We start from the raw sequence: 57,113 nt of genomic DNA on the forward strand, positions 1-57,113 counted from the left end.
ATTTCGATGTTGTCGCATAATTCGACCAGAAGATCGATATCCTCGGTACTGCCCTCTCCACGAATGATCTTCTTGACGATTTTCAACATCCAGCCCAGTCCCTCCCGACAGGGGGTGCATTGACCGCAGGATTCGTGGTGGTAGAAATAAATCAGATTTTCGACCAGCTTGACGATATCAACAGTATCATCAAGGACAACAATACCACCGGAACCGAACATGGTCTGGTGTTCAGCCATGGACTCATAGTCAAGGGTCACGGTCTGCGCTTCCTCAGGTGTCAGCACCGGGGTGGAACTGCCTCCGGGTATGACCCCCTTCAGGGTTCTGCCTTCACGCAGCCCACCGGCCACCTTGTCAAGCACCTCGAGCAGCGGCAGGCCCAGGGGCAATTCATACATACCCGGCTTCTGGACCAGTCCGGAAATTCCGAAAAGGTGGGTTCCGGTGCTTTTTTCCGTCCCATAAGCCTTATAGGCGTCGGCACCGTTGGCCAGGATGAAAGGCAACGAGGCAATGGTCTGGACGTTATTGATAATGGTCGGGCAACCGTACAATCCCTCAACCGCGGGAAACGGCGGTTTGCTGCGGGGCTGGCCTTTCTTCCCTTCTATGGATTCGAGCAAGGCGGTTTCCTCGCCACAGACATAGGCTCCGGCTCCGCGATGCACGGTGACATCAATCCTGAAATCCTGGCCGCAGGCCTTTTCGCCGAGATAACCCGCGGCATAGGCTTCATCAATGGCTGCCTGCAGCACCTTCACCTGAGAGGTGTATTCCCCTCGGATATAGATATAGGTGTCGTGGCTGTTGATGGCGTAGGAACAGATGATGATCCCTTCGATGAGCATGTGCGGGTCGCGCACAAGAATGTAGCGGTCTTTGAAGGTGGCCGGTTCGGACTCATCGGAATTGACACAGAGATACACCGGCTTGTCACCGTCCTTGGGCAGAAAGGTCCACTTGAGACCGGCAGGGAAACCAGCACCGCCGCGTCCGCGCAGGCCGCTGTCCTTGACGATGGTCGTCACCTCGGCGGGATCCATGGTGAACAATTTGTCCAGAGTGGCGTAGGCGCCATGCTGCTTGGCCACTTCGAGGTTATGCGCACCCTCTATATCAAACTTTGCACTGAGTATTTTCACTTCCATTTTCGCTCGCCCTCCTTAATTCAAAGTGGCCAACAGCTCTTTGAGTTTTTCTACGTTCATATTTTCGTAGAACTCACCGTTGACCTGCACCACAGGAGCGGAGCCGCAGTGCCCCAGACATTCCACTTCCTCGAGACTGAACATCTTGTCACTGCTGACCTCACCCGGCTTGATGCCGATCTCCCTGTTGAGGAAGTCGACGATCTCCTGTTTCCCGAGCAGGTAACAGGAAAGTGTCCGGCAGATACAGATGTGGTATTTCCCCATCGGCCGAAGGTGGTACATGGTGTAAAAGGTGGCGGCTTCAAACACCTTGCTGGCAAAGGTCCCGATTCGGTCCGCTATGTAGGCGATGGCCTCGGCGCTGATCCACCCTTCCTGCTCCTGGACAAGCCAGAGAGAGGGTAGAATCATCGACTCTCTGGTGGGATAGCGTTTAACCAACCGTTCAAATTCCGCGTCGCGCTGTGCATCAAAAGTGAACGGTACTCCCGTTTCTATTAACTGTGATCGATCACTCATCTGTCCAACTCTCCGCCAATGATATTCAAGCTGCCCAGGTTAATGACGGCATCTGCAATCATTTCTCCCTCAACCATTTCATGGTAGCCACCCATCATGTAGAAACAGGGGGGGCGCACTTTGCATTTATAAGGTTGACCGGAACCATCGGAGACAAAGTGGAAACCGAGTTCGCCGTTGGCAGCTTCATACGAGTCGTACCATTCGCCGGCAGGAACCTGCACCCCTTCGAAAATCAGCTTGAAGTGGCTGGCCAGTCCTTCGATATTGTTGTACACCTCATGTTTGGGCGGCAGGGCAATGGTCCGGTCGTCAATGAAGATCGGACCCTTGGGAACGATTTTCATCGCCTGTCGGATAATGCTGATACTTTCAAAGATTTCCTGATACCGGCACATGATCCGGTCATAGATATCTCCCTTGGAACCAACCGGAATATTGAAATCAAAAGTATCGTAATAGTAGTAGGGGTTGTCTTTACGGAGATCAAAAGGAATGCCCGTTGCCCGCAGGCAGGGACCGGTGAAGCCGTAGGACAGGGCCAGATCCGCGGGCATGACCGCCACGCCCTGGGTCCGGTCGTGGACGATTTTGTTTTTCAGGACCAGTTTGAGTGAGTCATTGACGCCCTGCTCGATGCCTTGCAGCTGCAGTTCCATATCAGACTCCCACCCTTCATAGAAGTCCCGATACATCCCGCCGATACGGGCAAAGGAACTGGTCAGGCGGGCACCGGTCAGGCGGCTGATCAGGTCATAGGAGGCCTCTTTCTGGTTGTAGAGATACCAGTAGTTGGTCAAACCACCCATATCAACCAATTGAGCCGCCAGACAGACCAGGTGATCCTGAATCCGGAAAAACTCACCCATGATAATGCGCATGAATTTGGCCCGGTCAGTGATTTCAACCCCCAGCCAGGACTCAACGGCCTTGGCATAGGCGATGTTGTTCATGAGGGCCGAGCAGTAATTGAGTCGATCCGTCAGCGGAATGACCTGGTTATAGGTCCGATTTTCCGCGGTCTTTTCGAATCCTCGATGCAGATAGCCGATCTCGTTGACATTGGCCAGGATGGTTTCGCCATCAAGGGCGGTCAGAATACGGATGGCACCGTGGGTGGCGGGATGGGAGGGGCCCAGGTTAAGGTACATCACCTGGGTGTTGATGTCGCTCATGGTGGTCTGATCGACACCATTTTTTTCCAGCCTGGCTTTGATTTCCGTTTCCAGACTGTCGGTTTCGTAGCAGATCTGCCCTTGATCGATGACATAATCCTTACGAAGCGGATACCCCTGGAACTGCCAGTGGTTCAGGATTCTGCGCAGGTCCGGATGGCCCTGAAAGTTGATGCCGTACTGATCAAAGGTTTCTCTCTCGCCCCAATTGGCTGCATCCCAGAGATGGGTCGCCGTGGGAACGCCGATGGCCGGGTCGGCAACCGGGGTCCTGACCTGGACCAGCAGGTTCTTTTCCCAGTTCCGCAGGGTGTAAACCACAAAAAACCGGGCCTCCTGGGCAACCGGATAGTGAAGATAATCAACAGCCGTGACATCGAGCAGCAGGCCAAAGTCAAAGGCTGGATCCTTTTTAAGGCGGGTAAGCGTTGAGGTCAGTTGTTCAGGCTGTACCGAGATCACCACAGCCTCCAGATTCGCCGTACAGACCGCATCCGGAAACGCGGCCTGTAATAATTCTAGCGCCGTCGTATTCATATCAGTCAAGAATCCCTTTAAAGTCTTTTTGGCGATCATTGAGCACGGTTTCACTCTTGATCTTGTCCTGAATCTTCATCAATGCATCGAGGACCGCCTCTGGCCGGGACGGGCACCCGGAGATATAGACATCCACCGGAATGATGGTATCTATGCCCTGCACAGTGGCGTAGTTATCGTAGATGCCGCCGGAACAGGCGCAGGCACCCATGGCAACGACCCATTTGGGCTCGGGCATCTGATCATAAATTCGTTTGAGAATCGGGGCCTGCTTGTAACTGATGGTCCCGCAGACGAGCAACAGATCCGCCTGGCGGGGGGAGAACCGAACAACCTCCGCTCCCCACCGGGAAATATCATGCTGGCTCCCCGCAGCGCTCATGAATTCGATTGCACAGCAGGCAGTTCCAAAAACAAACGGCCACAACGAGTACCCACGACCCCAGTTTATGACTGCATCCAGTTTGGTTGTGAGTACCGAATCACCTAAACTAGCTTCTAATCCTAACGCCAATTGAGCACCCCTTTCTTAATTTCATAAACCAGTCCTGTGTTCAGCAGTACCAGGAACACAGCCATTGCCGAAAATCCGTACCAGCCCAGTTCACGAACACTGACAGCCCACGGGTACATGAACACCGCTTCAATATCAAAGAGAATGAAGAGAATGGCGACCAGATAAAACTTCACACTGAATTTCTGATCGGCCAGACCGATCATTCTCTTGACACCGCTTTCATACGGCTCGTTTTTCGCCTTTCCGCCGGCTCGGGGACCAATGAACATTGTTGCCAGCATGAACAGCGGCACAATGATGGCTATTCCGATCAGGGCCATTGCTGACAGTACCAGTTCTGTTTCCATGAATCAGACCTCTTCCGTTAACATAATAAAAAACGAACGTAAAACTTCTGTGTACAACAGGTTACCAAAAGCAAGAAAATGAACGGCTATTCATTACCGACCCAACCCGCATCTGTCAAGAAAAATAGTTCCCGTGACAACAAGGCCCTCTTCTCTGCCATTGCCAACGGCATTTTCTTATTTTTTCCGCAAAAAAAAGGCCGGATTGTGAATCCGGCCTGCATGGGCGAAGGGTGCAAATGGCACCCTTTTAAAAGGGGACATCCTCCCCAGTGGGTGGAGGTTCAAACGGATCACCACCATATCCCGGACCGGAACCACCATACTCACTGCCGCCCCCTCCGCTCGCCCCACGGGGTGAGAGCATTTTCATCTCCCGGGCGACGATTTCAGTGTTGTAGCGATCGACACCGTTCTGATCCTTCCATTTTCTGGTCTGCAACCTGCCCTCAATATAGACCCTGGAGCCCTTGGACAGGTACTCGCCGCAGATTTCCGCCAGGCGGCGCCAGGCGACGATCCGATGCCATTCGGTCTGTTCCTGGATCTGGCCATCCTGCCCTTTCCATCGGTCCGTGGTCGCCACCCTGAAGGAGGTGACCTGGGCACCATCCTGGGTATATCGAATCTCCGGATCAGCTCCCAGGTTGCCGATTAAAATCACTTTATTGATCATTTTTCACCTGCTGATAGATAATTTTGCCATGGCCGCGCACCTTGCATCCCATCCCTGAAACACGACCGACACCATAGCCGACTTGGCCGGTTATTGCAAAACCTGTCTGCAGACCATGGACCCCGATTTCGGAGGTCGATCATCAACAGATATAAGTACGGCCGGACAGCACTTGCTGTCCGGCCGTGAGCAGGAGTGAAACACCGTTGAAGGAACAGTTGTTATTTTCCGGACCCCGCGGCTCCGGTGAATTCCGGATAGGCTTCCAGGCCGCACTCTTCCAGATCCATACCCTGATATTCCACTTCTTCGTCGACACGGATGCCCATTGTGACCTTAATAAGGAACCAGACAATCAGGCTGGCCACAAAGACAAAACCGAAGATAGCGCCAATGCCGGCCAGCTGACCGACCAATGAGGCCTCGTCATTGGAGAAAAGGACCGCCAGCAGACCCCAGATGCCGACCACGCCATGCACCGAAATGGCGCCCACCGGATCATCGATCCGCATTTTATCCAGGAGGACAATGGAGAAAACGACAATAACCCCACCAACGGCTCCGATGCCTGTGGCCAAAAGCAGAGACGGGGTATCCGGTCCCGCGGTTATGGCCACCAGACCGGCCAGGGCGCCGTTGAGTCCCATGGTCAGGTCGGCCTTGCCGAACATCAGCCGGGCGGTGATCAAAGCGGCAATGACACCGGCAGCTGCCGCCAGATTGGTGTTCGCAAAGACCAGGGCCACGGTGTTCGCCGACTCCACGTCCGAGACCTTCAGTTCCGAGCCGCCATTGAACCCGAACCATCCCATCCACAAAATGAACACACCGAGGGTAGCCAGGGGCAGATTCGCACCGGGTATGGCCCTGGCCTTTCCATCAGGCCCGTATTTTCCTTTTCTGGGCCCAAGCAGCAGCACAGCCGCCAGAGCCGCCGAAGCGCCGGCCATGTGAACAATGCCGGAACCGGCGTAATCGGCGTATCCCAGCTCATCCAGAAAGCCCTCGCCCCAGCTCCAATATCCCTGGATGGGATATATGAACCCTGTAAGCACCACGGCGAAGAGGAAAAAAGACCATAATTTCATCCGTTCAGCCACTGCACCGGAGATGATCGACATAGCGGTCGCCACAAAAACGACCTGAAAGAAAAAATCAGCTATGTTCGAATAGACCGGCGCATCCTCACCACCGGCAAGGACATCGGCCACGGTGTTGTCGCCACTGATCAGAAAACCGATGCCGGGGATGATGGAGCTGGCCGATTCTCCATACATGATATTATACCCCACCAGCATATACATGACACAGGCGATGGAATAGAGACCAATATTCTTGGCAAGGATTTCAACAGTATTTTTCGACCTGACCAATCCGGCTTCCAGCATGGTGAACCCGGCAGCCATCCACATGACCAGCGTCCCGGACAACAACAAATAAAAGGTATCCAGGGCATATTGTACTTCAAACAATGCTTCCACGATGTGTTACCTCCACACAGTTTTTGTTTGGTCTGAATAATCCGCGGATAACCGGGATCAGAGTGCTTCCGGACCGGTTTCCCCGGTCCTGATGCGCAGGACATGTTCAAGGTCAAAGACGAAAATCTTGCCATCACCGATCTTGCCGGTGCCGGCCGCCTTTTTGATACCTTCCACCACCTGGTCGACCTGATTATCGTCAATAGCCACTTCAACTTTCAGTTTCGGTAAAAATTCAATGACATATTCGGCACCACGATACATTTCGGTATGCCCTTTCTGACGACCGAAGCCCTTGACCTCGGTGACTGTTACCCCTTTGACGCCAATTTCGGTGAGAGTTTCCCGTACATCACCCAGTTTGAACGGTTTGATGATCGCACTGACAAATTTCATACATTTCTCCTTTTTTCGGCAGTCATGACTTTGCTGACCCTGACCGCCCTGCTGATTGCAAACGCGTCGATTCTACTCATTGATCTGTTGTTGTTTTTCTGTCGATAATGCCCATGCCGCTTTTTCCCGGTTCCCCGACAAAGACGCCAATGATCACCCAACGTTCACCCCGGTGATCAATGACAGTGGCGATGGGGCCACTTTCTCGCTAGGTTTGTGCCGCCCAGCCCACAAGGCTGGTGTCCTTTCCCCGCATATGTATTCCCCCCTATTCCTGATGTACGTGCCCCTCGGAAAACAGTTGCTTGTCCCTGATTCTCGGACCCGTCGGCAAATTGAATTCTGGAATATGCAGTCTACGTCCGTGTTTCAATTCGCCCACGCGTCTCGATGCAGCGCAAAACATTGCATTTCTCGATGAACATGTTGCGTGACGCTTGAGGCTGGAAAGCCTGCTGCCTTCCTCCTTGCCCTTGTTTTCTTTGTTTTAGCAATGATGATGCCATCTATTTTTTATTTAAAAAAACATGAATATCCAACTATTAAGCAACAAGCTTACCTCATGGCACCGCCAAAGCACGTAACAAAAACAAATCATCCATGTAAACTTTACTGTTCATAATTTACAAATTTGTGCAGTTTATTTCAAAAAAGAAGCGCCAACCTTGCCCGGAAACCTGGAAAGGACAAAAGAAGCATTGCAACAGTGACGAAAATAGGAAAAGATGTAAGCCAGACTCCCCAGCCTCCGGTAACACCAAGTGTCCTACCCCGAGGAGACATCGCATGCCCGCCAGCCAGCCAGACCAATCCGCAACAGATAAACGCTGGAAGACCATCAACCTGGTCATGCAGCGACATGACCACCGGCCTGAGGCCCTCATTGAAACCCTGCACGCCGCGCAGGAGGCCTTCGGTTTTCTTGATCCGGAGACCCTTGCCTACATCGCGACACAGCTGGATGTTCCTCCCGCCAAAGTCTATGGCGTGACAACCTTTTATAATCACTTCAATTGCAGCCCCAGGGGAGAACATTTCCTGGAGATCTGCACCGGCACGGCCTGTCATGTCAAAGGCACTGATCGCATTGCCGCCTGGGCCCAGGAAAAATACGGCCTGGAACCCGGCCAGACCACAGCGGACAATCGGCTGTCGATGGTGGAGGTCCGCTGCGTCGGCGCCTGCGCCTTGGCGCCGGTCATCATCACCGACGGGACCCTCATCGGTGCAAAGACCATTGCCGAAACCACCGATCTTATCGAGGAGTGGCTCCATGACGATGCACCTTGAAGAACTGCACCAACTGGCCGATGATCGCCGCCGTGAACTGGAGGGCTTCGCCCACCACATCCTGGTCTGCACCAGCCTCGGCTGTCCGAAAAACAAAGAAATTATCGCCGCTTTTCGTCAGGCGCTCACCAACAGCGAAGCCGGGGAAAAAGTGCTGGTCAGAAAGGTGGGGTGCATGGGATTATGCGCCGCCGGCCCGGTGGTTCTCATTCTTCCCGAGGAAATTTATTACCAAAAGGTCGCGCCCGGGGATGCGGCCGAGATTGTCTCTGCCTTGGGCCGGGAACCGGTGCAGCGCCTGCTGCTGCCCTCGGATCTGCCTTTTTTTACCCGACAGTACAAAAATGTATTGGCTCTTTTCGGCCGCATCGATCCCGAAAGCTTGGAAGATTACCTGGCAGCCGGGGGGTATGAGGCTGCGGTAACAACCATAACCCGAATGCGGCCGACGGAGGTCATCCGTTCTATTGACAAAAGCGGCCTGCGGGGGCGCGGCGGTGCCGGCTACCCGACAGGCTTGAAATGGTCGACGGTTGCCAAGGCACAGGGAAAAAAGAAATACGTGGTCTGCAATGCCGACGAAGGCGATCCGGGCGCTTTCATGGACCGAGCCATTCTTGAGAGCACACCCCACGCCCTCCTGGAAGGCATCCTCATTGCCGCCTACGCAGTAGGAGCCGACTGCGCCTACATCTATGTGCGCGCCGAGTACCCCCTGGCGGTGCGGCGACTGAAGCGAGCGATCCGCGAAGCGCTTCGCGCCAATCTCCTGGGGACAGCTATCTGCGGCAGCGCTTTCAGTCTCACCATCCAGATCCGTCTGGGCGCCGGTGCTTTTGTCTGCGGTGAAGAAACAGCCCTGATCGCCTCGGTCGAGGGCGGCCGCGGCGTGCCTCGGCCACGTCCCCCTTATCCCGCCGAAAAAGGTCTCTGGGGGCGCCCCACCCTGATCAACAACGTCGAAACCCTTGCCAATGTCCCGGGGATCATCCAGCGGGGCGCGGACTGGTTCGCCGGTCTCGGCACGGAAAAAAGCAAGGGCACCAAGGTCTTCGCCCTCACCGGGACTATCAACAACGCCGGCCTGATCGAAGTGCCCATGGGCATGACCCTGCGTGAGATCGTTGAAGAGATCGGCGGTGGCATTCCCGGTGGTCATACCTTCAAAGCCGTTCAGACCGGTGGCCCCTCAGGGGGCTGCATCCCCGCTGAACACCTGGACACCCCGGTGAGTTATGAAAATTTAAGCGCCCTCGGTTCAATCATGGGATCCGGCGGCATGATCGTTATGGACGAGACCACCTCCATGGTTGATATCGTCACCTATTTCATGGCCTTCAGTATGGAAGAATCCTGCGGCAAATGCGTACCCTGCCGGGTAGGCACAGCACAGATGCACACCCTGCTGAAAAAATTCCAAACCCGAACCGCCATCGATGACGATCTCACCACTCTGGAGAGCCTCTGTCACCTGGTGCGGAACACCAGCCTCTGTGGTCTGGGACAATCGGCTCCCAACCCGGTGCTCAGCACCCTGAACTATTTTCGCCCGGAGTATCTCGAGCGCATCACCGGTCCTGTTGACCCCTGCCGCCAGGAGGAAAAACAATGACCGCCGCCCAGATCCTCACCCTGACAATCGATGGCAAACATGTCAGCGGCCTGGCCCATGAGACTCTTTTACAGGTAGCCCTGGAAAACGATATTGCCATTCCAACACTCTGCTGCCTGGAGGGATTGTCAAACCAGGGATCGTGCCGATTGTGCATGGTTGAGATCGCCGGCACGACCAAGCCTCAACCCGCCTGCGTCACCCTCATCCAGGAGGGTATGGTGGTCATTACCCAATCGGAAAATCTGCGCACATATCGCCGCACAATCATTGAACTGCTCTTTTCGGAACGGAACCATATCTGCGCGGTCTGCGTTGCCAACGAGCATTGCGAACTGCAGACCCTGGCCCGCGACCTGGGTGTCGACCATATCAGTTTTCCCGGTCGCTATCCGGCTCTGCCGGTCGACGCCTCCCACGACCGTTTTGTCCTCGATCACAACCGCTGCATCCTCTGCACGCGTTGCGTGCGGGTGTGTGCCGAAATCGAAGGCGCCCACACCTGGGACATTCAGGGCCGCGGCATCCGCAGCCTCATTACCGCCGATTTCAACTCCCCCTGGGGACAATCGACCACCTGCACCAGTTGCGGCAAATGCGTCCAGGTCTGCCCCACCGGGGCTCTCTTTGAAAAGGGCAGATCGGTTGCCGAGATGCTGAAAAAGCGGCCATCCCTGCCCTACCTCGTCTCCAACCGCACCAGGGAACAACAATGAACAAACCTCGACTGGCAACCCTCTGGCTCGACGGCTGCTCCGGCTGCCACATGTCCCTTCTTGATACCGACGAACGGTTACTGGACCTGGCCGCCAGGGTCGATCTGGTGTACAGCCCCCTGGTTGACTGCAAGCTCTATCCGGAGGCGGTGGATATTGCCTGCATCGAGGGTGCGGTAAGCACGGCTGAAGACGAATGCCGGCTGCGCAGCGTACGGGAGCGAACCAAATGTCTCATCGCCCTGGGCGATTGCGCCGTCACCGGCAATGTCCCGGCCATGCGCAACACCTGGGGCACCGATACGGTCCTTCGCTCAGTCTACCTGGAGCGTGAAGCCCTCGCGGCGCGGATCCCGACAGAGGATCTGCCGCTGCTCAGCGACAAAGCCCTGCCATTGCATACCTTCGTCAAGGTGGACTTTTTCCTTCCGGGCTGCCCGCCCTCTGCTGACACAATCTTTTCCGCTCTCACCGCCCTGATCGAGGGACGAAGCGCCGACCTGCGGCTCAACACCGGTTTCGGCACCTAGGAGTTCGCCATGGAACAGCAGATCACCATCGAACCGGTCACCCGCATCGAAGGCCACGCCAAAATCAGCCTGTTTCTCAATGATTCCGGACAGGTTGCCGATGCCCGCTTCCAGGTCACCCAGATCCGCGGATTCGAAAAATTCGTCGAGGGCCGCCCCTTTTTCGAAATGCCTTCCCTGACCGCACGGACCTGCGGCATCTGTCCGGTCAGCCACGAACTGGCCTCAGCCAAGGCCTGCGATCAATTGTTGGCGGTGACCATTCCCGAAACCGCCAAAAACCTGCGGCGCCTGCTCAACTGGGGCCAACTTATTCAATCCCATGCCCTGAGTTTCTTTTATCTTTCCGCCCCGGATCTTCTTCTCGGCATGGACCACCCGCCGGAAACACGTCATTTCCTTGGCATCGCCGCCCAGGACCCGCAGTTCGCCCGGGACGGCATCAGGCTGCGCCAGTTCGGCCAGCAGGTCATCGAACGGCTGGCCGGCCGGCGCATCCATCCCTCCTGGGTGGTGCCCGGCGGAGTAAACACCCCATTGTCGGAAGAGACCCGGACCGATCTCCTCAATGATATCCCCGAAGTCAAAAACCTGGCACTCAGCCACCTGCAACGGTTTAAACAATCACTTGAACAATACCAGGAATACATCGAACACTTCGCTTGTTTCCCCAGCCTGTATCTTGCCCTGACCAACGATGCAAATACCCTGGAACACTATGACGGCCGGCTGCGAATCATCGATCAACAGGGAACCCTCCTCAAGGACAGCAGCTCTCCGACTGAGTATGCTTCCTGGATCGGCGAAGCCATTGAACCCTGGAGCTATCTCAAATTCCCCTACTACGTACCCCACGGCTATCCCGATGGCATGTACCGGGTCGGCCCATTGGCCCGGCTCAACATCGCCGCCCGTTGCGGCACCGAACTGGCCGACCGGGAACTGGACGCTTTCCGGGCTCTCCAGGCGGGCCCGATCCAGAGTTCCTTTCATTACCATTACGCCCGTCTGATCGAAATCCTCTACGCGGTCGAGATGATCGAAAACCTGCTCAGCGACCCGGCTATAACCGATCAGCGGGTCCGGGCCACCGCAGGCGTCAACAACACCGAGGCCGTCGGCATGATGGAAGCCCCCCGGGGCACACTCATTCATCATTACAAGGTCAGCAACGACGGCCTGATTCAGTGGGCCAACCTGATCATCGCCACTGGCCACAACAATCTGGCCATGCACCGGGGGATACTGCAGGCAGCGCAGCGGTATCTGGGCCATGGTGAACTCCACGAAGGACTGCTCAACCGTATCGAAGCCGTCATCCGTGCCTTTGACCCCTGCCTGGCCTGTTCCACCCACGCGGTGGGACATATGCCCCTGGACGTACAGTTGATCGGACCGGACGGTACCAGACTGAAGCACATCCGGCGTTGAACTCTTTCACCTGAATCCGTGACGGCTGGATTCAGGTTTCATCGACCTGCACATCGCTCGACCGGCCTCTGCACACGAGTCGCTGCCAACGTTCCGCAATGAAAAGGCTGACATGAACAGTTGTTCGAACTTTTTTGCTTGACTACCGACGGAGAAAAAAATGGTAAAAAAAATCCTGGTTGCCTTTGATGGTTCCGAGCAATCGATGTATTCTTTTGCCTATGCTCTGGATCTGGCAGGAAATTGCTCGTCTGCTGTCCAGGAAATCAATGTGGTTGCCGTAGTGCAATTGCCGGAACTGGTTCTGGATGGTGACATGGATGAAATCATCGCGAACACCACCCGGCAATACCATGATATTTTCAAGGAGTTACATGACCAAGCCGCAGCACGGCAGGTTCAGATCACCACCGAGGTGCTCGTCGGTAACCCTGCTGATCAGGTCATCCGTTATGCTGTTGATCATGACATTGACATGATTTTTGCCGGTCAAACCGGTAAATCAGAAGTGCAAAGCTGGCTGATGGGTTCGGTCTCCAGGCGCATCGTCATTTATGCTCCCTGTTCGGTCGCCATAATCAAGCAAAAACCGAAGTGAGGTCCAGCCGTCAAGGATTCAGGATAAAGAAACGGCTCCATAACAATGGGATACAAATTGCTGCTGGTCATGGTGGGGGGTAGTCTGGGTGCGGCGAGTCGGTACGGAATCGGTCTGCTGAGTGCCAGGCTCTGGGGGGCAAGTTTCCCCTGGGGCACCCTCATCGTCAATCTTGTGGGCTGCTTTCTTGTCGGTCTGCTTTTTGCTCTGGCGGACCGCAGCCGCTTGCTGTCGCCGGATATTCGACTTTTGCTTATCACCGGTTACCTGGGGGCACTGACCACTTTTTCCACCTTTTCCCTGGAAACCGTCAATGCCGGTCGTGCCGGCCTGGTTCTTCAGCCGCTGACCAACATTCTTGCTAACAATCTGGGCGGGCTGACACTGGCCTATGTAGGGCTGCGGCTGGGCGGATTGAAATAAGACCTGCCGAGAACAGCGGGAGAAGAGATCGGCGGGGCGACAGCCCTGCCAGCAGCTTGTTAAAAAAATAACCCGGATCCGTGAGCATTTGTCCGGGCATCGGCTGTACACAGGTACATTGCACGGATGTCTTACCGGAATATCCTGTTGACTGGCAACTACCTGATTTGCTATAGCGTAACCATAGTTTGCCAGACTGATTCCACCCCATGTCACAGGTACTTGCTTCGCACCGCAACCGCAGGGAGAGGATGCACCGCGCGGCAAGGCATCCTGCCACCAGAGCGAGATGAACCTTATGGAACAAAAGAGGCGATACTCCACCTATCATTCGATTCATGATCGGCCACCGGTCGCTCTGCCGCCTCTCCGGCAAAGCGGCAAGAGTTCAGCTCAAACGCATGCTGCAGGATCTTCTATGAAAGGAATCTACGCTGGAAGCTACGACCCGCCAACCAATGGTCATTTATGGATGATCGAGCAGGGATCGCGACTTTTCAACGAATTTTATGTCGCTGTCGGCGAAAATTCGCAGAAAGAATACACCTTCAGCCTGGAAGAACGGATGGACATGCTGGAAGAGATGTGCGCACGTCTCCCCAATGTCAGGGTAGTGCACTTTGAGAATAAATTCCTGGTCAAATATGCTGAATCCATTGGTGTGGATTACATTCTCCGCGGCATCAGAAACGAAAAAGATTACACCTATGAACGAGGCATGCGCTACGTCAACTGCAACATGAACAAAAGGATTCAGACGCTGTTCATGATGTCGCCCCGCGAACTGGTTGAGGTCAGCTCCAGTCTGGTCAAAGGCCTGGTCGGCTCGGATGACTGGGAACAGGTGGTCAGGGAGTATGTGCCTGAATCTGTCTACTTCAGGATGCTGGATAAATTCCATGCCCTGCGTCCTCGGCAAACCCACCGCCGTCATCTCGAAAAAATCTGAACAACTGAAAAACGGCCACCTTCGGTCCCTAAAAAAGTACTGCCCCCTGCCATCGAATCGGTTTACCATTGATATATTCTATCAATAGTATATAAAAAACCGATCCGACTGGTTGAGCTGGCTGGTGCCGGCCGCGGGCTTCAACCCCGTTGGGCTGCCTGTGAAAGGGAAGCCGTTTGGTTCGATTCCAAAACCAGTCTCCTCGCTCCAGCCGCAACCACCCACCGGTGTGGGGAGGAAAAAGAAGTGCCCACCTACCTGCAACCGTTCAAGTGCCGCTGTGCTGAGCCCCTCAGTCCCGTGCAGGGCACGGACCTCGTCGGCCCTGTCAGCGATTCAACCGCCTGTCAAGAAACGACAGCCAGGCATCAAATCCCTCGCCGCTGGTGGCTGAGAGCGCCATCAACTCCAGGTCGGGCTTGAGAAGACCTGCCTCTTTGCGAACCTCTTCCATGGAAAAATCGAAATAAGGGAGCAGGTCCACCTTGGTAAGGAGAACCAAATCAGCTCCTTTGAAGGTGGCCGGATATTTAGCCGGTTTATCCGAACCCTCCGGCACCGACAGCAGGACCACTCGGATATGTTCACCCAGATCAAAGGTGGCCGGACAGACCAGATTCCCGACATTTTCGATGAAAATCAGGTCGTAACCGGCACCCTTGGCAAAATGCTCCAGCACATGCAGGCCGCCATGGACCAGGGGTGCGTCCAGATGGCAGGCCCCGCCGGTGGTGAGCTGCACCGCCGGCACTCCCTTGGCGCGGATACGTTCAGCATCGCGCTCGGTCTCGATGTCACCCTCGATCACGCCAATCCGCACTGTATCGCGCATGGCCTCGATGGTTCGCTCAAGCAAGGTGGTTTTACCGGAACCGGGACTGGAAATGAGGTTGATGGCCACGGCCCCCATCTTCTCAATATGCTGCCGGTTGGACATTGCCTGTTGGACGTTGGCCGCCAACAGACTCTGGTTGACTTCGACCACTTTGGGGTCGTGATGATGGTGCTCGTGCAGTTGACAGCCGCAGGTATCACACATGGGACTACTCCATTTCTACTTGATTGAGAATCAGTTCGGTGCCGCCTTGAGGGGAGAGACGATTCGACCCGCACCAGGGACATTTTCTGGCCGCCAGACCATGACGGGCCAGGTCCAGCCGTTCACTCTGCCTGGGGAAAGGGATAAGCGCCACTTTGTTGCACTCCAGACAGATGTATTCCGGGTCCGGAGTCTCCATGTCAAGAACCGCATCCCGGGTAGCCGGCCGCTCCGCCTTGAGAATATTGAAGCCAAAGGCAAAACTGTCCTGGACGATACCGGAAAAAGGACCGAGCGTGACCACGACCCGGGTGACCCGGGCAGCCTGATGCTTTCCGGCTAATTCAAGCAATTGTTCGAGCAGGCTCTGCGCCAGGGAAAGTTCATGCATTGGAGGAGATGCTCCCGTGAGAGAAAAAACCGGATTTCAGCAGATTCTCGGCAACGACTGCCCGGTCAATGGCTCAAGCAGCCGGGATCCACCAATTCTGGTGGTGAGAGTGACCTGCCCCGCTCCGGGTCCGCTGATCCTGCCGATACGAGCCGCCCCCCTGCCCTCCGGCACCTGTCGAAGCAATTGCAGAAGGTCTTCCGCCGCTTCCCGGGCACAAACGATGAGGCATTTGCCCTCATTGGCCAGATACAGCGGGTCGAGCCCTATCAGTTCGCAGGCCGTCGCAACCGGGGCCATGATCGGCAGCCGCTCTTCCTCAATGGTAATATCAACCTTTGACGCCCGGGCAATTTCACAAAGTGCTGTCGCCACTCCGCCCCGGGTGGGGTCACGGAGCACATGCACCCTACAGGCATCGGACTCCAGCAGGGCGCCGACCAGGCGGTGCAGTGGTTGGGTATCACTGAAGATATCACCATCCAGGTCGATGCCCGCCTGACGGCTCATGATGGTAATGCCATGATCGGCAAGGGTACCGGAAAGCAGAACCGTATCCCCCGGCACAGCCATTTTCACGGATACATCAAGACGATGAGAGACAATGCCAATGCCGGAGGTATTAATGAACATTCCATCGGCCTTGCCCCGGGGCACCACCTTGGTATCACCAGTGACAACAGCCACCCCGGCCGCTTCGCAACAGCGGGCCACCGAGGCAATGATCCGCTCAAGATCCGCCAGCGGAAACCCTTCTTCAATAATCAGCGCCAGACTGAGGGCGATGGGACGGGCGCCGCGCATGGCCAGATCATTGATGGTCCCATGCACCGCCAGCTCGCCGATATCACCGCCCGGGAAAAACAGGGGGTCCACGACAAAAGAGTCGGTGGAAAAGGCAAGACGACCGGCATATTCACCCAGGACGGCGCAGTCTTCCAGGTCGCGCAACTGAGGACTGGTGAGATATTTGAGGAACAGGTCGCTGATGAGGTTCTGGCTGGCCAGCCCACCGCTTCCGTGGTCAAGACTGATGATCGAATCTGCTTTCATGCCCTTGGTCTGTTATGCTTCATAAGTTTCCCCGCCCCCTTTGCGACTCTTCTTCTCACCGGAGTAGCGAAAAAAAGCGGCACAGGCCCCTTCGCTGGAGACCATACAGGGCCCCACCGGACGTAACGGTGTGCAACGTGCCCCATAGAGGGGGCAATCCGGTGGCAGCAGGCAGCCCTTGAGAACCTGACCGCAACGGCACCCCCCGGGTTCCCGGGTCGCCTGCAAGGCAATACCCAATTGCCGCAGGCCGTCAAAATCCTGGTATTCCGTGCGCAGAACCAGACCGCTGGCCGGGATCATGCCCAACCCCCGCCATTCGCTGTCCGCCGGCGTAAACACTTCCTCCATCAGCATCCTGGCCCTGACATTGCCCTCCTCGCTCACTGCCCGGGTATAGCAGTTGGTTACCCTAGGGCGGCCTGACTGGATCTGGCGGATCAGGCTGAGCAGGCCGGTGAGAATGTCGGCGGGTTCGAATCCGGCCACGGCACAGGCCAACTGATGTTTCTCCACCAGCGGGCGATACGCGCCGCTGCCGATGACCGCGCTGACATGCCCGGGGCAGAGCAGTCCATCGACCGGCAGGTCAGGATCATCCATGAGGGCGTCAAGAGCGGCGGGCATGGTTTTAATCGCAGCTATGATCAGAAAATTATCCACCCCAAGACGCCTGGCCTGCACCAGGGTGGCGGCGATGGTGGGGGCCGTGGTTTCGAAACCGACAGCCGCAAACACCACCGTGCACTCCGGTTCTCTTTGCGCCAGGGCCAGGGCATCCATGGGTGAGTAGACAATCTCCACTCGCGCACCGGCGGAGCGGGCCGTGGCCAGAGAAGCTTCTTCGCTGCCCGGCACCCTGATCAGATCACCAAAGGTGGCAAGGACAACCCGCGGCAATCGGGCGGCGGCGAGCAGGGCATCGATGTACCCAGCCGGAGTGACACAGACCGGACAGCCGGGACCGGACAGCAAGGTCATCTGTTCGGGAAGCAGCGAACGGATACCATGGCGAAAAATGGCCATGGTATGGGTGCCGCAGACCTCCATGATCCGCACCGGCTGCCGCAGACCGCGGGAGATCTCCGCTACCAGAGGCGCTGTGACCTCCCGGCTGCGGAACGCCTCATTCAACTGCATTCCGGTTCCCCGGGCAGACGCCCCTCCTCCTCCAGGACCTCGGCCATCCGCCGCATGAGGCTCAGGTTGTATTCGGCCTCCTCTTCGGTCAGGGTACGGATCGCAAACCCGGCGTGAATAATGACATACTCGCCCACCGCCGGAATCCTGTCCACCATTTCCAGCCGCACCTCCCGACGGATACCATCACCGGCCACCAGGGCAACCCCGGGATCAAGCAGTTCATCGGACCCGGTTATGACCTCCACCACCTGCAGAGGGACAGCTAAACACATGGGGTTCTTCCTCCTGTATACGCCTGACCAAGGGCGATGCCGCCGTCATTCATAGGCACCAGTTCACCAGCCAGGACGGAACAATCATGCTCTTCCAGCCGTTGGACCAGGGTTTCAAAAAGCAGTTTATTCTGCATACAACCACCGGACAGCACGATTTCATGCAGACCTGTCCGCTGCTGCAGTACAAGAAGCACCGTCACCAGGGACTCCACCAGCCACAGGTGAAAACGGCGGGCAATGACCGCGGCATCAATGTCCGCGGCAAGATCGCGGACTATGCACGCGGCCAGGGGAGCCGAATCGATGATCCACAGCCCTTCCTGCTCACGGCAGCCGAGCGGATAAGCGGAATGGACTGCAGACAATGGCGCCCGGACAGCAGCGGCCTCGAGCAGCATCGCTGCCTGCCCTTCATACGCATTGTCCAGGCACAGCCCGGTCAGGGCGGCAACAGCATCAAAAAGACGGCCGCAGCTGGAGGAGCGGGGACAATTGAGTTGTTTCACCAGCATCTGGGCCAGCACCCGTTGTTTCTCTCCAGGAATGGCTGCCAGGGCTGGCAACCGGGCGGCCTGGGCAAATGCCGCCGGACCCAGGCCCTGATACAAGAGCGCCAGGGCCATGCGCCAGGGTTCACGGGCCGCCCGGTCACCGCCGGGAAGGGGCAGGTGCGACAATCGCCCAAGACGCACAAAGCCGCCGCGGTCGGCGCGATAGATCTCCCCGCCGAAGACCGTACCGTCGGCACCGTAGCCAGCGCCATCAAGGACAACCCCGAGCACTGGCCCATCCACCCCATGCTCCGCCAGCACGGCGCCGATATGGGCATGGTGATGCTGGACGGCCCGGCAGGGCTGCTTGCGGCCGCGGGCAAAACGGGTGGAGAGATAATCGGGATGCAGGTCACAGGCACTCAATCTCGGAGTCGTAGCCAGAATTGAGCTGAAATGCTCGATGCTTTCCCGGTAAAAAGCGAAATTCTCCGCCCCGGTCAATTCTCCAATGTGCTGGCTGAGATAAGCCTGCTGATCGCGAACAAAACAGAAGCTGTTTTTCATCTCCGCTCCACAGGCAAGAATATCCGTGGTCGGATGTCGGAGTGGCAGCGGTACCGGGGCATACCCGCGCGCCCGGCGCAGCAGGCGGACTTTTCCGGCCATGATTCGCGCCACTGAATCATCAACCCGGGTAACGATCTCGCGATTGTGGAGAAGGAAAAAATCCGCCAACCCCTGGAGCCGCCGCAGGGCCTCGTCATTGCCGGTGCAGATCGGTTCGTCACTGCGATTACCGCTGGTCATCACCAGTGCAGCCGGTACGCGATCCTGGTGGAAAAGAAGGTGGTGCAAGGGCGTGGCGGGCAGCATCACCCCGAGAACATCCAGTCCGGGAGCCACCGCCGCCGCCAGGCCGGCGGTGGGCCGCTGTTCTCCAAGGACAATGGGATGCTCCGGTGAGGTGAGCAAGGCTGCTGCTTCATCGGACAGGTAACAGAACGCCCTGGCAGCCTCCAGATCCCGGACCATGACCGCCAGAGGCTTACCCTGGCGATGCTTGCGGGTCCGTAGCGCGGTTACCGCTGCCTGTGAACCCGCGTCCACGGCAAGGTGAAAACCGCCCAGCCCCTTGATCGCCACCACGGCCCCTTCAGCCAGGGCTGCGGCGGCCTGGCTCAAGGCATCGCCATCAAGGGGAATACCATCGTGGTCATGCCAGCTCAGACGCGGGCCGCAGGCCGGGCAGGCGTTGGGTTGCGCGTGAAAACGGCGATCAAACGGATCGTGATATTCGCGGCTGCACCCCTCGCACATGGGGAAGACCCGCATCGATGTGTTGGGCCGGTCATACGGAATCCGTTCGACAATGGAGAAACGGGGACCGCAATTGGTGCAGTTGGTAAAGGGATAGCGAAAGCGACGGTTGTCGGGATCGAGGATTTCAGCCAGACAGTCGGTGCAGGTGGCTAAGTCCGGAGCAATCGGCACAAGAGCCTGTCCTTCGGAGCGGCTGGGAAGAATGCGAAAACCAGTCTCTCTACTGTCCAGAGCCTGCGCGGCACACACATCAATATCAGCGATGCGGGCCACCGGAGGCGCTTCATTGCGCAACGCGGCAATGAAGCCATCCAGGACTGCCGCCGGACCATCAACATGAATATGAACACCCTGTCCATCATTGACCACCGTTCCGCTCAAGGCAAATCGATGCGCCAGCCGATAGACAAAGGGCCGGAACCCCACGCCCTGCACTACCCCATGGACCGTGAGTCGCCGGGCGGTTGTCTCGATTTCACTCATGGGTGTGGTCATTGTCACAGGTCCCTTGGTCCCGGTTCCGCTGTAACGACCGAACCGGGCCGCATTATTTCCTAGCAGGTATACTCTAGCAGCAAGACCATCTTTGCACCATGCTTTTTTTCCACACGACCATTCAGCCCAATTGGCATAAATCAGCAGGAAATTAGGGACACTTCCCTATTTAATTTTTGTTAAAAAATTAAATAGGGAAGTGTCCCTAATTTCCCCTAATTTCCCCTAATTTCCTCTAATTTCCTTATCTACCCATCCCCTTCGGCCTGACGCTGAATCTCCCGGTATCGTTTGGAATGGACCACCTTCTGCTTCTCCAGATCCTCGATCTCTTCCCGACTGAGATGAATGAGTCCACAGACAGGACAGGAGAGATCCATATCGTCATGGGCAGCCCGCTGCTTGAGTTCGTCCACGGTCATATGGCCGACGGAGCCACAGGCACAGTCAGGCGATTCAACCCGCACGATAACCCGGTCTGTTTTTCTGGTTTTTGCTTGCATACGCATACCCGAGCAGGTGTACGGGAGGAGGAAGACCTGACCCGCGGGTGGAGGTTCAACGGTGCAGACTGCGCACCGGTGTACCATGATGATCAAAAAGAGTGACCACAACTGTCGGACCGCCATCCAGGCGGTGAGTTGCGCAGGAAATTCAGGGGTCATAGGCCCGGACCGCCATCTCGATCCGGTTGAGGATCTCTTCATCAGCGGCCCCGTTGCCGATCAGGCGATCCGCGGCCTGGCGGACACAGAGCTGCATAGGGGCCACATTATGGGTGGTGCCGACAATCAGATTGGCCCGGGTAATACACCCGTTCCCGTCGGTTGCATACTCATGGAGCAGGGTGCCCCGCGGTGCCTCGACGTGACCTATGCCTCTGCCGGCGCCGGGTTCGACCACATGATGAACCAACGGCTCGACAATCCGTTCGTCGGCAAGCAGCTCCAGGGTTCGTTCACAGGCATACACCAGCTCGATCAATCTGGCCCAGTGGTACAGCAGGGTACCCTGGGCCGGGCGCCCGAACAGTTCCCGAAAAGCCTCCAGTTCTTCCTGAGCCCTGGGGGTGGCGATGTGGTCACAGACATTGATCCGGGCCAGGGTATTGGCCCGGTATATCCCCCTGGGCTGCGATGAATCCAGGGAAATTCCCTCGCCCCAGGATCTGGCATACACCATCTTGGCATACGACCAGGGTTCGACATGCTCGGCCAGAAACTGATCATATTCCTCGACCGGAAATTCGACCAGACCACCGCCGGGGTCCATCAGCCGCAGCAGACCGTCGTACAGGCGCAGAGATCCCTGGGCGTCAACCGTGCCGAGAAACCCTGTGGTCACCGATCCCAGCGAGAGCATTTCCTCGACAAAACGGGAAAAGATCCGTTCCTTGGCAAAGGCAAGCGATTGACAGGCAAAATCAAGCAGCACCTGACCGTCGGCAAGCAGATCCCGCTGCTCCCCGGCGTCCATGGGCCTGGCAAAGCCGCCAACCACGCCGGCCACCGGATGGATGGCCTTGCCGGCAAAGCGCTCCAGCATGGCCAGGGCTAACTGTCGCATGCGCACCACCCGGGCGGCCAGCTCGGGCTCACTGCGGACCAGACCCATGACATTGCGGACCGAATAATCGCTTTCCGGGCCAAGAACAAAGTCCGGGGCGGCAAGAAAGAAAAAATGGAGAATCTTGTCATGGATATGAGCCAGCACCTGGGCCAGTTCCCGCAACAGATTCCCGGCTGGAGGGGGACTGACCCCGAAACAGCCATCAATGGCCTTGACCGCCGCCAGGTGATGCATCCAGGGACAGATACCGCAGATCCTGGTGACGATCCGGGGAATCTCTTCCGCCGGCCGACCGATGACAAATTGCTCGAATCCGCGCAAAGCGGTGATCTCCACCCGGGCATCACTGACCCGCCCGCTCTCGTCAAGATCAATCCTGATCCGGGCGTGGCCCTCGATTCTGGTTATCGGTTCAATGGTTATTGCCCGCTTCATGCCAGCCTCCCTCATTTCCTTTCCCCTTTTGGCCTGAGTCGGCCGTGGGCCCCGCTGAAGCGCAACAGTGATGTGCGATCGATAATGGTGCGATAATCGATGCCATTGCTGGCCAGGGCGTTCATCATGTCGAGAAGCTGGTTGCCGTACTTACGAACAGGGCCATAGCAGCCGCGACAGGAGACACGGCTGCGCAGGCAAAGCGGCACATCCCTGCCGCCGCAGCCTCCGGCGGTCACCGGCCCCATGCAGAGCAACCCCTGCTCCAGGAGACAGCGCATCCGGTCCAAAGGTTCCCCTGGAGTATACGCGGCCCTGACCGTACCCCGATGGATCGTGGCCTGCCCTTTTCCTGTCCGTACGGTGGGACAGGTTTCACAGACGCTCTTATGCGGCAGACGCTGCTCTTCCCGTTGTATCAAGGCCTCCAGAACCGCGATGATCATCTCAGGACGCGGCGGGCAGCCGGGCAGACAGACATCCACCCGCACCTGCTCGTCAATGCTGGACACCCGGTCCAACAGGGCCGGCACACCATCGGGGACAGGAGCGGTATCGGTGGTTGCGGTGCTGAACACGGTCTCCATGGTCTGGCCGGCGGTCCATTGATTGCGCATCGCCGGTATACCGCCGTGACCGGCGCAGGTACCAACAGCGATAAGGACCCGGCATTGCCGCCGCATGGCCGTGAGGATCTTGAGATGACTCGCCAGACCGACCCCTCCGGTCACCAGGCCGATATCGGCCTCGGGCAGGGAGAGATCGCCTTCCTCACCTGGATCCGCAATGTACTTATGGTCCATGAGCAGAGGGAAGTGGACAATATCAACCAGCTGAAAAAGCGAGAACAGCAGCTCGCCGCTGTTCAACAGAGCGATTTCACAACCCGAACAACCATGGAGCCACTCAAAATTGAGTCTAGGTTTCATTGATGAGCCTTCCTGCGCCGCCGGCGGTGAACACCGGCGAACCTCGGTCCAGGTCCGCCAGCCTGGCAATCATGTGATGAAAAGCTTTCACCAGCCGCTCCGGTTCCGCCGAGGACACCCAGGTCAGCTCGAAGCGCTCGCTCGCATACCCCAGATCTTCCAGGGTATCGACAATCACCTCGGCCCGGGCCAGAGCCACCTCATTGCCTTTGAGATAATGGCATTCCCCGAGATGGCAGCCGATGAGCATAACTCCGGCGGCTCCTTTATCAAGGGCATGCAAAACCTGTTGCGGATGGACCATGCCTGAGCACAGCACCCGGATAATCCTGATCGATCCGGAGTACTGCAGACGGGAGATGCCGGCCAGGTCAGCCGCGGCATAGGAGCACCAGTTGCAGCAGAAAGCGATGATTTTCGCGTCCCAGTTCATGTCCCCTCCGCTACCGTATCATCCAGGGCGGCGTCCACCTGGGCCTCGATCTGCGCGCAGGTAAAGCCGGCAACATCAACGCCCTGTTTCGGGCAGGTCCCCTGACAGATGCCGCAGCCCTTGCACAGCACCTGATCAATGACCACTGATTTCAAAACCACGCCTTTTTCATCTTCATATTCCACCAGGGTAATGGCCCGGTACGGGCAGACCTCGATACACAGACCGCAGCCGTCGCAGCGCCCCGGGTCGACCTGGGCAACGTAGGCCTCCAAGGCAATTTCCTTGCGGGCCAGGAGGCAACCGGCCTTGCCGGCGGCGGCCAGAGCCTGGGAAATGGATTCTTCCAGAGGCTTGGGATAGTGGGCCAGACCGGCGACGAACACACCGTCAACGTGAAACTCCACCGGTCGCAGCTTGGCATGGGCCTCCTGAAAAAACCCATCGGCATTGAGAGGCAGCTTGAACAGATTGGCCAGATCCGATGCGTCCGGACTGGCCAGGGTAGCGCTGGCAAGGATCACCACATCTGCCTGGATCTGCAGCGGTCGATGCAGGACATGATCCCAGACCTCGACCAGGACCCCGTCCCTTTCCCGAGAGAGTTTTGGCGGACCGTGGAGTTCGTAGTTGATAAAGACAATGCCCAGTTCCCGGGCCTTGTTATAGAGGCGCTCGCGCTGGCCGTAAGTGCGGATTTCCCGATAAAGGATGTAGATCCGGCGGGACGGGGCCTCTTTTTTCAACTTGATGGCACTTTGAATCGAGTGGGTACAGCAGGATTTCGAGCAATACGGCCGCTCCTGATTGCGGCTGCCGACGCACTGGATAAAAACAAAGGAGGTACCCCGGGCCACCCTGGCTTCATTGTGCATGTGGAGTTTGTCGAATTCAATGGAGGCCACCACCTTGGGAATTTTGCCGTATTCGAATTCTTCGGGAATGTAGCGTTTGGCCCCGGTGGTGATGAGAACAACACCATGGCGGACGGTTTTCCTTCGTCCGGAGTCGCCCCTGAGGGTTGTGGTGAAATTGCCGACGTGGCCGGCCACCTCCACCACTGTGCTGTGATAGAACACGGCAATTCGAGGATGATTAACCACCTCGCTGCGCAGTCCATCGAGGTAGCGGGGTACATGCTCACCGCTCCAGGTCTGGAACAGATGGAGGGCATTGCCTCCTAGCTGACCGGTCTTTTCCACCAGATGGACATCAAAGCCCTGCAGCGCCAGATTGAGGGCCGCGGTCATGCCCGCCACCCCGCCGCCGATAACCAGAGCCGAGGGGGTGATGGGAATACGCAGGGGATGCAGGGCACGGAGACCACTGACCTTGGCCACCGCCATTCGGATCAGATCCTTGGCTTTGGCGGTGGCGGTCTGCTGGTCAAAACCATGCACCCAGGCATTCTGATTGCGGATATTGGCCATCTCCAGCAGATACTCATTGATACCGGCGGATCTGAGGGTAGCGCGAAACAGCGGTTCATGGGTCCTGGGGGTACAGGCTGCCACCACGATCCGATTGAGTTCCCGATCCCTGATCTGCTGCCCCATGATATCCTGGGTATCCTGGGCGCAGGTAAAGAGGTTACGTTCCACGGAAACCACATTCGCCAGGGTAGCGGCATAGGCGGCCACCTCCTCGATATCGACCACTCCGGCGATATTGGTCCCGCAATGACAGATAAATACCCCGATCCGCGGCTCCCGCAGGCGCACATCCTGTTCCAGGGGAAACGACGCTGTTCTGGTCAGGGAATGACGCGCCCCGCTCAACAGGACGGCAACGGAGGCTGCTGCTGCCGAGCCGCCGATCACCGACTGGGGAATATCCCGGGGACCGTTGAAGGCGCCGCAGGTGAAAATACCCTCCCTGGACGTGTGTACCGGCATAAAGGCCGAAATGGCGGCAAATCGGTCCGGGGTCATCTGGATACCGATTCTATCCGCCAGGCTGACCATGTCATCCGCTGTTTCCAGGCCCACCGAGAGGACCACCAGGTCGACGATCTCCTCGACCTGCCTGCCCTGAACACTGATATAATGCAGACGGAGATCGCCCCTGGTCCCCCTGGGTTCGACCCCATGGATCCGGGAGCGGACAAAGCGGATCCCCGTCTCGCTGCGGGCCCGCTCGAAATAACGGTCGAATTCCTTGCCGTGGGTCCGTATATCGGTATAGAAAATGGTCACCTCCAACTCAGGATTGGCCTCCTTGACCATGACCGCCTCCTTGATCGCATACATGCAGCAGACCGAGGAGCAGTATTCATTACCGCAATGGTGTTTGTCTCGACTGCCGATGCATTGGAGAAAGGCGATCCTGCGCACCGGTTTGCCGTCAGAGGGTCGGTGGAGCACGCCGCTGGTGGGTCCGTCCGGAGCCAGGTAGCGTTCAAACTGCAGCGAGGTGATGACATTGGGATACACCCCATACCCCCAGGCCTTGATCACGGCGGGATTAAAGGTCTGAAACCCCAGGGCCATGACCACCGCTCCGACCCGGATTTCCTCTTCCAGGGCACGGTCGTCGAACCTGATGGCTTCGGGCGGGCAGATTTCAGCACACACACCACACTTGCCCTCCTGGCTGAGATACAGACAGGCCTCGGCATCGATCTGGTACTTGAAGGGCACAGCCTGGGGATATTTGATATAGATCGCCTTGCGCCCGGCGATATGACCGCTGAAAGGGTCGTCGACGCTTTGGGGGCAGTGGGCGCTGCACTGCCCGCAGGCAATACATTTTTCGGTGTCGACATAGCGGGGTTTCTGTCGCACCCGCACCACGAAATCTCCGGGCCGACCGGCGATGTCGAGGACGCTGCCCAAGGTAAGGATGCGGATATTGGCATGCCGGCCGCACTCCACCAGCTTGGGGGCGATGATGCACATGGAGCAGTCGTTGGTGGGAAAGACCTTGTTGTACTGCGGCATGGCGCCACCGATGGCCCCGGTTTTCTCCACCAGGTAGACATAATACCCCGAGTCGGCCAGATCCAAAGCTGCCCGCATCCCGGAGATACCGCCGCCGATGACCATAACCGCGCCAACCGGCTCCGAGGCGGTCATGTCAACGCTACCATTATGACCGATCATGGCTGCTCCTGCTCGGTCGGCACCAGACAATCAGCGACCAGTTCCCAGAGATAACAGACTGTAATGTTAAGGTTGAACTCCCGACACAGGGATTGGGCCAGTTGATCCCTGCAGGTCTGGCAGGAGGTCACCACCAGTCTGGCTCCGGATTCACGAATCTGACGAGCCTTGATGCGGCCATGATAGACCCGTTCCGCGGTAAAGGGGCTGGTCCAGCCGCCGCCGCCGGCACCGCAGCAATAATTTTCTTCCCGATCCGGCACCAGTTCGACATATTTCGTACAACACGAATGCACCAGGGTCCGGGCCTCCGCAAAAAAACCGTGACCAAAGGTTTTCAATGATTTGCGGCCATAATTGCACGAATCGTGCAAAGTGACCACGGTTTTGTCGGAGACGGGCCGGACCCTGATTCGCCCCTGGTTGAAATACTCGAGCAGCAGGTCAAAGACCGAATAGATCTTCAGGCGCTGCAGGATTGCGGGAAACCAGCGTTCCAGGGCATAACGGGTGGCGTAGTAGGCATGACCGCATTCGGGCAGGAGCAGAGCCGTGCAGTTGAGCCGTTCGACATTGTCCACCATCCGTCTGGCCAGGGTCTGCATGACACTGTCGTCGCCGGCGTGCAGCCCCCAGTTGACGCCTTCCCAGTTTTCCGAGGAAATGGTCCATGATTCGCCGGCAGCATGAAAAATCCGCCACCACCAGGTCAGGTTGTCGGGTTCGGCAAAGGGTTCCTTGGAATTGACGGTCACCAACAGCCGAGCACCGGTTTTATCGATGGGGGTCACAAATCCCGGGCAGACGGATCGGGCAAGATCTTTGCCGAGTTGTTGCAGGAGAGCAACGAAATCCTCCCTGGGGATACCCAGATTATTACCGGTCTGCAGACAGGTGGATATCCCTTTCTGCAGGGGCAGGGGAACCGTGGCCCGGTCACGGCGAGCACGGATGCGGTGCATCAGTTGGACAATCTCGACATGCATCGGGCAGACGATTTCACATTTGCCGCACAGCGTGCACTTCCAGGGCCAATCGCTGGCCAGAAGTTCCTCATCCATGCCCAGAAAGGCCATACGGACGATTTTGCGGGGATCGAGTGCATCAACACCGGCTATGGGACAGGCACCGGCACAGGAGCCGCAAGTCTGACAGATATCAATCTGGGAGGGAAGCGTGGCCAGCAAACCGGCTGTCGCCCCGAGCCGGACCGCGGGGACAGGGACAGCCGTTCTCGAGACAACCGGTTCCTCGGCGGCCGATTCCGGAATCAACCGCGGTTCCCGACCGTATTTCTCACAGAGCTGTTTGTAGTCTTCCCAATGGATCAGATAACGGCGCCCCGGCCCCTCCTGAGCGGGCAACAGTCCGGAGTTGATCCAGTTGCGGATGGTGTTGCGGTGCACCCCGAACTCCTCAGCCAATTCATTGACCTTGACTTCGTAGATCACGTCAGCCCCGTCCCGGCTGTCTCGCCTGGATAATAGGTGTGGATACACTCGAGAATACGGTCTCGGGCCTCGGCCACCGCTGCCTGCATGCGGGGTGACAACCCCGGAGCGATGCGCTCGGGAACCACGGCAAGAGAAGCGACAAACAATTCCACTCTGATCCCGGTTTCCTGTTCCAGCTCCGCAAGCAGGTTGACCGTGGGGAACTGGTGCAGGGAATAATCATGGCTCTTACGAGGAGAGAGAGCTGCCGGCCGTATCCGCCTCACCAGCCCATCTCCGGACGCATCGGCACATGGTTCACCTGCATCAGCAACAATGAGCATTTCGGGGCGCAGAGCAGGCAGCATCAGATACTCGAGCAGGTAATCGCGGATGGAGGTCCCGGCATCGACAAGACAGACCGTTGCCCGCAGGTCGGCATCGCTGAGGGCCTCGATCACCGCTGGACCGAAACCATCGTCGCCAAGAAGCGTATTGCCACAGCCGAAAACAGCGACTTTCGGGACCGCAGCCGACCGGCTTTTGTGCAAGGTGTGCATAATATCAACACTGTGACATGGTATACCACGTCTGCGCAAGGAAAAACAGCAGCCTGAATCCGTGCACATTCCTCCCGAAGGAAGGCCGGTGCAGGGTATAACAAGATAGACCCCAAACAAGCGTCCAACCGTCACTAATTCAGGAGCAGCAACCAGACCATTTGCCACGCTGCCCCACCTGGAAGAAACAACGGCGGACAGGGGAATTTCATGGTATAGACAAGTTCTGGCAATCAGACCTGATCGTCGGCGCGTCGACGCGGGATTTTCCTCTGTCGACGGTAGCTTTCACTTCAGGCACATGCACTCGAGTACATTCCATGGCGCCGAAAACCCAATTTTCCATTCCGCCGGTGGTCTGTTTCACCGGCTGGCACAATTCCGGCAAAACCACCCTGGCCAGTCAAGTGGTCACAGCCCTCACCTCCAGGGGCTACAGGGTAGCGGTGATCAAATCGACCAAGGAAACCGGACTGACCCCCGACCCCCCGGCCACTGACACCGCCAGGTATGCACGGGCCGGCGCCGACAGCGTCGCTCTTCTGGCTCCGGACCAGCTCATTCTGCGCAGCGGTCCGCGGGGCAGCGATCTCCCCTCCCTGGCGTATCGCTATTTTCGTGACATGGACCTGGTGATCGCGGAAGGATTCAAACAGGCCGACGGTGTGGACAAGATAGAGGTCCGGCACAACGAAGATGCACCGCTGCTGCGCGGCCAGGTCCCCGGCATCGTGGCCGTGGCCGCCAACCACGCCCTGACCGATGGCCTCGTCTTCCGTCTTGATCAGGTGACGGCGATCACCGATTTCCTTGTCGCGCGTTTTCTCGCTGGTCCGGAATCGGGAGCGCAATGGGTCCACGCAGTCGCCAATGGTCGCCCCATCCCCCTGCCCAAGACGCTTCAGGAGCAGTTGACCGCTCTTTTGCGACCCTGTCTCGATTCACTAGCGCCAACCGGAGAGACAGCCACCCTGGAACTCACCCTACGTTCTGCCCCGCAAGATAAACGGATCCCCTGAAGCGCGTCGAGTGAGACCACCAGAGGAGCCAGCCACGTCCACATCCCTCAATTTCGGGGTGCACCCCTGGTTTTTGAAGACATTCTCAATACCCACCAGCATCCAAAATTCGAAGAGCATGATGAGTATCTGTTCATCATCCTCAAGACCATCGCCTGGACGGTTACAAAAAAACTATCTCCGGTTTCTCTTTTCCTGTACAATTCACTTGCGACCCAATCATTCTCAACCGGGAGATCATCCAGGTATGTTTGAAGAAGTCCTTTTGTATCCACATAACAATACCGTTCCTCCGACCGCCGTCCCTGTCTGCAATGTCCAACCGTTTTTCCATTCACGATTTTTTCTCTCTGCAACCAGCCCGACACAACGCACCAGGCTGGGTGCTGCTGTTTGCCCTGCTCACTGCCTTGATCCTGACCACATGGTGGAACCCGGCCACAGCTGAAACCATCGCTACCGAACCTGTATCGCCGACCATCTCTGCCCTGGAAACAGATTTGGACCTGCTCTCCACGGTCTCCCTTTCCAGCCAGACCGAGCCTTACTGGTATGAGCGCCGTACCTTGGTCATCGCTGCTCTGACTTTCATGTTCCTTGAGGGTGTGTTGATCATCTGGCTGATCAGGCTGCTCCTCCGCCAGCGGCACCTGCGCCGGGAAGCCCGTCAGGGAAGCGAACGGTTTAAAAATCTCTTCGACCTGGCGCCCTTTGCCTGCACGGTCAATGACCTCGAGGGTCGCTATCTGATGGTCAACCAGGCTTTCAGTCAAAGTACCGGGGTCCCTGCCGCGGAAGCGCTGGGGCGCACCAGCCTCGAACTGGGGATTATTTTTGACCGGGATTCCGTCCGCACCATCAACGAAGAACTGGAGCGCCATGGCATAGCTTCCGGCCTGGAGGCAACCCTGACCATCCGGGAGCATAAAATCCTTCACACCCTGCACGCCTGCAAATTCATCGACTGGAACGGCGGCAAGGCCCTGCTCACCGCCACCGCCGATATTACCCGGATCCTGGAAACCGAACAGGCCCTGCGGCAGAGCGAGGAACGCTATCGTGATCTGGTGGAAGGGGCTAATATCATCATTATAAAATTTGACACCTCCGGGGTGGTTACCTTTGCCAACGAATACGCCCTCCACTTCTTCGGCTACTCCGAGGCAGAGCTGATCGGTAAAAATGTTGTCGGTACCATCGTACCGGAGATGGAGTCCTCCGGCAGGGACCTGGTGCGGATGATCGCCGCCATCTGCCAGGACGATGAGACCCTGCGCGACAATATCAACGAAAACAAGACCCGGGACGGCCGCCGGATCTGGATCCACTGGAACAATCGGGTCACAAGGGATAAAGAAGGGCACATTCTGGAAATTTCCTCCTTTGGCAGCGACATAACCAAACGTAAACAGGCCGAGGAGGAACAGGAGAAGCTGCGCAGGCAGCTGCTGCAGGCGCAGAAAATGGAATCCGTCGGCCGCCTGGCGGGAGGGGTGGCCCATGATTTCAACAACATGCTCGGGGTGATCATCGGTTACACCGAGCTGGCACTGGAAAACATCGCTCCGACTGATCCCCTGCGCAGAAAATTACTCCAAATCCTCAATGCCGCCGAGCGTTCCGCGGAATTAACCCGGCAACTGCTCGCCTTTGCCCGCAAACAACCCATTGCGCCGCGGACACTCGATCTCAACAAGGCTGTGGAAAAAACCCTCAATATGCTTCGCCGACTCATTGGTGAGGATATCGAACTCACCTGGCAGCCGGCCCCGGGTTTGTGGCCGGTGCTGATGGACCCGGCCCAGGTCGATCAGATCCTGACCAACCTCTGCATCAATGCCAAGGATGCCATTACCGGTAAAGGAAGGATTACCATTACCACTGCCAACCGGGTTGTCGATGCGATCTCCTGTGCCGCCTGCCCAGGCTTGACCCCGGGTGCCTACGTCCTGATCACGGTCAGCGATAATGGTTGCGGCATGAACCTGGAGATCCAGGAACAAATTTTTGACCCCTTCTTCACCACCAAAGACCATGGCCAGGGCACCGGCCTGGGTTTAGCCATGGTCAATGGTATCATCACCCAGAACAAGGGCTGCATCCATTGCACCAGCACACCTGGGCAAGGCACCGAATTTACAATCTATCTTCCCCGCCATCGTGACGACGACCAGCAATGCAAAAATGAGCCGGCTGACATCGCACCCCTTACCGGCAAGGAAACCATCCTCCTGGTCGAAGATGAACCTACCCTGCTCGACCTGAGCACTGTCATGCTCCAGTCCCTCGGCTACACCGTGCTCAGCGCCTCCGGGCCGGATGTGGCCCTTGGCCTGACCCGCGACCACGACAATATCGATCTGCTCATCACTGATGTGATCATGCCGGGAATGAATGGCAAGGAATTGGCCCGGCAGGCCCTGAACCTCCAACCAACCATGCGCTGTCTGTTCATGTCCGGGTACACCGCCGATGTCATCGGTAAGCAGGGTGTGCTTGAACCAGGTGTGCAATTCATCCAAAAGCCCTTCTCCATAACGACCCTGGCAGCCAAGGTGCGTGAGGTCCTGGGCCACCAGCAGCCCCCCGGATAATTCGTCGATCCCCCTGCATCAGCACCCGGCATATCAGATCCTCCTCAATAAATCTCGACCAGGGAATTCCGTCCGATTATCCTTTTTTATTGACAGAGAGGTTCTGGTGTATTCTCATCAATCGCCAACGGAACCAACCATCCCTGACCTCCAGCCGGGATTCCTTGCCGGAATTCCTTGGCAATGGAAGCATGGGAGATGACACTGCAAGGACTTCTCTGAAAAGGCAGAACAATGATTGATACGGACAACGACGAAGAAGATATCCTGGAAGAGTGCGCTGTCTGTGGTGGCGACATCATCATCGACAGTTTTTGCGAAGAGGACGACATCGTATACTGCAATGATTGTGAAGCAGAATATCTGATCCGTTCCCTTGACCCGATTCGGCTGAAATTGTTCGATGACGAAATCGATACGGATCCCGATGACGCCGATGACGAAGACTATGACTGATCCATGCCGGCCGGGAGGCGCTGCTGTCGCCTTCCGGAGGCCCAGCGCCATCTTTGCCCTTCGAGGTGCTACCCATGAATTTTCTCAATCTGTCGGCAAAGAAGCCTGCCTACGCGCAAGCAAAAGCGGTCATTCTCCCCATTCCCTGCGGTGGCTTGACCCCGGCAGCCCTGGCTCTGGACAAAGGGCCGGAGGCGATTCTGCTAGCCTCCCATATGCTGTCATCCTATGACGCTGAAACCAACACCGACATCACCGAACTGGGTATTCACACCCTGCCCCCCCTTTCCTGCCCTGCCTCCCCCCAGGAGGCGATGGAGGAGCTGATTGCTCAGGCCACTCAGCATTTCAAGAAAAACAAACTGGTCGTCGGCATCGGTGGCAGTCACCTGGTCAGCCTCGGCATGGTCCGGGCAGCCGCGGAAAAATATAACGGTCTGGGCGTCCTTCATCTCGGTGCCCACCCACACCTGATCACCGGCAGTCACGACAGCGTGCAGGAAAACGGGGTCATGGCCCGGATACGTGAAAAATGCCCCGTTTCTCACGTCGGCATCCGCAGCATGACCAAAAGCGAACGGAAGGCGATCCATCTCGACAACCTGGTTTTTGCCCGGGACATCCACACCAACGGACTCAACGCGGTGGTCGACGCCATTGACCTGCTCCCGGAAAAACTCTATGTCGCCATCAATCTCGACGTACTGGACCCGGCCTGCATGCCCGCGGTTATCCGACCGGAACCGGGAGGACTGGATTGGTATACCCTCAACGGGCTGATCCGGATAGCCGCCAGGGAAAAATCCATTGTCGGTTTTGATATCACCGGACTCGTTCCCCGCCCAAACGACCCCCATGCGCAACTGCTGGCAGCCAAATTGATCGCCAAGATCCTGATTTGTGTTCTCCAGCCCACTCTCTGAAAGCGGCTGGGGCGAAAAACAGTGAACCTATCCTGGATCCATGAGCGTCCAGCCGTCACGGATTCAGCCGTATGAGACCACCCGATGACCCGTGCCTTTCTTGCCAACACCGTTGCCTGGAACATCCTTCTGATCACCCTGGGTTCGATTCTTTTTTCCCTGGGCATCAACGGTATTGTCATCCATGAAACGTTTATCACCGGTGGCGCATACGGCAGTGCCTTGCTTATCTATTACCAGACCAGCTTGCTGTCTCCACCTATCTGGTACCTGCTCATCAACATTCCTCTGTTTGCCATCGGCTGGTTTTTCGTCAGCAGACGTTTTTTCTTCTACAGCCTCTACGGCGTCATCGTGGTCAGTATCTGCACCAGGCTGATCATCCTTGACTTCCACATAGAAGAGCAGATCTACGCCGCCGTGGCCGGCGGCATCATCTGCGGTGCCGGAGCCGGTATCACCCTGCGCTCCCTCGGATCCGCCGGCGGCCTCGACATCCTTGCCGTCATTCTCAACACCCGCTACAACATCGGGGTCGGCAAGGTCTATTTCCTGTTCAACGTCGTCCTGTTCGGCTTTGCCGCCTCCCTGTATGATACTCCCGACATTTTCATTGCTTCCATCATCCTGGTCTTTATCAGTTCGGTGGTGGTGGAATACGTGCTGTCGATGTTCAATCAACGGAAAATCGTCTATGTCATCAGCGATCACAACCAGGAAATTTCCCGGCAGCTCAATCAAAAACTGCAACTGGGAGCGACATACATCCAGGGAAGAGGGGCCTACAGCGGTCAAGACAAACTGATCCTCATGACCATCACCAATAACCTGGTACTGAAAAAGCTAGAAAGCATCGTCTTTACCGTTGATGAACATGCCCTGTTCATTGTCGAAAACAGCTTCAACGTCATCGGTTCCAGTTTCGGCAAACGGAAAATTTACTGACCCTTGGCACCCTGCCCGCCGCAACCCGCAAGAGTTGGAAATGTACAGGTTCACTTGTTTCCGATGAACGGCCAGCAACGAGAGAAGAACTGATTGAAAAAGACGGTTGTTGAACTGATTGAGGTCGCCAAGGATTTCGACGGTCAGCGAGCACTTGCCGACATTTCCCTGACAGTGACCGACGGCGAATTTCTCTCCCTCCTCGGCCCCTCCGGATGCGGCAAGACCACCCTGCTGCGCCTGATCGGCGGATTTGAGCATTGCACCAGCGGCCTCCTGCGCATCGACGGCCAGGACATGGACCGGATCCCCCCGGAAAAACGGGCGGTCAATACCGTTTTCCAGAACTACGCCCTCTTCCCCCACATGACGGTCTATGACAATGTTGCCTTTGGTCTGCGCATGGCCAAGCGTTCGTCCCGGGAAATCCGTCTCGCCGTGACCCAAGCCCTGGACATGGTGCAGCTTTCAGGCCTGGAGCAGCGACGGCCGGCGGCCCTTTCCGGCGGCCAGCAGCAGCGGGTTGCCATCGCCCGTGCCCTGATCAACAAACCCCGGGTCCTGCTCCTGGATGAACCCCTCTCCGCCCTGGATCATCGTCTCCGCAAACAGATGCAGAAGGAACTCAAGCAGTTGCAACGCGCGCTGGGCATCACCTTCATCCTGGTAACCCACGACCAGGACGAGGCCTTTGCCATGTCCGACAGAGTGGTAGTGATGCAGGCAGGCCGCATCGAGCAGATCGGCACCCCCATGGAGATCTACGAAAACCCGGTCAATCTGTTTGTGGCCCGTTTCGTCGGCGACATCAATATCCTCGACGGGGTGGTCGTCTCACGGTCCGGAGCGGACACGTACCATGCCCTGGTCGAAGGGGTTGCCGTAACCCTGCACAGCCGGCGCGATTTTCTTCCCGGACAACAGCTCCATGTTCTCTTACGCCCGGAGGATGTCCGCCTGGAACAGGAACGCGACATTGCCGAATCCCGGAGCCTGTCGGCTAAGTTCGCCCAGGCCCGACTGCCGGGAACCGTCCAACGCATTTTTTATCATGGTGCCACCTACGATGTCGAGGTGATGCTGGATAATGGCAACCAGGTACAGGTCACCGAATTTTTTGACGAAGACAGTGCCAATCTCTCCTTCCGGCCCGGTGATCAGGTTGCCCTGGGCTGGCTCCAGGGCTGGGAGGTCGTGCTGCCCCATGAAGGATAATATCCTCTTCCGCAAGCTGCTGATCAGCGGCACCCTGATCTGGGTTGGCCTGCTTGCTGTTGTCCCGTATCTGATCCTCCTGCGGACCAGTTTTCTTGAACGGGGTGGCGAAATCCTCCAGGCCGCGGGCTGGTCCCTGGCCAATTATACCCGCCTGTTCTCCCCCGCCGTTTTCAGCATGGCCGTGGATTCAGCCCTGCTGGCCGCGGGCACGGCGCTGCTCTGCCTACTGGTGGGGTATCCTTTTGCCTATATCCTGGTCCGCAGCGGAGAAAAGGCCCAGCCGCTGCTGCTGCTGCTGGTGATGATCCCTTTCTGGACCAATTCCCTCATCCGCACCTATGCCCTGGTGATCATGCTCAAAGCCGACGGCATCATCAATTCCCTGCTGCTGCGTCTCGGTCTCATCGACCAGCCCCTGCAACTGATGTATACCTCGGTGGCTGTTTTCATCGGTCTGGTGTACACCCTGCTGCCCTTCATGATCCTCCCCCTTTTCGCTGCTTTCAAAGCGATGGACCTGCAACTGATCGAGGCGGGTCGCGATCTGGGCGCGGGCCCCCTGCAGACCCTCCTGCGCATCATCGTGCCGTTGACCATGCCCGGCATCATCGCCGGCACCATGCTGGTCTTTCTGCCCGCGCTGGGCATGTTCTATATTGCCGACATCCTGGGTGGCGCCCGTTCCATGCTGCTGGGCAACTACATTCGCGACCAGTTCCTTGTCTTTCGTGACCTGCCCATGGGCGCGGCCGCCAGTGTCGCCATGACCGTGGCCATGGGGATCCTACTCCTCCTCTATTATCTGGCCAGTCGCCGGTCCGGTGGAGGACATCTCAAATGAGCCGATGGCTGAAGGGCGGCTATGCCGCCTCGATCTTTCTCTTTCTCTATCTGCCCCTGGTGGTGGTGGCGGTCTTTTCCTTCAATGATTCACGCTTTTCCCTGGCCTGGCACGGTTTCACCCTCGACTGGTATGTCCGCCTGTGGCACAACACCGGCCTGATGACCGCCGCGGTCAATTCGCTGATCATCGCCGCCTCTGCCGCCACCCTGGCCACCTTCCTCGGCACCATTGCCGCCTTTGTCCTCCATCAATACCGTTTTGCCGGTCGTCGTCTCCTGTTCGGCACTTTTTTTGTCATGATGATGTCGCCGGACATTGTCATCGCCATTTCCCTGTTGCTGCTTTTTCTCGCCCTGCCCCTCAACCTGGGTTTCCATACCCTGCTGCTGGCCCACATCGTGCTCTGTGTCCCCTTTGTGGCCATTACGGTATTTTCCCGTTTTCACCGCTTCCAGCACGATGTCATCGACGCGGCCAGGGATCTGGGGGCCAGTGAATATCAGGTCTTCCGCCACATTGTCCTGCCCCTGGCCGCGCCTGCCGTTGCCGCGGGCTGGCTGCTCAGCTTCACTCTTTCCCTGGACGACGTCATTATCAGTTTTTTCAACACCGGACCGGGCTTCGAGGTTCTGCCGCTGCGGATCTATTCCATGGTCCGCCTCGGCATCCGACCGGACGTCAATGCCCTTTGCGTGGCAATGATCGTGTTCACCATCATTGCCCTCATTCTCACAAAAATTCTACTCAAGGAGAAAAAATGAAAACACTCGTGTCCGTCCTCTCCACCGCCCTGCTGCTGTTATGCCTTGCTGCTTCCGCGCACAGTTCCAGCAGAGTCCTCAACCTGTATATCTGGTCCGAATATATCCCTGATGAGATAGTCGCCGCGTTTACCAGGGAAACCGGCATCAGGGTCAATGTCTCCACCTATGACAGCAACGAGGCCATGTATGCAAAAATAAACCTGATCGGCAGCGGCTATGATCTGGTGGTCCCCTCCTCCGACTTTGTCGGCCTGATGCAGCGGGAAGACCTGCTCCTGCCGGTCGACACCAGCAAAATCCCCAATTTCGCTCACATTGCCTCCCGCTTTACCAATCAATCCTTTGATCCGGGCAATCAGTATTCAATCCCCTACATGTGGGGCTCCACTTCGATTGCGGTTCATACCGGCATGATTGCGGCGGAATCGGTGCAAAGCATGGCCGACCTGTGGCAACCGGAACTCAGGGGCCGCCTGCTGCTGCCCAACGATCCCCGCGAGGTCATGGCCATCGGCCTCAAGGTTTTGGGGTATTCGGTCAACGAGACCAATCCCGAGCACCTGCAGCAGGCCTTTGAAAAACTGCGGACCCTGATGCCTTTGGTGCGGGTTTTTGATTCTGATTCTCCCAAACAGGCCCTCCTTTCCAGGGAAGTCGCCGTCGGGGTGGTCTGGAACGGCGAGGCCTTTATCGCCAACAGCGAAAACCCGGCCATTGAGTACATCTACCCGCCGGAAGGTTTCAGCCTCTGGCTCGATAGTTTCTGCATTCCCAGGGGAGCGGAGAATATCGAGGCGGCCCACCTTTTCATCGACTACGTCCTCAGGCCGGAGATCTCAGCCGAAATCAGCTCGACCATGGGCTACTCCACCCCCAACAAGGCTGCCTTTGCCTATCTTGCCCCGGAGATAAAAGACAACAGGATCGTCAATCCGGATCCCGAAGACGTGGCTCGCGGTGAATTTCTTGACAGTCTTGACGATGCGACCCTGCAACTCTATGAGCAGCATTGGGTGAACCTGAAGACCGGTCAATAGAGGTTTTTCAGGCAAGCCGGGCATCTGTCTCAATGCTGGTCCGCCTGCACCGCGGCAACTGTCCGCTGCAGACGGACCAGAAAATAGAGCGCCCCACCCACCATCACCATCAGAGCGGTTAAAAATATGTTCCAACCGAACTGCTCATAGAGAACTCCGGGCGCGAAGGAACCGATGGCGCCGCCGAGATAATAGAAGGAGATGTAGACGCCGTTGGCAATGCCTTTCTTGCTTTTCGCCAGGGTGTTGACATATCCGGACAGCAGGGAATGGGCCATGAACATGCCGGTGCAGAAAACGAACATGGCCATGAACATGGCCCGATGATCCGGCACCATGAAGCCAAGGATACCGACCAGGTACAGAAAAAGCCCGACCAGAGCCACCCTGGTCTCGGAACCAAAGCAATCAATCATCCGACGGACATTCAAGGAAACCACCACCCCCATGACATAGCCGAAATACATGAAGCCAATTCCGGTCTCACCGAAATCGGGATTGATGACCTTCAACTGAAAAGGCAGGAAGTTGAGCAAGCCGGCAAAAACAAAAAAAACAGAAAAAATGGAGAGATAAAGCCAGAAAAAGACCGGCTGGCGCACCAGTGCCACCACCTCGCCAAAGCGGGGTCGACTGTACTGCAGATTGGCGTCCTTCTCCAGGTTACGCAGGAGAAAAAACCCCCAGAGCAGCAGCACCCCAAGGAGAAAAAAGAAAAACCGCCAACCAAACAGGTCCGTGAACAGGCCGGAAAGAAACCTGCCGAGAAAACCGCCGACAATGGTGGCGGCAATGTAGCGGGCCACAGCCGCCTGCACGTCCTCCCGAGGGGCGGTAAAGGAAATATAACTGACCAGCGAGGTGAGAATGGCCGGGATCACCATCCCCTGCAGACCGCGTATCACCAGGAGCAGCAGATAGCTGCTGGTGAGGCTGAACAGCAACTCCAGGATGCCGAGCAGGAGGATGGCCGTGCGGACAATGAGCCGGGCGGACAGCGATTCCAGCAGGATCCCGTAGAACATCGGCGCGAACCCCAGGGGCAGCATCATCAGGGTGGTGAACAAGATGGCCTGGAGGGGACTTAAGGCGAATTCCTGCTGAAAGACCGGCTGGATGGGCTGGGCTGCGTACAGGCTGCAGAAGGTAATTATGGTGCAGAAATAAATTTTGGCCAAGGGCCCGGGTGAACAGAAACGGGTGAGAAGCGACACGGTTGAATCTCCTCGCGCGAGGGACGCTCGCCGGTCTGACGGATGTCCCCTTTTCCATGTGGTCAGCTGCGTCCGTGCAAAAATGGGGGCTTGTGATCGCTTGCGCGCTCAGGAACGCATCACCAGGCGCATGGGTACAACCCGGAACACCCGCATCAGCACAAAGCTGATGACCAGAGCCGCTGTCAGGCGGACGCCTATTATAATCCAATAATTGGCCCCGAAAAGGACAAAAAGCAGGACATCCTCCACCAGGGAATGACAGATCATCAGAAAGGTGCCGATGAAGAGGATATCCCGACGGCTCAGCGTCCCCCTGGATGCCTCGCGGATGAGGATACCTGCACCGTAGGTGATGCCAAGCAACTGGCCGGCGATAATCGAAAACGAGGTATTGAAGCGGTCCAGATGCCTCCGCACCAGGGTGGAGGATTTCAGCAGGTCCATGACCACAATGATCAGGCTGATGAGGACAATAATCTCCACCGACAGCACCAGCGCTTTTTTCAGGGAATGGGCCAGCATCATCAGAAAGTCGGGATGGTGGTGGGCAGCGACCTCGGCGACCTCGCCTCTGGCGGCGGTTCCCTTGAAAAACCAGGCCGGCATGAACAGCACCGGCAGGACGGCGAGAAAAGCACCGATGCCGCGCAGCAGGACGGAATACAGGTAGGAGATGCCCAGCCTGGCCATGATGGCGCTCTCGACGATGATCGAATGGCAGACGCCGAGGAACACCCCCAATATGGTCCACTGATAGGGTGAGAGGTCAAGGGGCGCGGCCAAGGCGATGGCCGCGTAGATATTGATCAGCACTCCGGCGGCCAGGGCAATGGCGGCCTCCGGGGGCAGGTCGAGCAGGGAGGTCAGAGGGGCAAAAAGAACACCGGCATAGCGGAGCAGGTCAAAATAGAGCAGTATATCGGCAAGGATATACAGCGGTACGATAAACTTGAGGATGAGCAGCGCGCTGCGCACCGCCGATTGCAGGCTGTCGCGGAGAAGGTGGCGCATAGGCCGGGTACTCCCATGAAAAGAGCCTGGATCCGTGAGCATTTACAAGCAAAGGATGGTGCGTGGCAGCGCAAAAAACAATGGTGGACACCAACCAGCCGTGTCCACCATACAAGCCGGAGAGGGCAGTACAACAACGAACATCAAACTCCCCCACCCCCTGCCCCGCACCGGGGCCACCGAATCAGACCAGCAACTCCAATCCGGAAAAGAAATAGCCGATTTCAAAGGCAGCGGTTTCCGGGGCATCGGAGCCGTGGGTGGCGTTGGCTTCCAGAGATGCACCGAACTCGCGGCGAAGAGTGCCCTCAGCGGCATTGGCCGGGTTGGTGGCCCCCATCAGATCGCGCCACTTCTGGATTGCTCCTTCGGCTTCGAGCACCATGACGATGCAGGGGCCGCTGGACATGAAATCGGTCAATTCGCCGAAAAAAGGCCGCTCCTTGTGGACATAATAAAAGCCTTCAGCCTCGCGTTTGCTGAGCAGCAGTTTCTTCATGCCGACAATGGTAAACCCTTCGGCATAGATCCGGCTGATTATTTTTCCCGCGTTGCCGGCAACAAAGGCATTGGGTTTGATTATGGCAAATGTTCGTTCCATGAGTGAAAGTCTCCTTGTTGAGAAAATGGATAAAAGTGCTGAATCCGTAACGGCTGGATCTTTTTTTCGGATCAATGAACAAATCGGGGGATGAACCGAACGCTGCGGTCCATCCCCCGTCTTCTTTCTCAGGCGCCGATCTATGTCAGTTACAGGAAGCCCCGGCAACTGGTCAGATCATTCTTCCTCGAGCAGGACAAACTGCCCGTCGCGAACCGTGAGCATGGCAAAGGCATCCAGGCCCAGGCCGCCGTGATCGGTCTCGGAAAAATTGAAGATCCCGGCGGTACCGATCAAACCGGTGATGTTCTCGATGGCGGCACGAACCTTCTCCCGATCATCACCGCCAACCTCGATCGCCTGCTTGAGGATGAGCATGGCATCATAGGTATGTCCACCGAAGGTGGAGACTTTTTCGTTGAAGCGGGATTCATAGGAATTGATGTAGTGGAGCAGAAAATCCTTTTGCGGGCCTTCCGGCAGAGAATCGGCCACCAGGAGACGACTGGCCGGAAAGATGATCCCCTCGGCGGCGACACCCGCGGCTTCGGCATACTTGATATTGGCAAAACCATGGCTCTGAAAAATGGGCACATCCCAGCCGGCCTGGCGGATATTTTTCACGAGAATGGATTGGGCGGGAACTATCGACCAGTTCACCACCGCCTCAATGTCCTGATTGGCCCTGAGTTTGGCGACAATAGCCGACAGGTCGGTGGCGCTTTTATCATAGACTTCATCAGCAACGATGGTGATACCGAAATCCGGGGCATTTTTAGCCAACTGTTCCTTGCCGGCCTTGCCGAACCCGTCGTTGGCGGCGAGCACCGCGATCTTGCTGATCCCCATTTCCTCCATGGTCATGAAAATCTGCTGAGTCGCATAACTGTCGCTGGGCGCGGTCTTGAAGACATGCGGGGACACCGGGGTCACGATGGACTCGGCGGCGGAGCAGGAGATCATGATGGTCCTGCCGTCCTCGGCAATCCTTTTGATGGCGAGACTCTCACCACTGGTGGAAGGACCGATAATGGCAAAGACATTATCCTCTTCGATCAGCTGCCTGGCAAAGGAGATCGCCCGTTCCGGGCTGCCGCCGGAATCCTTGACAATCAATTCGATGGGTTTGCCGTTGATGCCGCCTTCGGCATTGATCTCTTCAACCAGCATATGCAGCGATCGGGATGCCGGACCGCCGAGAAAGGCCGCCGGACCCGTTTCCGCCAAGATGGCGCCGATCTTGATAGAGGCCGCATGGGCAAGAGATGTCATCATCAAACAACCCAGCACAAACAGGCACCCGGCAAGCAGCGCCCGGAGTGCAATACGTCCTTTTTTCATCCTTTCCTCCTCGGTTATGGACATAGCATCCTTTTTGGAACAATGAATGGCGTTGTTATGACAAATCCTCTTCATCAAGTCAACAAATACCCGTGGGCAGGCGGGTTTTCAGGACAGATGATCTCCGAGGCCACAGAGCCTGCCAACGCTCCGGGACAGAAGCCGTCCTCAGGGGCGCTTGACACTCCCCTGCATCCGTCAAAATCCGTCGCAATCCGTCACGGATACAGGCGATCTTCAAACCCTACCCGGGCCTGATCATAGCCCCTGGCAGACGGCGGGCACCAATACACCTCCACTATGGGGACCGGCCAATGCTCCCCATGGCAGCGATCGCGGAAGGTCGCATCCTCGAGATCACCGAGACGGACCCGTTCCTGGACCGCACCCCGCTCCGGCAGGGTGAGCAGACCGGACAGGACCGCGGCGATATCGGTGCCGGTTAGACGACTGAAGCCGTCGACCTGATCCTTCATCCATGGACCGCGCCCAGGGCGTATATGGCGTCCTGCTCGTTGGTCTCGATATCCAGCAGACAGCAGCGGGCGAGAAACTCAGCTACCTCCCCCTCCGGCTGCAGGCTCGGGGTTGCCGGGGACGGGAGCCTGCTGCCGACAGCAGCCTCTGTCGTGGCCCGGGAAGGGCCATGCTCGCCGGAGGTCAGGCTGCTTCCTCCCCTTGCTCACCCGCTGCGGTCGAGATGGAGGCCCGTTCATCCCCCATTCCATCGCCCATTTCGTCCCCCTTTTCGTCTTCATAAAGCAGCAAGGGCAGGACAATGGTGGCCAGGGCACCGCCCTCCACCCGGTTGGCGAGGCTGATGTCGCCACCCATGGCCTTGAGCAGGGCGTAGGAGACCGAAAGGCCGAGCCCCGTGCCCTTGCCCGGTTCCTTGGTGGTGAAAAAAGGGTCAAACACATTGGCGCGTTCCCCTTCCGCCAGACCAATACCACTGTCGGCGATAGTAACCCGCAGGGCCGGCTTGCCGGCATGATCTATATTTTCGCTGCGTACTTCGATGGTCCCGCGCTCACCGGCGGCATGGACGGCATCAGCGGCATTGATCAAGCAGTTGAGAAAGACCTGCAGCAACTGCGCCGCATTGCCGTGGACCACGGACTCCGCCGCCTCCAGTCGGCTGGTCAGATCAATGCCGTCCAGTAGCGGCTGGGGGCGGAGCAGGTCGATCACTTCGCCCAGCACCCGATGGACATCGACATCGCCGCTGGTAGTGGCCACCGGCCGGGACAGATCAAGAAGCCGATGCACCAGCCGGCTGATCCGCTGCACTTCCTGTTCAGCCCGGGTGGAGAATTCCTGCCGTTCCTGTTCACTCAAATCCTTTTGTTTGATCAGCCCCAGATACCCTTGGACAATGCCCAGGGGATTGCCGATTTCATGGGCCAGACCGGCGGCCAGACGGCCAACGGAAGAGAGCTTTTCCGTCCGCACCATCTCTTCCCGGGTGGCGATCAATTCCTGGTTGGCCTCTTGCAGCGAGACAAGATGGCGCTGCAGCTGTTCCCGGTCCGCCTTGATCCGGCCCAGCATCCGTTCCATGGAACCGGCCAGCTGCCCCAGTTGGTTGCCGCCCTCCAGGGCGAGAAAGGGCATTCCCCCCTCGTCGGTGTAGGAATCAGTACGGCGGATGAGGCTCTCCACCGGCCGAATCACGCCCCGATGGAGGCGGAAAAAACCGATGACCAGGAGAATGATGAGATTGACCCCCAGATAGACGATGATATAGCGCTGCAGGCCATGAATGCGTTGATTCAGGGGGGCAAGAGGATAGCGCAGGGCCAGGGCACCCCTGACCTGATCGGGACTGTCCAGGGACAGGGTCAGATCGAGATAGCGCCTGCCCGGCACCATTCCGGCCCGGGCCAGACCGTGCAGGGAGCGGGCGGGCGCCGTCGGCGGTTCCGTCAACATCCGGCTCAGATCGGCATGATGCACGTCCTCGTCACCGTAGCAGGCCAGCTCTGCTCCGACCCGCAGACAGACTGCCACCGCCCCGGAGTCCCGCAGACTCTCCACGGCCAGTACGGAAAAAAAAGCGTCCCCATGGGGTGGCTGATCCGCCGATTTCCCCGCCTGTTGCCCGGCAACTGCGGCCAGCAGAGCCAGTTGCAGCTCTTTTTCCCTGGCCAGCGACAGGGCCCCATCCCGCAGCCAGAAGGAGGCGATGACAAAAAAGCTCAGCCCCGTAGCCGCGATCAGCACAGCCAGCAGGGTGGTGGTGATATGAACCTTCAATCCATGCTGCACCAACGCACTCCCCTTTCACTCCCCTCGCCTGAACGTCTCGGGAAATATCTCCTTGCCACGACGAGGACCAACCGCAAGCACAGAGACATCGACCCTGGACAAGGCAACGCGCGGTCCACTACCCGGTATTCACCAACCCTCAATGTACGAAAATCAATCGTTCCTACGCATACATTTCTCCTTCCTTCAGCAGGATATTTATGCCTAAAATTAAAGGATTTCGCGATAAAATTAATAAAAGATCTGCACGCTGGGCAGACCGGCCCCCCACCCGCACACTCTGATAGCCCCGGATCCATGAGGGCACGTCCGCAGCTCAGCTGTATTGTCTGCGACCGTTCGATTGAGAGAGGGCAACCGCATGGGTCCGCGTGGCCAAACGATACAACCTTTTGCCCACCAAACCAAGGATATCTCACCATGTTTGTTCAATAAAATCGTGCGAGCAGTAGGGTGGGCAGGCGTCTTTTTGCCTGCCCACGCGGGTATCCAACGAACCCCTTATCGAGCCTTGGCCTCATACCACCACATCTGACTGCATGCTGCCTTCCAACGGATCCGCCATGGTGACGCCGCAGACCGGGCGATGGTTTTCTCCGCAGGTTGCAAGTACCAGTTGAGTGTATATTTTCAAAGCACGATCTTGACATCTTCCAAGCCTGACCCCGAAGATGACCCCGAAGACTGACCCCGAAGAATGCCCGCGTTATTTAAGAGCGCCCCCCCATAAGCTCGACAACGGCGCAGCCCAGATCCCGCCCCCCAAGGGCATCGTCTCGGAGCCGTCGTACAGCAAAACGCCCATCTTGAATTGGCTTTTCGCAAGACCGGCCAGCTTCTTGAGCCCACGAAGATCGTTTTCCTTGACGGTGGCGGCAGCTTTCACCTTGATTCCCACCAGCTGTCCCGCGGCACTCTCAATCACGACATCGACCTCGAACTTGTCCGCATCTCGGTAGTACATTACGTGATAGTCGCCATCTGCCGTGGTCGTGTGTTTGAGCAGTTCACCATAAACAAAGCTCTCCAGCACGTTACCAAATCGAGTGCGATCTTTATGCGCTTCCTCAGCGTTCAGGTCAAGCAAGGAAGCCAGCAATCCAGAATCGACGAACTGCAGTTTTGATGTCTTCACCACACGGTTCAGGCGATTACGTGCCCAGACCTCAATGCGCTTGAGCAGGTACATCTTTTCGAATACACCGACGTAACGCGAGGCGGTTTTGCCGTCCAATCCAACCTGGCCGCCGAGTTGGGTGTAATTGCACATTTGTCCTGCCGTCTGTGCCAGGGCACGTAGGAATCGCGGTAACTGATCGAGCTTCTCGATACCTGCCACATCGCGGACGTCACGCTGGATCATCGCGTCTATGTATTGACGCGCCCAAGCTACACGGCGCCTGGCCGACGCACGTAAAATCACTTCGGGATAGCCGCCACGAAGTACACGCTCAATCAGATCGCTTCCCAGTGCGGGCTGATCCACCTTGAGTATCCGACCGGCAAAGGCACTATCGATCCAATTTACTGAGCGCGACTCGATTTCGCTCTGCGACAAAGGCAACAACGACAGTGTTTCCATCCGGCCAGCGAGTGAGTCGGCCACGGTTGGCAATGCCATCAAGTTCGCCGATCCGGTGAGCAGAAAACGGCCAGGCCGCCGGTCCTCGTCCACACTCTTCTTGATGGCCAGTAGTAGCTGAGGTGCACGCTGTATTTCATCGATCACGGCCCGATCCAGGCTGCGAATCATCCCAACAGGGTCTTCCCGTGCCGACAGCAATATCAGCTCATCATCCATGGTCAGGTAGCGCAATCCCTGTTGCTCCGCGATCTGCCGTACCAGCGTTGTCTTACCGGCCTGACGAGGACCTGACAACAACACGACAGGCGTATCCAGAAGGGCTTCAGCAATGAGCGGTTCGATCCAACGCGGGAAAAGGAATGTCGTGTCCATGGGCACATGGTAACGTAAATCATGGAAGATGACAACGTAAATGCCGGAGGCTATAGTCGTAAATATAGGAATACGTCAGCGTAAATTTCGGATCAACGGCACGGAAAAAACCAGGGACGCTTCCCTATTTTGTGTGCTTTGGGAGATTGGCCATTTCTCTCTATGAAAATAGGGGAAGTGTCCCTGATTTTCTATTGTTCCTGACCCGAAAAAGGAAATCCCACAAGGAACACTTGCATCAAAAATAAGGCAGTCTGGATTGAGCAAGGGCGATTTTGAAGTGTAATTTCTACCGCCCTACTTCAAACAGTTTCTTACCATATTCCCCTATTTGCATGTCTGCTGCATTAACTCATTACAACTTTCTGTTGTTGTCCTGGTGCCGGAGCCCCTCGCAATAATCTTTCGGTACTGAGATCTTCATCAATATCCGGTGTTTTTCCTGCGTGCCAGGGCGTGAATAATTTAACGTATAATCTTGGCATCTTCTAGGCCTGACCCCACAAAATAAACAAACGCATGAAATGTAACTACAATTGACAATCAATGAAAAAATCGTTATTTTCAGCGGATGATTACTCGAAAACTCAAAGAAAAGTTACTGGAATTAGCCACCTATTATCCAGTTGTCGCAGTGACCGGCCCCAGGCAGGCAGGCAAAACTACCTTGTGTCGAGCCACCTTTCCGGATAAACCCTATGTCTCGCTCGAATCTCTGGACTTCCGTGATTTTGCCCGTAGCGACCCACGGGGATTTCTGGCCGAATACCGACAGGGGGCCGTCCTTGACGAAATCCAGCAGGTACCAGAGCTGGTCAGCTATGTACAATCCGAAGTCGACGAAAACAAGGAGCCTGGCCGCTTTATTCTCACCGGTTCACAGCATTTCGGTGTATCTCAAGTTATTTCTCAATCCCTTGCCGGGCGTTGTGGCGTACTGAACCTGTTGCCCCCTGATTTTGACGAACTGCAGGGCTTTTCCGGGGTTCCGGATGAACTTTTTACCCTCATTTGGCAAGGGGCTTACCCAAGGATCTATGATCACAATATCCCGGCCCATCAATGGCTGGCCGATTATGTTGCCACCTATGTACAACGTGATGTCCGCCAGGTCATGAATGTTGGCGACTTGCTGACTTTTTCTACCTTTCTCAAGCTTTGTGCCGGGCGAACGGCGCAGGAGGTAAATTTATCGTCACTGGGGAGCGATGCCGGAGTTTCGCATAATACGGCCAAAGCCTGGTTATCGATCCTGGAGGCAAGTTATATTATTCACCGGGTACCGGCATGGCATGTCAACATCCGCAAACAAATAGTGAAGGCACCCAAGCTTCATTTCCTGGATACGGGATTGGCCTGTTATCTGCTGCAAATCAGAGAACCGAGCCAACTCCGGTTGCATCCTTTGCGAGGGGCTATTTTTGAAAGCTGGGTGGTATCGGAACTCTATAAATCACTGGTCCACCAAGGGGAACAGCCAAATCTGCACCACTATCGTGAAAGCCGTGGATTGGAAATGGATGTGCTGGTGCAGCGAGGCGACTGTCTCCATGCCGTTGAGGTCAAGTCCGCGGCGACGGTTGCCTCTGATTTTTTCAGGGGATTTGCACAGATTGCAGAAAGAATCAAGGCAGCCGACCTGTCCCTTCATCTCGACAACGTGGTAGTTTATGGCGGCGAGTCATCCCAGCAACGTTCAACAGCGCGGTTGCTCAGCTGGCGGGATGTGGGCAAGATTTTAAAAACCAGGGACACTTCCCAGTAGTGTCCGGTCAGTAAAAAATTAGGGACACTTCCCCTATTTTTGTGAACTGTGGCAGATTGGCACGTACTGCTTCATGAAAATTGGGGAAGTGTCCCTAATTTTCCATCACTCTGCACCCCAGCTCATATTGAGTGGTGCAACCAGGTCGTCCGTACTTTCCACCTTCCCTTGGTGCAGGCAAAAAAGGGACCCGGGAACAGTACGATACGGTTGCAAAATGGACACAGGCACCCCATTTTTGGTAATCACTATGGATTCACCGGTTTTGTTGACCTCATCCATATACTGTAAACACTTTGCTTTAAACACAGAGGCTTTGACGATCTGCATACTATGTCCCTTGCTGTGTTGAATGGGCATATAATATAATCGATAATCGGCAATAATGGCTTGTTAATCTTCCATCTCTAACGTGGAGTTCCATGGTTTTTTCGCCGAACTGCTTTGCTGGCTGTAACATCCTTAAGACCACCAGAGACATATTTATGCAACACACTGGAGATGAGTGACTGGTAGGGCAACCCCTCTTCCAAAGCGCGACGTTGCAGCGCTTCAAGGTCACGACTCGAAATCCGGATATTGATGCGTTTATCTTTTCTGATCGTTTCCCCTGCTAACCGGGCAAGTTGAGCACGTCGCTCGTCTTTTAATTCTGATGTAAAAGCACCCGCTTCAAATGCTTCCAGCAATTCCTGGTCTTCTCGGTTTAATGTGTTACTCATTTGGCCCCCTCAAATAATGTTTTGTAGCCTTTCGGCTGGGGATAACGCTTTTTAAAAAAATTTCGCTTCCATTTTCAACGTAAGCAACGAGCCAGGCATATTCATCAACTTCGACCACGAACATGCGTTGATTTGGATATGTATTAGCATTTGGATGAACAAGATCATCGAGTAATTTTCCGGATTGCAGTGCAAATAACACGTCTTCGAAAGATATGCCCCGCTCAGTCATCAAGAGTTGGTTCTTTTCTGCATTCCAATTGATCTGTTTCATTTTTTAAAAATAACGCGTTGTGTGCCTATTGTCATCAAAAATTAGGGTCACTTCCCCTATTTTCAAAGGGTTTACGTGCGGGGGCAAGCATACCTTCAATGCACGATCTTGCCATCTTCTAGGCCTGACCCCAAATATTTGCTAACGCCGGACAGCTACCCGGCCGACCGCTTGCGAGCGGTCCGAGTTGAGCGTTCTTTTGGGCGAGTATCCGGCACCAGTTTGATTTCGAGGTGGCATCCGACAGCATGTGCGTACTTTTTCAGAGTTGTCACGGAAGGGGCGTGTTTCCCTGCTGCTTCCAGGCGGGACACAGCACTTTTCGTCGTCCCCATCAACTCCGCAACCTCCTCCTGGGTCAAGCCGGCCCTGGCGCGCGCTGCCAGCAATTCGCGAACCAAGACATACTCCTCCTCGAGTTCTTCATAAGCCTCCTTGAACCCCTTACGTTTCAAAGCTTTTTCGAGAAACGCCTTCTGGTCGTGGAGAACTGGTTGATATGTAGGTTCAGCCATTTTGCACCTCTTTCATTCTTTTCCGGGCAATCTTCAGCTCATGCTCGGGGGCCTGATGAGTCTTTTTCACGAAAGCGTGAAGAATGATCACTTTCTGCCCGACGACAAAGCAATAAAGTGCACGTCCGATTCCTTCGCGACCCCGCAGCCGCAATTCGAAAATTCCGCCTCCCATGGCGCGCGAGTGCGGCATGCGCAGGCTCGGCCCAAACTCGATCAAAAGTTCAACCAGTCGCGCGTAGTCTGCCAGAATGCCAACAGGCCAGTTTTCAATCTCATCTCTGACCTTGGGGTGGAAGTATTCCATCGAGTAGGGAATGGCTAAAAGTTAGCAAATATGATAACAATGGTCAAGGTAGGAAATGGCGGCTAATCAGACCGACACAGGGCAAGTTTCCTTCGCCCAACGTGCACAGCAAGGGTCAGGTCTTGAAATATCACTTTTTTACCTTTCCTCTCACCACCTTGCTGACTGTTGTATAATGAATACCGAGACAATCCCCAATTTCTTTTAGGGTTTATATGCCATCTTCTGAAGCGACTAGAAAAAGAAAAAAAGGTTGAGCAGCATGGCGCAAAACGGTATTCGTACTATACACGTCCAACCTAATTTTATGCACATGTGCTTAAGAAGCTATACACATGTGCATAGGCGTGTGTATGGCATGCTTGCCCCCATCAGTGCAATATTGGGGTTTATGATGAGGGCCATGGGTCGGTGCCTGTGCCGTCGCCGGCATTGACCAGCCTGCGGTATTAGTTGCTAGCCAAGCCAAGCCATGGTCGGCCTGCGAAAACGATAAGGAACGGTTGAATGTATTCAACGGCCTCCTCCTCACCGCCAATCTCGACGCTCTTTTTGATCGAGGGTTGATTACCTTTGGTGCCAACGAAGTGTTGAGATGTTCTTCTTTGCTTTCCCACGGGCAATTAACCGCACTGCAGTTAACGAGTGATTTGGGGTTGCGCTGGATTGCACAAGAGCATCAGCCATTTCTGACTTGGCATCGGGGACATCGTGCTCCACCGTGTCGAAAAACTTCGCCAGGTCGGTATCGACAGCCACGAGGTATCCCTCGCGGATGTACTGACGGACCTGGTACACGGCATCGTGGGCCGCAAAGATCTGCACCAGCACCTGGGCTATAGCTTGTTGAATCAGACGGTCATCAAGCGCCGGGATCTGCCGCCGATCCAATTGTGGGCGGTTCTGGCCAGTGAAAAGAATCCGCCTGCCGGTGTCAAACCCCTGGAATGGATGCTGCTCACCACCGTCCCGGCGCGGACCTTTGCCGATGCCTGCGAGCGCATTGCCTGGTACACCAAACGGTGGGGCATCGAGATCTTTCATCGGACGCTCACCAAGGGGGTCAGGCCTAGAAGTTATTAAGATCAACCCTTGATGATGCACACGCCTCATGGCAGCAATCCCGCAAGCATCTTCCCGGCTGCTTATGCTTGGCTTATGCTTGCATCACATCGTCCCGCGCGGCAACGGTGGCCAGGATAAGGAGTACATTTGACAGCGCAACAAAGGGCCAGGGGAGAAATGGCCGTTTCCGGTCGGGCACTATCTCAGCATGGATGCCCTGACATGGTTGACAACTGAAGATCTTTGCAGGCAATTGGGCGGACAGGCAGGAAAGCTCGACTGGGAAACGCTTGTTGCATCCAGGATGGTAGAGCGACCAAGGGGGTCAGGCCTACAAGTTGACAAGATTACACATTGCAGGTATAAACACCTCATGGCACGCAAACCTCGCATCCATCTATCCGGTGGCTTTTATCACATCATCCTGCGCGGCAATGGTGGGCAGGACATTTTTCTTGCCGACGCCGATCGCTGCCGGTTGTTACTGCTCCTGCAGGAAGGCACCTGCCGGTTCGACTACCGGGTGCACGCCTTCTGCCTCATGACCAACCATCTCCACCTTGTCCTTCAGGCCGGCAACATGCCGTTATCACGCGGGTTACAGAATCTCTCGTTTCGCTACACCCGCTGGGTCAACCAACGTGAAAAACGGACCGGCCACCTCTTCCAGGGCCGCTACAAAGCCGTGCTTGTTGACGGTGAGAGCTATTTGCTCGAACTCGTCCGGTACATTCATCTCAATCCGCTACGCGCTGGAATGGTGCGAAGCCCGGACCAGTATCCCTGGACCAGCCACCTTGCCTATCTCGGCCTGGACAACCTGCCATGGTTGACAACCGATGAACTCCTCGGACAGTTCGGCAGACAGGCAGGAAAAGCACGCAAGGCTTATGCTCGCTTCCTCCAGGATGGTTTAGACGAAGCATATCGCAAAGAGTTTCATTGCGGTGGTACCGATCCCCGCATTCTTGGCAGCGACGATTTCGCGGCTACTGCGCTGGCGGCGGAGTACATGCCGCCTCGGGACGTTTCTCTGCAGCACGTCGAGGCAACAGTTCTCAAGGTCTACGGCATCGACCGTGCGGAGCTGCAAAGCCCATCGCAACAACGCTATTTGAGCGAGGCCCGTGCCGCCCTCGCATGGCTGGCCCGTGAAGCCGGTGCCGGCAATCTGGAGCAGGTCTCCATCCGAGTCAATCGTGATCCAGGATCACTCAGTTCAGCGGTTCGGCGCTTATCTGACCGCGCAAAGTCTGACGCCGCGCTCTCCGCCAAACTCGATACACTAATGAAAATGGTCTGAAAACTTGTCGACTTGGAGGCCTGACCCCATCCTGCAGAAGATGACCTCTGCCCAGTATGACCTGATTTTGGCGCAGGCCGATATTCCGGAGCATTCAGTGCATTTCATGCAGGCCATGTCCGGTGGTTTGCCTTTTTTGGTGGGGTCTTTTCTGTTTCTTCATGCCGAAAATTGGTTGCTGGCTGTTGGCTACCCGATTACCGGCGTTTCCGATGAACATGCCACCCGGGAATTCGATCAGGCCCTCAGGGATGCCCAGAAGATGACCAGGGCAGAGCAATGCTGGGCCATCAGCCCATCCTTGCCCGAGCGCCTTGGTCCACACCGTCGCTCACAGGACCAGTTCTTCATTCTGACCACGGACAGTCCACTCCCTTCCCGCCCGACTCGTCTTGCCCAACGAGCTGCACGCATCCTGCAGGTCGAAGAGAGCACCAGGTTTACTGCAGCCCATCGCCGTCTCTGGGCTGAATGCACAAGCCGGGGCCCTATGCCGGACCATATCCTGGAACTCTATGCTCGGACCGAAAGCGTCATCACCACTTGTCCCGGCCTCTCTCTGCTCAATGCCTGGGATCAGAATGGCCATCTCGCCGCCTGTCTGCTGCTGGACAGCGCCCCTCGATCCTTCTTGAGTTACATCCTCGGTGCCCACTCCCGCACTCACCCCACTCCCTATGCTTCGGATCTGCTGTTTCTGGAAATGATTCATCTGGCCAGGACTCGCAACAAGACATATCTGCACCTGGGCCTGGGGGTGAACTCCGGCATTCGGCGATTCAAGGAAAAATGGAGCGCCGTGCCCACGCTTACCTATGAGATGGCGCAATGGCGGGAAACAGGCAGCCTGCGCCGGGATGTTGGTGATCTGATGCAGGCCCTGGTCAGCCCCTCATCAAGGCCCATGAGCAAACAGGAATACTGGGCCAGTCTGCCTCCCCAGCGGACCTTCAAGATGCTGTGGAAGATCGAGAAGAACGGTCGGACCTCCTGGATCGGGGGTACGGCCCACTTCTTCTGCTATAGTTTCGAGCATTCCCTGCGCAGATTGTTCGACCAGGTGGACACTGTCGTCTTCGAAGGGCCGCTGGATAAGGAGAGTCTAGACCAGGTTGCCGAGATTGGCAGGCGCCCGGAACCGGAAGCACCCAGACTGATTACTGCTATGACCGAGCAGGAAATCCGCGCCCTGGACCATAGCGTCTGTGGCCCACGGGGCCCTTGGGCAAGACTCTTTGGTCTGGCGGACCCCAACCCGCTGGATGTCGTGGAATTCCTGACCAACGCCCGCCACTGGATGGCGTTTTTTTCCCTCTGGACCCACTTTCTGCGCCGCCTGGACTGGAATCAATCCGTGGACCTGGAAGCCTGGCACCTGGCGCACGAAATGGGCAAGAATGTTCTGGCCCTGGAGAGCATCCCGGAGCAGATCGAAACCCTGGAAAGCATCCCGCTGGAACGCATCGTCCGTTTTTTCCGCGCTTGCGGACACTGGAAACGCTATACCCGCCAGAATATGAAGGCCTACCTCAAAGGCGATCTGGATCAGATGATGGGGACCAGCGCCGAGTTCCCCTCCCGTACGGATATGGTTATCGGTCGTCGGGACGCTGTCTTCCTGGAACGTATGCTGCCCATGGTCGAGGCCGGGCGATGCGCTGTTTTTGTCGGCTCGGCCCATATCTTCAATCTCCGAGATATGCTGACCGACGCCGGGTTCAGGGTTGAGAAAGTACCATGATCGGCCCGGATCGCCTGGATCGTGTCGCCGCTCAGGCTGTGGTGCCGGAACAGCTTGTTTGCTATGGCCGGGTCGTGGGCGGTGGACAACCGCGGCTGTTCGACTCCTGCCTGGGCTACGAATACAGTGACAGCCTTGTGCTCATTGGCTATCCTGTGCACGATCCCTGGGATGAACAGGCCCTCCGTAACAGTGTGGACACGGCCCTTACGGTCAGCACGGCCCGGCGGATCACGGTGCTGGCCGCCTCTCGCCCCCCTCAGGCCGGGGTTGCAGCAGACGAGATACCCGCGCCGACAGACGCTTACCTGAGCCTGCCCATTCCCAACCCAGCTCCAGGCCAGAAGCTGCGCAACATTTTGCGCCGCGCCCAGCGGGAACTCCATCTTGAGCAGGAACGCACAATGAACCAGGATCACACTATTCTGATCTCCCGTTACCTTCAGGATCGCATCCTTGCTCCGGGCACACGCCACATCTTTGCCCAGGTCTCCACTTATTTAGCGACTTGTCCCAGTGTAGTACTCATCTCGGCCCGAATGAAGGACGGACGACTTGCCGGATATACGATTGGTGATTTTTCCTCCCTGACCACCGCTTTCTACATGTTTACCTTCAGAGACCCGGATGTTGCTCCGCCCGGCACGGCAGACCTGCTGCTCCTTGCCGTGCAGCGGGAAGGCGAACAGCGCGGCCAGCTCAGGGTCAATCTTGGTCTTGGCATCAACCCTTCCATCGCTTTCTTTAAAAAGAAATGGGGCGCCACTCCTTTTTTACCCTGCCAGGAGACGAGCTGGGAACGTACACCAGAAGGCTGGCTGTACAGGATGCACCAGTGGTGGCGATCGAGAGAGTAACTGTCTGCTGCCGGCCTCTGGAGTTTGTCCACTGGGGTCAGATAGAGAAGGAATGCATGCTCACTGTCAAGGTCAGGCTCTTCATCCATGCAGAGCCCCCTGCAGTGACTCCAGCCACTCGTTGTATCGCCAGGCAGGCCTCAAATCTTGTCGACTTGGAGGTCTGACCCCATTTTTTCTCGGCGGAAATATAAAACTGGAGGTCTGGTTGAAAGAAGAGCAAAAGAGCATTCTGGTGATCTACCATTCGCAAAGCGGCACCATGGAACGGATGGCCCATCGTTTCGCCCAGGGGGCGGCCCGGGAAGAAAACATCCGTGTTGTGCTCAAAAAAGCAGAGCTTGCCGAGGTGGAGGACCTGCTGCAGTGTCATGCTGTTGCCATTGGCTCCCCGGAATATTTCGGCACCATGGCCGGCATGATCAAGGACTTTTTTGACCGAACCTATACAGCGGCTCAGGAGCGGACCATTGGTCTGCCCTTTGTGGTTTTTGTCTGTGCCGGCAACGATGGGCGGGGGGCCCTTACCCAGATTGAAAGAATAGCGCAGGGGTACAAATGGCAAAAAGTACTGGAACATTTCCGGGTCGTGGGCGAGCCGACAGAAGCCGAGCTGATTGACCTGGAAGAACTGGGCCATACCTTGGCAGCAGGCCTGGATTTCGGCATTTTTCCCTGAAGAGTCGGTCGCGGGATGCGGCCGTTGTGGGCGAGGATAAAGGACGCCATGCAACAACCCATGCAGCAGCCCATGCAGCAGCAATAGGCAGAAACTGCCCCGAATGAAGACGAAAAGAGCTTTTTTTTCGATATATCCTGCATTATCCTATAGGCTGAACCGAAGCAGGAAGAAATTCCATGCCCACATTATTTTGATCAAGGAGGTAACAACATGGCAAATTGTGCGAACATGAAACAGGGTGACATTTACATGTGCACGAAATGCGGTCTTGAATTGAGCGTTGTCAAGGTGTGCACTTGTGGGTCAGGCAGTGCGGACAGCTGCAGTGTGCCCTTGCAGTGCTGCGGCCAGGATATGGTGAAGAAATAGCCCAGACTAGAGCAGTTCCCGGGGATACAGCGGACGATCCGCTGGATCCCCGGTTATCTTTCCCCAGAATCCGTGACGGCTGGGCTTTTGTTTTGGGTAGATCTTGTTGGCATCATCTTATGATCGCATCGGAATTCTTAACAATACCTTCCACCAGCCGCCCTTCGAGGCATCCATCCACACGCTCACCGATTCAAGGTTACCCCTCCCCCCGCGTCACCAACCTCGCTGCTCCCCGGTACGATTTTATCGAGCCGCTTTTGCTGCAGATCAGCCATCAGTCGCAGCACGGCCAGT

At 56.6% G+C, this 57,113-nt stretch carries 58 protein-coding genes, 1 tRNA gene and 1 pseudogene (2 of these 60 running past the window's edge); 25 read left to right on the forward strand and 35 right to left on the reverse strand.

Annotation, left to right across the window (positions count from 1 at the left end):
* From nuoF (JWG43_RS00535) to JWG43_RS00570, 8 genes are all read right to left on the reverse strand, one after another.
* Window positions 1-1,151, reverse strand: partial view of an NADH-quinone oxidoreductase subunit NuoF gene (gene nuoF, locus JWG43_RS00535; RefSeq protein WP_205240852.1) — the 5' portion only. It extends 121 nt beyond the left edge of the window; only the first 1,151 of its 1,272 coding nucleotides appear in the window; its start codon is at window positions 1,149-1,151; its stop codon lies beyond the left edge, outside the window.
* Between the two features lie 15 nt (window positions 1,152-1,166).
* Window positions 1,167-1,673: an NADH-quinone oxidoreductase subunit NuoE family protein gene (locus JWG43_RS00540; protein ID WP_205240853.1), complete on the reverse strand. Its 507-nt coding sequence runs from the start codon at window positions 1,671-1,673 to the stop codon at window positions 1,167-1,169.
* Complete coding sequence (locus JWG43_RS00545; protein WP_205240854.1) at window positions 1,670-3,385, reverse strand: NADH-quinone oxidoreductase subunit D; 1,716 nt, start codon at window positions 3,383-3,385, stop codon at window positions 1,670-1,672. Before JWG43_RS00545 ends, JWG43_RS00540 begins: the two co-directional genes overlap by 4 nt.
* Window position 3,386: 1 nt before the next feature.
* On the reverse strand, window positions 3,387-3,899 hold the full coding sequence (locus tag JWG43_RS00550; protein WP_205240855.1) for an NADH-quinone oxidoreductase subunit B: 513 nt from the start codon (window positions 3,897-3,899) through the stop codon (window positions 3,387-3,389).
* Window positions 3,890-4,249 carry an NADH-quinone oxidoreductase subunit A gene (ndhC, locus tag JWG43_RS00555; protein WP_205240856.1) on the reverse strand — a complete coding sequence of 120 codons (360 nt, stop codon included), beginning with the start codon at window positions 4,247-4,249 and terminating at the stop codon, window positions 3,890-3,892. Before ndhC ends, JWG43_RS00550 begins: the two co-directional genes overlap by 10 nt.
* Window positions 4,250-4,499: 250 nt before the next feature.
* Window positions 4,500-4,925 carry a single-stranded DNA-binding protein gene (locus JWG43_RS00560; protein ID WP_205240857.1) on the reverse strand — a complete coding sequence of 142 codons (426 nt, stop codon included), beginning with the start codon at window positions 4,923-4,925 and terminating at the stop codon, window positions 4,500-4,502.
* Between the two features lie 221 nt (window positions 4,926-5,146).
* Window positions 5,147-6,406, reverse strand: a complete 1,260-nt coding sequence (gene amtB, locus JWG43_RS00565) for an ammonium transporter AmtB (protein ID WP_338033206.1) — start codon at window positions 6,404-6,406, stop codon at window positions 5,147-5,149.
* 57 nt (window positions 6,407-6,463) lie between these two features.
* On the reverse strand, window positions 6,464-6,802 hold the full coding sequence (locus JWG43_RS00570; protein ID WP_205240858.1) for a P-II family nitrogen regulator: 339 nt from the start codon (window positions 6,800-6,802) through the stop codon (window positions 6,464-6,466).
* A 430-nt stretch (window positions 6,803-7,232) separates the two neighbouring features.
* Here JWG43_RS00570 and JWG43_RS00575 point away from each other — a divergent pair, with 430 nt between their 5' ends.
* The 10 genes from JWG43_RS00575 to JWG43_RS00620 all read left to right on the forward strand — a co-directional run bounded on the left by JWG43_RS00575 (window position 7,233) and on the right by JWG43_RS00620 (window position 14,547).
* Window positions 7,233-7,424 (forward strand): hypothetical protein, encoded by a 192-nt coding sequence (locus JWG43_RS00575; RefSeq protein ID WP_205240859.1) that lies wholly within the window; start codon window positions 7,233-7,235, stop codon window positions 7,422-7,424.
* 164 nt (window positions 7,425-7,588) lie between these two features.
* Window positions 7,589-8,092, forward strand: coding sequence for an NAD(P)H-dependent oxidoreductase subunit E (locus JWG43_RS00580; RefSeq protein ID WP_205240860.1), 504 nt, complete (start codon window positions 7,589-7,591; stop codon window positions 8,090-8,092).
* Window positions 8,082-9,704: an NADH-quinone oxidoreductase subunit NuoF gene (gene nuoF, locus JWG43_RS00585; RefSeq protein ID WP_205240953.1), complete on the forward strand. Its 1,623-nt coding sequence runs from the start codon at window positions 8,082-8,084 to the stop codon at window positions 9,702-9,704. The genes JWG43_RS00580 and nuoF (JWG43_RS00585) overlap by 11 nt, the downstream gene beginning before the upstream one ends.
* Window positions 9,701-10,420: a bidirectional hydrogenase complex protein HoxU gene (gene hoxU / locus JWG43_RS00590; RefSeq protein ID WP_205240861.1), complete on the forward strand. Its 720-nt coding sequence runs from the start codon at window positions 9,701-9,703 to the stop codon at window positions 10,418-10,420. Before nuoF (JWG43_RS00585) ends, hoxU begins: the two co-directional genes overlap by 4 nt.
* A complete protein-coding gene (locus JWG43_RS00595; RefSeq protein ID WP_205240862.1) occupies window positions 10,417-10,950 on the forward strand; it encodes an NADH-quinone oxidoreductase subunit B family protein in 534 nt (177 codons plus the stop codon). Before hoxU ends, JWG43_RS00595 begins: the two co-directional genes overlap by 4 nt.
* A gap of 9 nt (window positions 10,951-10,959) precedes the next feature.
* Complete coding sequence (locus tag JWG43_RS00600; protein WP_205240863.1) at window positions 10,960-12,381, forward strand: Ni/Fe hydrogenase subunit alpha; 1,422 nt, start codon at window positions 10,960-10,962, stop codon at window positions 12,379-12,381.
* Between the two features lie 160 nt (window positions 12,382-12,541).
* Window positions 12,542-12,979 (forward strand): universal stress protein, encoded by a 438-nt coding sequence (locus JWG43_RS00605; RefSeq protein WP_205240864.1) that lies wholly within the window; start codon window positions 12,542-12,544, stop codon window positions 12,977-12,979.
* A gap of 45 nt (window positions 12,980-13,024) precedes the next feature.
* Window positions 13,025-13,402: a fluoride efflux transporter CrcB gene (gene crcB / locus JWG43_RS00610; protein ID WP_205240865.1), complete on the forward strand. Its 378-nt coding sequence runs from the start codon at window positions 13,025-13,027 to the stop codon at window positions 13,400-13,402.
* Between the two features lie 418 nt (window positions 13,403-13,820).
* On the forward strand, window positions 13,821-14,351 hold the full coding sequence (coaD, locus tag JWG43_RS00615) for a pantetheine-phosphate adenylyltransferase (protein ID WP_205240866.1): 531 nt from the start codon (window positions 13,821-13,823) through the stop codon (window positions 14,349-14,351).
* A gap of 113 nt (window positions 14,352-14,464) precedes the next feature.
* Window positions 14,465-14,547 (forward strand) — tRNA-Sec (locus JWG43_RS00620).
* A 132-nt stretch (window positions 14,548-14,679) separates the two neighbouring features.
* Here the strand turns inward: JWG43_RS00620 and hypB are convergent.
* The 13 genes from hypB to JWG43_RS00685 all read right to left on the reverse strand — a co-directional run bounded on the left by hypB (window position 14,680) and on the right by JWG43_RS00685 (window position 29,021).
* Window positions 14,680-15,390, reverse strand: a complete 711-nt coding sequence (gene hypB, locus JWG43_RS00625) for a hydrogenase nickel incorporation protein HypB (protein WP_205240867.1) — start codon at window positions 15,388-15,390, stop codon at window positions 14,680-14,682.
* A 4-nt stretch (window positions 15,391-15,394) separates the two neighbouring features.
* On the reverse strand, window positions 15,395-15,781 hold the full coding sequence (locus JWG43_RS00630) for a hydrogenase maturation nickel metallochaperone HypA/HybF (protein ID WP_205240868.1): 387 nt from the start codon (window positions 15,779-15,781) through the stop codon (window positions 15,395-15,397).
* Window positions 15,782-15,817: 36 nt separating this feature from the next.
* Window positions 15,818-16,834, reverse strand: a complete 1,017-nt coding sequence (gene hypE, locus JWG43_RS00635; protein ID WP_205240869.1) for a hydrogenase expression/formation protein HypE — start codon at window positions 16,832-16,834, stop codon at window positions 15,818-15,820.
* A gap of 12 nt (window positions 16,835-16,846) precedes the next feature.
* Entirely contained in the window at window positions 16,847-17,974 is a 1,128-nt protein-coding gene (hypD, locus tag JWG43_RS00640) for a hydrogenase formation protein HypD (RefSeq protein WP_205240870.1), read from the reverse strand.
* The gene (locus JWG43_RS00645) at window positions 17,965-18,249 is read right to left on the reverse strand and encodes a HypC/HybG/HupF family hydrogenase formation chaperone (protein ID WP_205240871.1); all 285 of its coding nucleotides are present in this window, start codon (window positions 18,247-18,249) and stop codon (window positions 17,965-17,967) included. The genes hypD and JWG43_RS00645 overlap by 10 nt, the downstream gene beginning before the upstream one ends.
* The gene (gene hypF, locus JWG43_RS00650; RefSeq protein ID WP_205240872.1) at window positions 18,240-20,549 is read right to left on the reverse strand and encodes a carbamoyltransferase HypF; all 2,310 of its coding nucleotides are present in this window, start codon (window positions 20,547-20,549) and stop codon (window positions 18,240-18,242) included. The genes JWG43_RS00645 and hypF overlap by 10 nt, the downstream gene beginning before the upstream one ends.
* Window positions 20,550-20,809: 260 nt before the next feature.
* Window positions 20,810-21,064: a hypothetical protein gene (locus JWG43_RS00655; RefSeq protein WP_205240873.1), complete on the reverse strand. Its 255-nt coding sequence runs from the start codon at window positions 21,062-21,064 to the stop codon at window positions 20,810-20,812.
* A 151-nt stretch (window positions 21,065-21,215) separates the two neighbouring features.
* Entirely contained in the window at window positions 21,216-22,565 is a 1,350-nt protein-coding gene (locus JWG43_RS00660; RefSeq protein WP_205240874.1) for a Ni/Fe hydrogenase subunit alpha, read from the reverse strand.
* 11 nt (window positions 22,566-22,576) lie between these two features.
* On the reverse strand, window positions 22,577-23,494 hold the full coding sequence (locus JWG43_RS00665) for an NADH-quinone oxidoreductase subunit B family protein (RefSeq protein WP_205240875.1): 918 nt from the start codon (window positions 23,492-23,494) through the stop codon (window positions 22,577-22,579).
* Complete coding sequence (locus JWG43_RS00670) at window positions 23,484-23,927, reverse strand: hydrogenase iron-sulfur subunit (protein WP_205240876.1); 444 nt, start codon at window positions 23,925-23,927, stop codon at window positions 23,484-23,486. Before JWG43_RS00670 ends, JWG43_RS00665 begins: the two co-directional genes overlap by 11 nt.
* Window positions 23,924-27,001, reverse strand: a complete 3,078-nt coding sequence (locus tag JWG43_RS00675) for an FAD-dependent oxidoreductase (protein ID WP_205240954.1) — start codon at window positions 26,999-27,001, stop codon at window positions 23,924-23,926. Before JWG43_RS00675 ends, JWG43_RS00670 begins: the two co-directional genes overlap by 4 nt.
* A 23-nt stretch (window positions 27,002-27,024) precedes the next feature.
* Complete coding sequence (locus JWG43_RS00680; protein ID WP_338033208.1) at window positions 27,025-28,476, reverse strand: 4Fe-4S dicluster domain-containing protein; 1,452 nt, start codon at window positions 28,474-28,476, stop codon at window positions 27,025-27,027.
* Window positions 28,476-29,021 (reverse strand): hydrogenase maturation protease, encoded by a 546-nt coding sequence (locus tag JWG43_RS00685; protein ID WP_205240878.1) that lies wholly within the window; start codon window positions 29,019-29,021, stop codon window positions 28,476-28,478. Before JWG43_RS00685 ends, JWG43_RS00680 begins: the two co-directional genes overlap by 1 nt.
* A gap of 320 nt (window positions 29,022-29,341) precedes the next feature.
* Here JWG43_RS00685 and mobB point away from each other — a divergent pair, with 320 nt between their 5' ends.
* From mobB to JWG43_RS00730, 9 genes are all read left to right on the forward strand, one after another.
* Window positions 29,342-30,040: a molybdopterin-guanine dinucleotide biosynthesis protein B gene (gene mobB, locus JWG43_RS00690; protein ID WP_205240879.1), complete on the forward strand. Its 699-nt coding sequence runs from the start codon at window positions 29,342-29,344 to the stop codon at window positions 30,038-30,040.
* Window positions 30,041-30,354: 314 nt separating this feature from the next.
* Complete coding sequence (locus tag JWG43_RS00695; RefSeq protein ID WP_205240880.1) at window positions 30,355-32,634, forward strand: hybrid sensor histidine kinase/response regulator; 2,280 nt, start codon at window positions 30,355-30,357, stop codon at window positions 32,632-32,634.
* A 234-nt stretch (window positions 32,635-32,868) separates the two neighbouring features.
* Window positions 32,869-33,090 carry a hypothetical protein gene (locus JWG43_RS00700; protein WP_205240881.1) on the forward strand — a complete coding sequence of 74 codons (222 nt, stop codon included), beginning with the start codon at window positions 32,869-32,871 and terminating at the stop codon, window positions 33,088-33,090.
* Window positions 33,091-33,164: 74 nt separating this feature from the next.
* Window positions 33,165-34,013, forward strand: coding sequence for an arginase family protein (locus tag JWG43_RS00705; RefSeq protein ID WP_205240882.1), 849 nt, complete (start codon window positions 33,165-33,167; stop codon window positions 34,011-34,013).
* 84 nt (window positions 34,014-34,097) lie between these two features.
* On the forward strand, window positions 34,098-34,958 hold the full coding sequence (locus JWG43_RS00710; protein ID WP_205240883.1) for a YitT family protein: 861 nt from the start codon (window positions 34,098-34,100) through the stop codon (window positions 34,956-34,958).
* Window positions 34,959-35,051: 93 nt separating this feature from the next.
* Window positions 35,052-36,173 (forward strand): spermidine/putrescine ABC transporter ATP-binding protein PotA, encoded by a 1,122-nt coding sequence (gene potA, locus JWG43_RS00715; protein WP_205240884.1) that lies wholly within the window; start codon window positions 35,052-35,054, stop codon window positions 36,171-36,173.
* Window positions 36,163-37,017: an ABC transporter permease subunit gene (locus JWG43_RS00720; RefSeq protein ID WP_205240885.1), complete on the forward strand. Its 855-nt coding sequence runs from the start codon at window positions 36,163-36,165 to the stop codon at window positions 37,015-37,017. Before potA ends, JWG43_RS00720 begins: the two co-directional genes overlap by 11 nt.
* Entirely contained in the window at window positions 37,014-37,781 is a 768-nt protein-coding gene (potC, locus tag JWG43_RS00725) for a spermidine/putrescine ABC transporter permease PotC (RefSeq protein ID WP_205240886.1), read from the forward strand. The genes JWG43_RS00720 and potC overlap by 4 nt, the downstream gene beginning before the upstream one ends.
* The gene (locus tag JWG43_RS00730) at window positions 37,778-38,821 is read left to right on the forward strand and encodes an extracellular solute-binding protein (protein WP_205240887.1); all 1,044 of its coding nucleotides are present in this window, start codon (window positions 37,778-37,780) and stop codon (window positions 38,819-38,821) included. The genes potC and JWG43_RS00730 overlap by 4 nt, the downstream gene beginning before the upstream one ends.
* 29 nt (window positions 38,822-38,850) lie before the next feature.
* On the opposite strand, the gene JWG43_RS00735 is transcribed toward JWG43_RS00730, so the two are convergent.
* From JWG43_RS00735 to JWG43_RS00765, 7 genes are all read right to left on the reverse strand, one after another.
* Window positions 38,851-40,035, reverse strand: a complete 1,185-nt coding sequence (locus tag JWG43_RS00735; RefSeq protein ID WP_205240888.1) for an MFS transporter — start codon at window positions 40,033-40,035, stop codon at window positions 38,851-38,853.
* A 108-nt stretch (window positions 40,036-40,143) separates the two neighbouring features.
* A complete protein-coding gene (locus JWG43_RS00740) occupies window positions 40,144-41,049 on the reverse strand; it encodes a nucleoside recognition protein (protein ID WP_205240889.1) in 906 nt (301 codons plus the stop codon).
* A gap of 184 nt (window positions 41,050-41,233) precedes the next feature.
* Entirely contained in the window at window positions 41,234-41,650 is a 417-nt protein-coding gene (gene ndk, locus JWG43_RS00745; RefSeq protein WP_205240890.1) for a nucleoside-diphosphate kinase, read from the reverse strand.
* A gap of 177 nt (window positions 41,651-41,827) precedes the next feature.
* Window positions 41,828-42,991 (reverse strand): ABC transporter substrate-binding protein, encoded by a 1,164-nt coding sequence (locus JWG43_RS00750; protein WP_205240891.1) that lies wholly within the window; start codon window positions 42,989-42,991, stop codon window positions 41,828-41,830.
* Window positions 42,992-43,209: 218 nt separating this feature from the next.
* Window positions 43,210-43,467: a hypothetical protein gene (locus tag JWG43_RS00755; RefSeq protein ID WP_205240892.1), complete on the reverse strand. Its 258-nt coding sequence runs from the start codon at window positions 43,465-43,467 to the stop codon at window positions 43,210-43,212.
* A gap of 184 nt (window positions 43,468-43,651) precedes the next feature.
* A complete protein-coding gene (locus tag JWG43_RS20005; protein WP_205240893.1) occupies window positions 43,652-45,259 on the reverse strand; it encodes an ATP-binding protein in 1,608 nt (535 codons plus the stop codon).
* A gap of 706 nt (window positions 45,260-45,965) precedes the next feature.
* Entirely contained in the window at window positions 45,966-47,216 is a 1,251-nt protein-coding gene (locus JWG43_RS00765) for an ATP-binding protein (protein ID WP_205240894.1), read from the reverse strand.
* 571 nt (window positions 47,217-47,787) lie between these two features.
* Between JWG43_RS00765 and JWG43_RS00770 the strand changes: the two genes are divergently transcribed.
* Window positions 47,788-48,981, forward strand: a complete 1,194-nt coding sequence (locus JWG43_RS00770; RefSeq protein ID WP_205240895.1) for an ATP-binding protein — start codon at window positions 47,788-47,790, stop codon at window positions 48,979-48,981.
* Between the two features lie 105 nt (window positions 48,982-49,086).
* On the opposite strand, the gene JWG43_RS00775 is transcribed toward JWG43_RS00770, so the two are convergent.
* The 5 genes from JWG43_RS00775 to JWG43_RS00795 all read right to left on the reverse strand — a co-directional run bounded on the left by JWG43_RS00775 (window position 49,087) and on the right by JWG43_RS00795 (window position 50,799).
* Window positions 49,087-49,311 (reverse strand): type II toxin-antitoxin system Phd/YefM family antitoxin, encoded by a 225-nt coding sequence (locus tag JWG43_RS00775; RefSeq protein ID WP_205240896.1) that lies wholly within the window; start codon window positions 49,309-49,311, stop codon window positions 49,087-49,089.
* 77 nt (window positions 49,312-49,388) lie between these two features.
* Complete coding sequence (locus JWG43_RS00780) at window positions 49,389-49,703, reverse strand: CopG family antitoxin (RefSeq protein ID WP_205240897.1); 315 nt, start codon at window positions 49,701-49,703, stop codon at window positions 49,389-49,391.
* Window positions 49,696-49,977 carry a BrnT family toxin gene (locus JWG43_RS00785; RefSeq protein WP_205240898.1) on the reverse strand — a complete coding sequence of 94 codons (282 nt, stop codon included), beginning with the start codon at window positions 49,975-49,977 and terminating at the stop codon, window positions 49,696-49,698. Before JWG43_RS00785 ends, JWG43_RS00780 begins: the two co-directional genes overlap by 8 nt.
* A 155-nt stretch (window positions 49,978-50,132) precedes the next feature.
* A complete protein-coding gene (locus JWG43_RS00790) occupies window positions 50,133-50,492 on the reverse strand; it encodes a helix-turn-helix transcriptional regulator (protein WP_205240899.1) in 360 nt (119 codons plus the stop codon).
* Window positions 50,485-50,799: a type II toxin-antitoxin system RelE/ParE family toxin gene (locus tag JWG43_RS00795; protein WP_205240900.1), complete on the reverse strand. Its 315-nt coding sequence runs from the start codon at window positions 50,797-50,799 to the stop codon at window positions 50,485-50,487. The genes JWG43_RS00790 and JWG43_RS00795 overlap by 8 nt, the downstream gene beginning before the upstream one ends.
* A 431-nt stretch (window positions 50,800-51,230) precedes the next feature.
* Between JWG43_RS00795 and JWG43_RS20130 the strand changes: the two are divergent.
* Window positions 51,231-51,314 (forward strand): annotated as a pseudogene (locus tag JWG43_RS20130) (HNH endonuclease); the annotation flags it as partial.
* A 52-nt stretch (window positions 51,315-51,366) separates the two neighbouring features.
* Here the strand turns inward: JWG43_RS20130 and JWG43_RS00805 are convergent.
* Complete coding sequence (locus tag JWG43_RS00805) at window positions 51,367-51,843, reverse strand: hypothetical protein (protein WP_205240901.1); 477 nt, start codon at window positions 51,841-51,843, stop codon at window positions 51,367-51,369.
* Window positions 51,844-52,237: 394 nt separating this feature from the next.
* Between JWG43_RS00805 and JWG43_RS00810 the strand changes: the two genes are divergently transcribed.
* The 4 genes from JWG43_RS00810 to JWG43_RS00825 all read left to right on the forward strand — a co-directional run bounded on the left by JWG43_RS00810 (window position 52,238) and on the right by JWG43_RS00825 (window position 56,444).
* Window positions 52,238-53,167, forward strand: a complete 930-nt coding sequence (locus tag JWG43_RS00810; RefSeq protein ID WP_205240902.1) for a transposase — start codon at window positions 52,238-52,240, stop codon at window positions 53,165-53,167.
* 40 nt (window positions 53,168-53,207) lie between these two features.
* Window positions 53,208-54,908, forward strand: a complete 1,701-nt coding sequence (locus tag JWG43_RS00815) for a TraB/GumN family protein (protein ID WP_205240903.1) — start codon at window positions 53,208-53,210, stop codon at window positions 54,906-54,908.
* Window positions 54,905-55,765 carry a hypothetical protein gene (locus JWG43_RS00820; RefSeq protein WP_205240904.1) on the forward strand — a complete coding sequence of 287 codons (861 nt, stop codon included), beginning with the start codon at window positions 54,905-54,907 and terminating at the stop codon, window positions 55,763-55,765. The genes JWG43_RS00815 and JWG43_RS00820 overlap by 4 nt, the downstream gene beginning before the upstream one ends.
* Window positions 55,766-55,973: 208 nt before the next feature.
* Entirely contained in the window at window positions 55,974-56,444 is a 471-nt protein-coding gene (locus JWG43_RS00825) for a flavodoxin family protein (protein ID WP_205240905.1), read from the forward strand.
* A 557-nt stretch (window positions 56,445-57,001) separates the two neighbouring features.
* On the opposite strand, the gene uvsE is transcribed toward JWG43_RS00825, so the two are convergent.
* Window positions 57,002-57,113 carry the 3' end of a UV DNA damage repair endonuclease UvsE gene (uvsE, locus tag JWG43_RS00830; protein WP_240193285.1) on the reverse strand. Its footprint extends 860 nt past the window's final position, so only the last 112 of its 972 coding nucleotides appear in the window; its start codon lies off the right edge, out of view; it ends in the stop codon at window positions 57,002-57,004.

This window comes from Desulfobulbus alkaliphilus, assembly GCF_016918545.1.
In the GTDB taxonomy this organism is placed as follows: Bacteria; Desulfobacterota; Desulfobulbia; order Desulfobulbales; family Desulfobulbaceae; genus Desulfobulbus; species Desulfobulbus alkaliphilus.

Coding starts and splice junctions, on each gene's coding strand:
- JWG43_RS00540 (WP_205240853.1), bottom strand. CDS start 1,673: ATGAGTGATCGATCACAGTTAATAGAAACGGGAGTACCGTTCACTTTT.
- JWG43_RS00545 (WP_205240854.1), bottom strand. CDS start 3,385: ATGAATACGACGGCGCTAGAATTATTACAGGCCGCGTTTCCGGATGCG.
- ndhC (WP_205240856.1), bottom strand. CDS start 4,249: ATGGAAACAGAACTGGTACTGTCAGCAATGGCCCTGATCGGAATAGCC.
- JWG43_RS00560 (WP_205240857.1), bottom strand. CDS start 4,925: ATGATCAATAAAGTGATTTTAATCGGCAACCTGGGAGCTGATCCGGAG.
- JWG43_RS00570 (WP_205240858.1), bottom strand. CDS start 6,802: ATGAAATTTGTCAGTGCGATCATCAAACCGTTCAAACTGGGTGATGTA.
- JWG43_RS00580 (WP_205240860.1), top strand. CDS start 7,589: ATGCCCGCCAGCCAGCCAGACCAATCCGCAACAGATAAACGCTGGAAG.
- nuoF (WP_205240953.1), top strand. CDS start 8,082: ATGCACCTTGAAGAACTGCACCAACTGGCCGATGATCGCCGCCGTGAA.
- hoxU (WP_205240861.1), top strand. CDS start 9,701: ATGACCGCCGCCCAGATCCTCACCCTGACAATCGATGGCAAACATGTC.
- JWG43_RS00595 (WP_205240862.1), top strand. CDS start 10,417: ATGAACAAACCTCGACTGGCAACCCTCTGGCTCGACGGCTGCTCCGGC.
- JWG43_RS00600 (WP_205240863.1), top strand. CDS start 10,960: ATGGAACAGCAGATCACCATCGAACCGGTCACCCGCATCGAAGGCCAC.
- JWG43_RS00605 (WP_205240864.1), top strand. CDS start 12,542: ATGGTAAAAAAAATCCTGGTTGCCTTTGATGGTTCCGAGCAATCGATG.
- crcB (WP_205240865.1), top strand. CDS start 13,025: ATGGGATACAAATTGCTGCTGGTCATGGTGGGGGGTAGTCTGGGTGCG.
- coaD (WP_205240866.1), top strand. CDS start 13,821: ATGAAAGGAATCTACGCTGGAAGCTACGACCCGCCAACCAATGGTCAT.
- hypB (WP_205240867.1), bottom strand. CDS start 15,390: ATGTGTGATACCTGCGGCTGTCAACTGCACGAGCACCATCATCACGAC.
- JWG43_RS00630 (WP_205240868.1), bottom strand. CDS start 15,781: ATGCATGAACTTTCCCTGGCGCAGAGCCTGCTCGAACAATTGCTTGAA.
- hypE (WP_205240869.1), bottom strand. CDS start 16,834: ATGAAAGCAGATTCGATCATCAGTCTTGACCACGGAAGCGGTGGGCTG.
- hypD (WP_205240870.1), bottom strand. CDS start 17,974: ATGCAGTTGAATGAGGCGTTCCGCAGCCGGGAGGTCACAGCGCCTCTG.
- JWG43_RS00645 (WP_205240871.1), bottom strand. CDS start 18,249: ATGTGTTTAGCTGTCCCTCTGCAGGTGGTGGAGGTCATAACCGGGTCC.
- hypF (WP_205240872.1), bottom strand. CDS start 20,549: ATGAGTGAAATCGAGACAACCGCCCGGCGACTCACGGTCCATGGGGTA.
- JWG43_RS00655 (WP_205240873.1), bottom strand. CDS start 21,064: ATGCAAGCAAAAACCAGAAAAACAGACCGGGTTATCGTGCGGGTTGAA.
- JWG43_RS00660 (WP_205240874.1), bottom strand. CDS start 22,565: ATGAAGCGGGCAATAACCATTGAACCGATAACCAGAATCGAGGGCCAC.
- JWG43_RS00665 (WP_205240875.1), bottom strand. CDS start 23,494: ATGAAACCTAGACTCAATTTTGAGTGGCTCCATGGTTGTTCGGGTTGT.
- JWG43_RS00670 (WP_205240876.1), bottom strand. CDS start 23,927: ATGAACTGGGACGCGAAAATCATCGCTTTCTGCTGCAACTGGTGCTCC.
- JWG43_RS00675 (WP_205240954.1), bottom strand. CDS start 27,001: ATGACCGCCTCGGAGCCGGTTGGCGCGGTTATGGTCATCGGCGGCGGT.
- JWG43_RS00685 (WP_205240878.1), bottom strand. CDS start 29,021: ATGCACACCTTGCACAAAAGCCGGTCGGCTGCGGTCCCGAAAGTCGCT.
- mobB (WP_205240879.1), top strand. CDS start 29,342: ATGGCGCCGAAAACCCAATTTTCCATTCCGCCGGTGGTCTGTTTCACC.
- JWG43_RS00695 (WP_205240880.1), top strand. CDS start 30,355: ATGTCCAACCGTTTTTCCATTCACGATTTTTTCTCTCTGCAACCAGCC.
- JWG43_RS00700 (WP_205240881.1), top strand. CDS start 32,869: ATGATTGATACGGACAACGACGAAGAAGATATCCTGGAAGAGTGCGCT.
- JWG43_RS00705 (WP_205240882.1), top strand. CDS start 33,165: ATGAATTTTCTCAATCTGTCGGCAAAGAAGCCTGCCTACGCGCAAGCA.
- JWG43_RS00710 (WP_205240883.1), top strand. CDS start 34,098: ATGACCCGTGCCTTTCTTGCCAACACCGTTGCCTGGAACATCCTTCTG.
- JWG43_RS00720 (WP_205240885.1), top strand. CDS start 36,163: ATGAAGGATAATATCCTCTTCCGCAAGCTGCTGATCAGCGGCACCCTG.
- potC (WP_205240886.1), top strand. CDS start 37,014: ATGAGCCGATGGCTGAAGGGCGGCTATGCCGCCTCGATCTTTCTCTTT.
- JWG43_RS00730 (WP_205240887.1), top strand. CDS start 37,778: ATGAAAACACTCGTGTCCGTCCTCTCCACCGCCCTGCTGCTGTTATGC.
- JWG43_RS00740 (WP_205240889.1), bottom strand. CDS start 41,049: ATGCGCCACCTTCTCCGCGACAGCCTGCAATCGGCGGTGCGCAGCGCG.
- ndk (WP_205240890.1), bottom strand. CDS start 41,650: ATGGAACGAACATTTGCCATAATCAAACCCAATGCCTTTGTTGCCGGC.
- JWG43_RS00750 (WP_205240891.1), bottom strand. CDS start 42,991: ATGAAAAAAGGACGTATTGCACTCCGGGCGCTGCTTGCCGGGTGCCTG.
- JWG43_RS00755 (WP_205240892.1), bottom strand. CDS start 43,467: ATGAAGGATCAGGTCGACGGCTTCAGTCGTCTAACCGGCACCGATATC.
- JWG43_RS00765 (WP_205240894.1), bottom strand. CDS start 47,216: ATGGACACGACATTCCTTTTCCCGCGTTGGATCGAACCGCTCATTGCT.
- JWG43_RS00770 (WP_205240895.1), top strand. CDS start 47,788: ATGATTACTCGAAAACTCAAAGAAAAGTTACTGGAATTAGCCACCTAT.
- JWG43_RS00775 (WP_205240896.1), bottom strand. CDS start 49,311: ATGCAGATCGTCAAAGCCTCTGTGTTTAAAGCAAAGTGTTTACAGTAT.
- JWG43_RS00780 (WP_205240897.1), bottom strand. CDS start 49,703: ATGAGTAACACATTAAACCGAGAAGACCAGGAATTGCTGGAAGCATTT.
- JWG43_RS00785 (WP_205240898.1), bottom strand. CDS start 49,977: ATGAAACAGATCAATTGGAATGCAGAAAAGAACCAACTCTTGATGACT.
- JWG43_RS00790 (WP_205240899.1), bottom strand. CDS start 50,492: ATGGCTGAACCTACATATCAACCAGTTCTCCACGACCAGAAGGCGTTT.
- JWG43_RS00795 (WP_205240900.1), bottom strand. CDS start 50,799: ATGGAATACTTCCACCCCAAGGTCAGAGATGAGATTGAAAACTGGCCT.
- JWG43_RS00805 (WP_205240901.1), bottom strand. CDS start 51,843: ATGAAAGATCTCGATGCCCCACCGTTTGGTGTACCAGGCAATGCGCTC.
- JWG43_RS00810 (WP_205240902.1), top strand. CDS start 52,238: ATGGCACGCAAACCTCGCATCCATCTATCCGGTGGCTTTTATCACATC.
- JWG43_RS00815 (WP_205240903.1), top strand. CDS start 53,208: ATGACCTCTGCCCAGTATGACCTGATTTTGGCGCAGGCCGATATTCCG.
- JWG43_RS00820 (WP_205240904.1), top strand. CDS start 54,905: ATGATCGGCCCGGATCGCCTGGATCGTGTCGCCGCTCAGGCTGTGGTG.